Origin of the sequence: Leifsonia sp. NPDC056824, from assembly GCF_042789575.1 — a bacterium.
Classification (GTDB): domain Bacteria; phylum Actinomycetota; class Actinomycetes; order Actinomycetales; family Microbacteriaceae; genus Leifsonia.
In genome coordinates this window covers 1-54334 of record NZ_JBHUAV010000008.1, presented here as the reverse complement: position 1 = coordinate 54334, position 54334 = coordinate 1, and the positions used below count along the sequence as shown (strand labels likewise).

58 protein-coding genes, 1 tRNA gene and 1 pseudogene (1 of these 60 cut by a window edge) are annotated in these 54334 nt (G+C 70.9%); 37 read left to right on the top strand and 23 right to left on the bottom strand.

What is annotated here, in order from left to right; genetic code table 11:
- The 4 genes in view from ilvD to ilvC are tightly spaced (at most 55 nt apart) and all read left to right on the top strand, a layout consistent with a single transcriptional unit that may run on beyond the window.
- Positions 1 to 160, top strand: partial view of a dihydroxy-acid dehydratase gene (ilvD, locus tag ACFRFH_RS19665; protein ID WP_345839408.1) — the final stretch only. It extends 1535 nt beyond the left edge of the window; the window shows 160 of its 1695 coding nt (coding positions 1536–1695); the start codon falls outside the window, past its left edge; its stop codon occupies positions 158 to 160.
- A gap of 55 nt (positions 161 to 215) precedes the next feature.
- Positions 216 to 2021: an acetolactate synthase large subunit gene (locus tag ACFRFH_RS19660; RefSeq protein WP_382464675.1), complete on the top strand. Its 1806-nt coding sequence runs from the start codon at positions 216 to 218 to the stop codon at positions 2019 to 2021.
- A gap of 5 nt (positions 2022 to 2026) precedes the next feature.
- The gene (gene ilvN, locus ACFRFH_RS19655; protein WP_185277752.1) at positions 2027 to 2536 is read left to right on the top strand and encodes an acetolactate synthase small subunit; all 510 of its coding nucleotides are present in this window, start codon (positions 2027 to 2029) and stop codon (positions 2534 to 2536) included.
- A 48-nt stretch (positions 2537 to 2584) separates the two neighbouring features.
- The gene (gene ilvC, locus ACFRFH_RS19650) at positions 2585 to 3613 is read left to right on the top strand and encodes a ketol-acid reductoisomerase (RefSeq protein ID WP_382464674.1); all 1029 of its coding nucleotides are present in this window, start codon (positions 2585 to 2587) and stop codon (positions 3611 to 3613) included.
- 84 nt (positions 3614 to 3697) lie between these two features.
- On the opposite strand, the gene ACFRFH_RS19645 is transcribed toward ilvC, so the two are convergent.
- Positions 3698 to 3886 carry a DUF1918 domain-containing protein gene (locus ACFRFH_RS19645; protein WP_382460816.1) on the bottom strand — a complete coding sequence of 63 codons (189 nt, stop codon included), beginning with the start codon at positions 3884 to 3886 and terminating at the stop codon, positions 3698 to 3700.
- 77 nt (positions 3887 to 3963) lie between these two features.
- Here ACFRFH_RS19645 and ACFRFH_RS19640 point away from each other — a divergent pair, with 77 nt between their 5' ends.
- The 4 genes from ACFRFH_RS19640 (at position 3964) to ACFRFH_RS19625 (ending at position 8190) form a co-directional block, all read left to right on the top strand.
- Entirely contained in the window at positions 3964 to 4710 is a 747-nt protein-coding gene (locus tag ACFRFH_RS19640) for a copper homeostasis protein CutC (protein WP_382464673.1), read from the top strand.
- Positions 4711 to 4816: 106 nt separating this feature from the next.
- Entirely contained in the window at positions 4817 to 6409 is a 1593-nt protein-coding gene (gene serA, locus ACFRFH_RS19635; RefSeq protein WP_382464672.1) for a phosphoglycerate dehydrogenase, read from the top strand.
- Positions 6410 to 6568: 159 nt separating this feature from the next.
- Positions 6569 to 6934: a YciI family protein gene (locus ACFRFH_RS19630; RefSeq protein ID WP_382464671.1), complete on the top strand. Its 366-nt coding sequence runs from the start codon at positions 6569 to 6571 to the stop codon at positions 6932 to 6934.
- Positions 6935 to 6942: 8 nt separating this feature from the next.
- Complete coding sequence (locus ACFRFH_RS19625; RefSeq protein ID WP_382464670.1) at positions 6943 to 8190, top strand: RNA polymerase sigma factor; 1248 nt, start codon at positions 6943 to 6945, stop codon at positions 8188 to 8190.
- Positions 8191 to 8197: 7 nt separating this feature from the next.
- Here ACFRFH_RS19625 and ACFRFH_RS19620 read toward each other — a convergent pair whose 3' ends face one another.
- Entirely contained in the window at positions 8198 to 8779 is a 582-nt protein-coding gene (locus tag ACFRFH_RS19620) for a TetR family transcriptional regulator (protein ID WP_382464669.1), read from the bottom strand.
- 74 nt (positions 8780 to 8853) lie between these two features.
- Here ACFRFH_RS19620 and ACFRFH_RS19615 point away from each other — a divergent pair, with 74 nt between their 5' ends.
- Genes ACFRFH_RS19615 through ACFRFH_RS19605 form a run of 3 tightly spaced genes read left to right on the top strand, consistent with a single transcriptional unit; the run spans position 8854 to position 12686 of the window.
- Positions 8854 to 10419, top strand: a complete 1566-nt coding sequence (locus tag ACFRFH_RS19615; protein ID WP_382464668.1) for an MFS transporter — start codon at positions 8854 to 8856, stop codon at positions 10417 to 10419.
- 57 nt (positions 10420 to 10476) lie between these two features.
- Positions 10477 to 11532 carry a 3-isopropylmalate dehydrogenase gene (locus ACFRFH_RS19610; protein WP_382464667.1) on the top strand — a complete coding sequence of 352 codons (1056 nt, stop codon included), beginning with the start codon at positions 10477 to 10479 and terminating at the stop codon, positions 11530 to 11532.
- A gap of 23 nt (positions 11533 to 11555) precedes the next feature.
- Complete coding sequence (locus ACFRFH_RS19605; RefSeq protein WP_382464666.1) at positions 11556 to 12686, top strand: branched-chain amino acid aminotransferase; 1131 nt, start codon at positions 11556 to 11558, stop codon at positions 12684 to 12686.
- Positions 12687 to 12765: 79 nt separating this feature from the next.
- Here the strand turns inward: ACFRFH_RS19605 and ACFRFH_RS19600 are convergent, their stop codons facing one another.
- Positions 12766 to 13845, bottom strand: a complete 1080-nt coding sequence (locus tag ACFRFH_RS19600; protein ID WP_382464665.1) for an aminotransferase class V-fold PLP-dependent enzyme — start codon at positions 13843 to 13845, stop codon at positions 12766 to 12768.
- A gap of 81 nt (positions 13846 to 13926) precedes the next feature.
- On the opposite strand from ACFRFH_RS19600, the gene ACFRFH_RS19595 reads away from it, so the two are divergent.
- The 6 genes from ACFRFH_RS19595 (at position 13927) to ACFRFH_RS19570 (ending at position 20098) form a co-directional block, all read left to right on the top strand.
- Positions 13927 to 14868, top strand: a complete 942-nt coding sequence (locus ACFRFH_RS19595) for a LysR family transcriptional regulator (protein ID WP_382464664.1) — start codon at positions 13927 to 13929, stop codon at positions 14866 to 14868.
- A gap of 67 nt (positions 14869 to 14935) precedes the next feature.
- Positions 14936 to 15913, top strand: a complete 978-nt coding sequence (locus ACFRFH_RS19590) for an AraC family transcriptional regulator (RefSeq protein WP_382464663.1) — start codon at positions 14936 to 14938, stop codon at positions 15911 to 15913.
- Positions 15914 to 15961: 48 nt separating this feature from the next.
- Entirely contained in the window at positions 15962 to 16840 is an 879-nt protein-coding gene (locus tag ACFRFH_RS19585) for a ketopantoate reductase family protein (protein ID WP_382464662.1), read from the top strand.
- Positions 16837 to 17622, top strand: a complete 786-nt coding sequence (locus ACFRFH_RS19580; protein ID WP_382464661.1) for a fumarylacetoacetate hydrolase family protein — start codon at positions 16837 to 16839, stop codon at positions 17620 to 17622. The genes ACFRFH_RS19585 and ACFRFH_RS19580 overlap by 4 nt, the downstream gene beginning before the upstream one ends.
- Positions 17623 to 17633: 11 nt before the next feature.
- Complete coding sequence (gltX, locus tag ACFRFH_RS19575; protein ID WP_382464660.1) at positions 17634 to 19151, top strand: glutamate--tRNA ligase; 1518 nt, start codon at positions 17634 to 17636, stop codon at positions 19149 to 19151.
- Between the two features lie 8 nt (positions 19152 to 19159).
- The gene (locus ACFRFH_RS19570; protein ID WP_382464659.1) at positions 19160 to 20098 is read left to right on the top strand and encodes an NAD(P)/FAD-dependent oxidoreductase; all 939 of its coding nucleotides are present in this window, start codon (positions 19160 to 19162) and stop codon (positions 20096 to 20098) included.
- 97 nt (positions 20099 to 20195) lie between these two features.
- On the opposite strand, the gene ACFRFH_RS19565 is transcribed toward ACFRFH_RS19570, so the two are convergent.
- Positions 20196 to 20672, bottom strand: a complete 477-nt coding sequence (locus ACFRFH_RS19565; RefSeq protein ID WP_382464658.1) for a MarR family winged helix-turn-helix transcriptional regulator — start codon at positions 20670 to 20672, stop codon at positions 20196 to 20198.
- A 91-nt stretch (positions 20673 to 20763) separates the two neighbouring features.
- Here ACFRFH_RS19565 and ACFRFH_RS19560 point away from each other — a divergent pair, with 91 nt between their 5' ends.
- Positions 20764 to 21843 carry a hypothetical protein gene (locus ACFRFH_RS19560; RefSeq protein WP_382464657.1) on the top strand — a complete coding sequence of 360 codons (1080 nt, stop codon included), beginning with the start codon at positions 20764 to 20766 and terminating at the stop codon, positions 21841 to 21843.
- Between the two features lie 105 nt (positions 21844 to 21948).
- Positions 21949 to 22020: transfer RNA gene (locus ACFRFH_RS19555), tRNA-Gln, on the top strand.
- 61 nt (positions 22021 to 22081) lie between these two features.
- Here the strand turns inward: ACFRFH_RS19555 and ACFRFH_RS19550 are convergent.
- From ACFRFH_RS19550 to ACFRFH_RS19535, 4 genes are all read right to left on the bottom strand, one after another.
- Positions 22082 to 23116: a hypothetical protein gene (locus tag ACFRFH_RS19550; RefSeq protein ID WP_382464656.1), complete on the bottom strand. Its 1035-nt coding sequence runs from the start codon at positions 23114 to 23116 to the stop codon at positions 22082 to 22084.
- On the bottom strand, positions 23113 to 23796 hold the full coding sequence (locus ACFRFH_RS19545; protein WP_382464655.1) for a cytochrome b N-terminal domain-containing protein: 684 nt from the start codon (positions 23794 to 23796) through the stop codon (positions 23113 to 23115). The genes ACFRFH_RS19550 and ACFRFH_RS19545 overlap by 4 nt, the downstream gene beginning before the upstream one ends.
- Entirely contained in the window at positions 23793 to 23942 is a 150-nt protein-coding gene (locus tag ACFRFH_RS19540; protein ID WP_382464654.1) for a hypothetical protein, read from the bottom strand. The genes ACFRFH_RS19545 and ACFRFH_RS19540 overlap by 4 nt, the downstream gene beginning before the upstream one ends.
- Before the next feature lie 90 nt (positions 23943 to 24032).
- Positions 24033 to 25697, bottom strand: a complete 1665-nt coding sequence (locus ACFRFH_RS19535; RefSeq protein ID WP_382464653.1) for a SulP family inorganic anion transporter — start codon at positions 25695 to 25697, stop codon at positions 24033 to 24035.
- Between the two features lie 198 nt (positions 25698 to 25895).
- Here ACFRFH_RS19535 and ACFRFH_RS19530 point away from each other — a divergent pair, with 198 nt between their 5' ends.
- Positions 25896 to 26387, top strand: coding sequence for a pyridoxamine 5'-phosphate oxidase family protein (locus ACFRFH_RS19530; protein ID WP_382464652.1), 492 nt, complete (start codon positions 25896 to 25898; stop codon positions 26385 to 26387).
- Between the two features lie 2 nt (positions 26388 to 26389).
- Positions 26390 to 27286, top strand: coding sequence for a universal stress protein (locus ACFRFH_RS19525; RefSeq protein ID WP_382464694.1), 897 nt, complete (start codon positions 26390 to 26392; stop codon positions 27284 to 27286).
- Between the two features lie 23 nt (positions 27287 to 27309).
- Here ACFRFH_RS19525 and ACFRFH_RS19520 read toward each other — a convergent pair whose 3' ends face one another.
- The 6 genes from ACFRFH_RS19520 to ACFRFH_RS19495 all read right to left on the bottom strand — a co-directional run bounded on the left by ACFRFH_RS19520 (position 27310) and on the right by ACFRFH_RS19495 (position 33275).
- Positions 27310 to 28461, bottom strand: a complete 1152-nt coding sequence (locus ACFRFH_RS19520; protein WP_382464651.1) for a hypothetical protein — start codon at positions 28459 to 28461, stop codon at positions 27310 to 27312.
- Positions 28462 to 28618: 157 nt separating this feature from the next.
- Positions 28619 to 29092, bottom strand: a complete 474-nt coding sequence (locus tag ACFRFH_RS19515; RefSeq protein WP_382464650.1) for a universal stress protein — start codon at positions 29090 to 29092, stop codon at positions 28619 to 28621.
- Between the two features lie 21 nt (positions 29093 to 29113).
- Positions 29114 to 29824 carry a BON domain-containing protein gene (locus tag ACFRFH_RS19510; protein ID WP_382464649.1) on the bottom strand — a complete coding sequence of 237 codons (711 nt, stop codon included), beginning with the start codon at positions 29822 to 29824 and terminating at the stop codon, positions 29114 to 29116.
- A gap of 170 nt (positions 29825 to 29994) precedes the next feature.
- Positions 29995 to 30639 carry a response regulator gene (locus ACFRFH_RS19505; protein WP_382464648.1) on the bottom strand — a complete coding sequence of 215 codons (645 nt, stop codon included), beginning with the start codon at positions 30637 to 30639 and terminating at the stop codon, positions 29995 to 29997.
- The gene (locus tag ACFRFH_RS19500) at positions 30636 to 32285 is read right to left on the bottom strand and encodes a GAF domain-containing protein (protein ID WP_382464647.1); all 1650 of its coding nucleotides are present in this window, start codon (positions 32283 to 32285) and stop codon (positions 30636 to 30638) included. Before ACFRFH_RS19500 ends, ACFRFH_RS19505 begins: the two co-directional genes overlap by 4 nt.
- 90 nt (positions 32286 to 32375) lie before the next feature.
- The gene (locus ACFRFH_RS19495) at positions 32376 to 33275 is read right to left on the bottom strand and encodes a universal stress protein (protein WP_382464646.1); all 900 of its coding nucleotides are present in this window, start codon (positions 33273 to 33275) and stop codon (positions 32376 to 32378) included.
- A 154-nt stretch (positions 33276 to 33429) separates the two neighbouring features.
- On the opposite strand from ACFRFH_RS19495, the gene ACFRFH_RS19490 reads away from it, so the two are divergent.
- The 6 genes from ACFRFH_RS19490 to ACFRFH_RS19465 all read left to right on the top strand — a co-directional run bounded on the left by ACFRFH_RS19490 (position 33430) and on the right by ACFRFH_RS19465 (position 37335).
- Entirely contained in the window at positions 33430 to 34341 is a 912-nt protein-coding gene (locus tag ACFRFH_RS19490; protein ID WP_382464645.1) for a universal stress protein, read from the top strand.
- The gene (locus ACFRFH_RS19485; RefSeq protein ID WP_382464644.1) at positions 34328 to 34747 is read left to right on the top strand and encodes a pyridoxamine 5'-phosphate oxidase family protein; all 420 of its coding nucleotides are present in this window, start codon (positions 34328 to 34330) and stop codon (positions 34745 to 34747) included. The genes ACFRFH_RS19490 and ACFRFH_RS19485 overlap by 14 nt, the downstream gene beginning before the upstream one ends.
- Before the next feature lie 154 nt (positions 34748 to 34901).
- Complete coding sequence (locus ACFRFH_RS19480) at positions 34902 to 35255, top strand: hypothetical protein (RefSeq protein ID WP_382464643.1); 354 nt, start codon at positions 34902 to 34904, stop codon at positions 35253 to 35255.
- Between the two features lie 27 nt (positions 35256 to 35282).
- Positions 35283 to 35870 (top strand): ferric reductase-like transmembrane domain-containing protein, encoded by a 588-nt coding sequence (locus ACFRFH_RS19475; RefSeq protein WP_382464642.1) that lies wholly within the window; start codon positions 35283 to 35285, stop codon positions 35868 to 35870.
- Positions 35867 to 37111, top strand: a complete 1245-nt coding sequence (locus tag ACFRFH_RS19470) for an NADH-ubiquinone oxidoreductase-F iron-sulfur binding region domain-containing protein (RefSeq protein ID WP_382464641.1) — start codon at positions 35867 to 35869, stop codon at positions 37109 to 37111. The genes ACFRFH_RS19475 and ACFRFH_RS19470 overlap by 4 nt, the downstream gene beginning before the upstream one ends.
- Positions 37108 to 37335: a ferredoxin gene (locus tag ACFRFH_RS19465; RefSeq protein ID WP_382464640.1), complete on the top strand. Its 228-nt coding sequence runs from the start codon at positions 37108 to 37110 to the stop codon at positions 37333 to 37335. Before ACFRFH_RS19470 ends, ACFRFH_RS19465 begins: the two co-directional genes overlap by 4 nt.
- Before the next feature lie 47 nt (positions 37336 to 37382).
- On the opposite strand, the gene ACFRFH_RS19460 is transcribed toward ACFRFH_RS19465, so the two are convergent.
- Positions 37383 to 37937, bottom strand: coding sequence for a flavodoxin family protein (locus ACFRFH_RS19460; protein ID WP_382464639.1), 555 nt, complete (start codon positions 37935 to 37937; stop codon positions 37383 to 37385).
- Between the two features lie 124 nt (positions 37938 to 38061).
- Here ACFRFH_RS19460 and ACFRFH_RS19455 point away from each other — a divergent pair, with 124 nt between their 5' ends.
- Positions 38062 to 38973: a universal stress protein gene (locus tag ACFRFH_RS19455; protein WP_382464638.1), complete on the top strand. Its 912-nt coding sequence runs from the start codon at positions 38062 to 38064 to the stop codon at positions 38971 to 38973.
- A gap of 64 nt (positions 38974 to 39037) precedes the next feature.
- On the opposite strand, the gene ACFRFH_RS19450 is transcribed toward ACFRFH_RS19455, so the two are convergent.
- The 4 genes from ACFRFH_RS19450 to ACFRFH_RS19435 all read right to left on the bottom strand — a co-directional run bounded on the left by ACFRFH_RS19450 (position 39038) and on the right by ACFRFH_RS19435 (position 41763).
- The gene (locus tag ACFRFH_RS19450; protein WP_382464637.1) at positions 39038 to 39565 is read right to left on the bottom strand and encodes a hypothetical protein; all 528 of its coding nucleotides are present in this window, start codon (positions 39563 to 39565) and stop codon (positions 39038 to 39040) included.
- A 137-nt stretch (positions 39566 to 39702) separates the two neighbouring features.
- The gene (locus tag ACFRFH_RS19445) at positions 39703 to 40122 is read right to left on the bottom strand and encodes a hypothetical protein (RefSeq protein WP_382464636.1); all 420 of its coding nucleotides are present in this window, start codon (positions 40120 to 40122) and stop codon (positions 39703 to 39705) included.
- Positions 40123 to 40153: 31 nt separating this feature from the next.
- The gene (locus ACFRFH_RS19440; RefSeq protein WP_382464635.1) at positions 40154 to 40615 is read right to left on the bottom strand and encodes a DUF2510 domain-containing protein; all 462 of its coding nucleotides are present in this window, start codon (positions 40613 to 40615) and stop codon (positions 40154 to 40156) included.
- A 275-nt stretch (positions 40616 to 40890) separates the two neighbouring features.
- On the bottom strand, positions 40891 to 41763 hold the full coding sequence (locus ACFRFH_RS19435) for a hypothetical protein (protein WP_382464634.1): 873 nt from the start codon (positions 41761 to 41763) through the stop codon (positions 40891 to 40893).
- 168 nt (positions 41764 to 41931) lie between these two features.
- Between ACFRFH_RS19435 and ACFRFH_RS19430 the strand changes: the two genes are divergently transcribed.
- The 4 genes and pseudogenes from ACFRFH_RS19430 (at position 41932) to ACFRFH_RS19415 (ending at position 45834) form a co-directional block, all read left to right on the top strand.
- The gene (locus ACFRFH_RS19430; RefSeq protein ID WP_382464633.1) at positions 41932 to 42399 is read left to right on the top strand and encodes a hypothetical protein; all 468 of its coding nucleotides are present in this window, start codon (positions 41932 to 41934) and stop codon (positions 42397 to 42399) included.
- A gap of 184 nt (positions 42400 to 42583) precedes the next feature.
- The gene (locus ACFRFH_RS19425; protein ID WP_382464632.1) at positions 42584 to 43414 is read left to right on the top strand and encodes an AvrD family protein; all 831 of its coding nucleotides are present in this window, start codon (positions 42584 to 42586) and stop codon (positions 43412 to 43414) included.
- Positions 43415 to 43634: 220 nt separating this feature from the next.
- Positions 43635 to 44021: pseudogene (locus tag ACFRFH_RS19420) on the top strand (AAA family ATPase); the annotation flags it as partial.
- A 64-nt stretch (positions 44022 to 44085) separates the two neighbouring features.
- Complete coding sequence (locus ACFRFH_RS19415; RefSeq protein WP_382464631.1) at positions 44086 to 45834, top strand: MFS transporter; 1749 nt, start codon at positions 44086 to 44088, stop codon at positions 45832 to 45834.
- A gap of 66 nt (positions 45835 to 45900) precedes the next feature.
- Here the strand turns inward: ACFRFH_RS19415 and ACFRFH_RS19410 are convergent, their stop codons facing one another.
- A complete protein-coding gene (locus tag ACFRFH_RS19410; RefSeq protein ID WP_382464630.1) occupies positions 45901 to 46359 on the bottom strand; it encodes a MarR family winged helix-turn-helix transcriptional regulator in 459 nt (152 codons plus the stop codon).
- 127 nt (positions 46360 to 46486) lie between these two features.
- Entirely contained in the window at positions 46487 to 46684 is a 198-nt protein-coding gene (locus ACFRFH_RS19405; RefSeq protein ID WP_382464629.1) for a hypothetical protein, read from the bottom strand.
- Positions 46685 to 46772: 88 nt separating this feature from the next.
- Here ACFRFH_RS19405 and ACFRFH_RS19400 point away from each other — a divergent pair, with 88 nt between their 5' ends.
- Together ACFRFH_RS19400 and sufU are read left to right on the top strand one after the other, a co-directional pair.
- Positions 46773 to 48053, top strand: coding sequence for a SufS family cysteine desulfurase (locus ACFRFH_RS19400; protein ID WP_382464628.1), 1281 nt, complete (start codon positions 46773 to 46775; stop codon positions 48051 to 48053).
- A complete protein-coding gene (sufU, locus tag ACFRFH_RS19395; RefSeq protein WP_382464627.1) occupies positions 48050 to 48487 on the top strand; it encodes a Fe-S cluster assembly sulfur transfer protein SufU in 438 nt (145 codons plus the stop codon). Before ACFRFH_RS19400 ends, sufU begins: the two co-directional genes overlap by 4 nt.
- 79 nt (positions 48488 to 48566) lie before the next feature.
- On the opposite strand, the gene ACFRFH_RS19390 is transcribed toward sufU, so the two are convergent.
- Entirely contained in the window at positions 48567 to 48932 is a 366-nt protein-coding gene (locus ACFRFH_RS19390; protein WP_382464626.1) for a hypothetical protein, read from the bottom strand.
- A gap of 10 nt (positions 48933 to 48942) precedes the next feature.
- Positions 48943 to 49911 (bottom strand): Dyp-type peroxidase, encoded by a 969-nt coding sequence (locus ACFRFH_RS19385; protein WP_382464625.1) that lies wholly within the window; start codon positions 49909 to 49911, stop codon positions 48943 to 48945.
- A 369-nt stretch (positions 49912 to 50280) separates the two neighbouring features.
- On the opposite strand from ACFRFH_RS19385, the gene ACFRFH_RS19380 reads away from it, so the two are divergent.
- From ACFRFH_RS19380 to ACFRFH_RS19370, 3 genes are read left to right on the top strand one after another with little or no spacing between them, the layout of a single operon-like run.
- Positions 50281 to 51615: a glycine betaine/L-proline ABC transporter ATP-binding protein gene (locus ACFRFH_RS19380; protein WP_382464624.1), complete on the top strand. Its 1335-nt coding sequence runs from the start codon at positions 50281 to 50283 to the stop codon at positions 51613 to 51615.
- A complete protein-coding gene (locus tag ACFRFH_RS19375) occupies positions 51612 to 53327 on the top strand; it encodes an ABC transporter permease/substrate binding protein (RefSeq protein ID WP_382464623.1) in 1716 nt (571 codons plus the stop codon). Before ACFRFH_RS19380 ends, ACFRFH_RS19375 begins: the two co-directional genes overlap by 4 nt.
- A gap of 42 nt (positions 53328 to 53369) precedes the next feature.
- The gene (locus ACFRFH_RS19370) at positions 53370 to 54242 is read left to right on the top strand and encodes a metal-dependent hydrolase (RefSeq protein ID WP_382464622.1); all 873 of its coding nucleotides are present in this window, start codon (positions 53370 to 53372) and stop codon (positions 54240 to 54242) included.
- Positions 54243 to 54334: the final 92 nt, after the last annotated feature.

Sequence of the window (54334 nt, the reverse complement as noted above, 5' to 3'; positions counted from 1 at the left end):
CGATATCGCGGCTCGCTCCCTCGACCTACTTGTCGACGAGTCAGAGCTGACCGCCCGCCGTGACGGCTGGGCGCCCCTTCCTCCGCGCTATACCCGTGGCGTTCTCGCGAAGTACTCCAAGCTCGTGCACTCCGCTGCGGAGGGCGCGGTCACGGGGTAGCCCTTCGCCTCATTCAGATTCATCAACCGCTTCGCACGTAAGGGATCGATAAGGCATGACGCCGGATGCAACCCCCAGTTCAGTGTTGCCCCCCGCGGCGCCCGGAAAGGCGTCGCCCGAAATCCTGACCGGCTCCCAGTCGGTCGTCCGCACCCTCGAGCTCCTCGGCGTCACCGACGCCTTCGGGCTGCCCGGCGGTGCGATCCTCCCCATCTACGACGCGATCATGGACTCGTCCAAGATCCGTCACATCCTGGTCAGGCACGAGCAGGGCGGCGGCCACGCGGCCGAAGGCTACGCCGTGGCCTCCAACAAGGTCGGCGTCGCCCTGGCGACCTCCGGCCCCGGCGCGACCAACCTCGTCACCGCGATCATGGACGCGCACATGGACTCCGTCCCCGTCGTGTTCATCACCGGCCAGGTGTTCTCCACGCTGATGGGCACGGACGCGTTCCAGGAGGCCGACATCGTCGGCATCACCATGCCGATCACGAAGCACTCCTTCCTGGTCAAGAAGGCCGAGGACATCCCGGCCACGATCGCCGCGGCGTACCACATCGCCGGGACGGGACGACCGGGCCCGGTGCTGGTGGACATCACCAAGGACGCCCAGCAGAACAAGGTGCCGTTCGTCTGGCCGCCCAAGATCGACCTGCCCGGCTACCGGCCGATCACCAAGGCGCACGGCAAGCAGATCCTCGCCGCGGCGCAGCTCATGGTCGAGTCGAAGAAGCCGGTGCTGTACGTCGGCGGCGGTGTCATCCGCTCGCGCGCCTCGCAGGAGCTCCTGGAGCTCGCCGAGGCGACCGGCATCCCCATCGTGACCACGCTGATGGCACGGGGAGCGTTCCCCGACACCCACAAGCAGCACCTCGGGATGCCCGGCATGCACGGGACGGTGCCCGCCGTGCTCGCGCTGCAGGAGTCCGACCTGATCATCTCGCTCGGCGCGCGCTTCGACGACCGGGTCACCGGTAACACCTCCCTCTTCGCGCCCGACGCGAAGATCGTGCACGTCGACGTCGACCCCGCCGAGATCTCCAAGATCCGGGTCGCCGACGTCCCCATCGTCGGCGATGCCAAGGACGTCATCGTCGATCTGACCGCGGCCTACCAGGAGGCCACCCGCACGACCGCGCCCGACCTGGTCGAGTGGTGGACGTACCTCAACGGCCTCCGCGAGGAGTTCCCGCTGGGCTTCACGCCCACCAGTGACGGCCTGCTCGCGCCGCAGCACGTCATCCAGCGGATCGGCGAGCTGACCGGGCCGGAGGGCATCTACACCGCAGGCGTCGGCCAGCACCAGATGTGGGCGGCGCAGTTCATCAAGTACGAGCGCCCCAACTCGTGGCTGAACTCCGGCGGAGCCGGCACGATGGGCTACTCGGTGCCGGCGGCGATGGGCGCGAAGGTCGCCCAGCCCGACCGCGTCGTGTGGGCGATCGACGGCGACGGCTGCTTCCAGATGACCAACCAGGAGCTGGCCACCTGCACGATCAACGACATCCCGATCAAGGTGGCGATCATCAACAACTCGTCGCTCGGGATGGTGCGGCAGTGGCAGACGCTCTTCTACGACGGCCGCTACTCGAACACCGACCTCAACACGGGCCACGACACCGTGCGCGTGCCCGACTTCGTGAAGCTCGCCGAGGCGTACGGCGCCCTCGGCATCCGCGTCACGAAGGAGGAGGAGGTGGACGCCGCAATCAAGCTGGCGCTGGAGACGAACGACCGCCCGGTCGTCATCGACTTCGTCGTCAGCGCCGACGCCATGGTGTGGCCGATGGTCCCGCAGGGCGTCAGCAACAGCTACGTGCAGTACGCACGCGACCACAGCCCGTCCTTCGGAGAGGAGTGACCCCCATGAGCACCCACGTTCTGAGCCTCCTCGTCGAGGACAAGCCCGGTCTGCTGACCCGGGTCGCCGGCCTGTTCGCGCGGCGCGGCTTCAACATCCACTCGCTCGCGGTGGGCACGAGCGAGGTCGACGGCCTCTCGCGTATCACCGTCGTGGTGGACGTGGAGGAGCTGCCGCTGGAGCAGGTCACCAAGCAGCTCAACAAGCTGATCAACGTCATCAAGATCGTCGAGCTGGACCCGGCGCAGTCGGTTCAGCGCGAGCACCTGCTGATCAAGGTGCGGGTCGACAACTCGACCCGCTCCCAGGTGCTGGAGGCGGTCAACCTCTTCCGCGCCCGCGTCGTCGACGTGGCCACCGATGCTCTCGTGATCGAGGTCACCGGCGACAGCGGCAAGACCCAGGCGCTGCTCAAGGTGCTGGAGCCGTACGGGATCAAGGAGATGGCGCAGTCCGGCCTCCTCGCGATCGGCCGCGGCGGCAAGTCCATCACCGAGCGCGTCTTCAAAAACTAGAGCCCGACCCCGGGCGTCAGAACCACATCAAGAAGGAGAACCCACACAGTGGCTGAGATCTACTACGACAACGACGCGGACCTCTCGATCATCCAGGGCAAGAAGGTCGCGGTCATCGGCTACGGCTCGCAGGGCCACGCGCACGCGCAGAACCTCCGCGACTCGGGCGTCGAGGTCGTCATCGGCCTCAAGGCAGGCTCGAAGTCCACCCCGAAGGCCGAGGAGGCGGGCTTCCGCGTCCTCTCCGCCGCAGACGCCGCCAAGTGGGCCGACGTCGTCGTCATCCTCGCGCCCGACCAGGTGCAGCGGAACCTCTACAAGGACGACATCCAGGCCAACCTGGAGGAGGGCAACGCCCTCGTCTTCGGCCACGGCTTCAACATCCGCTTCGGCTACATCGAGGCCCCCGAGGGCGTCGACGTGATCATGGTCGCGCCGAAGGGCCCCGGCCACACCGTGCGCCGCGAGTACGAGGCCGGCCGCGGCGTCCCCGTCATCGTGGCCGTCGAGAAGGACGCGACCGGCAACGCCTGGCCGCTCGTCCTCTCCTACGCGAAGGGAATCGGCGGTCTCCGCGCCGGCGGCATCAAGACCACCTTCACCGAGGAGACCGAGACCGACCTGTTCGGCGAGCAGGCCGTCCTGTGCGGCGGCGTCTCGCAGCTCGTCCAGTACGGTTTCGAGACCCTGACCGAGGCCGGCTACCAGCCGCAGGTCGCCTACTTCGAGGTGCTGCACGAGCTCAAGCTCATCGTGGACCTGATGTGGGAGGGCGGCATCGCCAAGCAGCGCTGGAGCGTCTCCGACACGGCCGAGTACGGCGACTACGTCTCGGGCCCGCGCGTCATCGACCCGCACGTCAAGGAGAACATGAAGGCGGTGCTCTCCGACATCCAGGACGGCACCTTCGCCAAGCGCTTCATCGCCGACCAGGACGCGGGCGCGCCCGAGTTCCTCGAGCTCCGCACGAAGGGCGAGCAGCACCCCATCGAGGCCACCGGCCGCGAGCTGCGCAAGCTCTTCGCGTGGAACGCGTCGAACGACGACGACTACGTGGATGGCGAGGTCGCGCGCTGATCGCGACGCGCTGAGTCACGGCATCCCGGACGGGGCCGCACCGGAGGATCGGTGCGGCCCCGTCCGCCGTTTCGCCCGCGCCGTCTACGCCGCGCTGTGCTCGATGACCGCGTCGGTGCCCGGGTAGACGAGCGTCTCGTGCCCGTCGTCGAACCGGACCAGGAACGGCGGGCCGCCGTCCGGGCCGCGCACCTCGACCACCGCGCCCCAGCGGTCGGCGGACTCCACATGGGTGCCCCGGATGCAGATCCGGTCTCCGATCGTCGCCTGCATGACGGCCTCCTCCCTGAACCCTCGCTTCCGACGTTACGCCCGGGCCGCGGCGGCGGGAATGCCGCTATCGTGGCCGCATGCCCGAACCCCGTCGCACCGCTGTCGAGATCGCCGTCCAGGATGTCGCGGGGGTGCGCGTCGCGCTCGCGGAGGGCGCCGACCGGATCGAGCTGTGCGTCGCGCTGGGGCTCGGCGGGCTGACCCCGTCCGCCGGTCTCGTGCGGGCCGCGGTCGCGGAGGCGCGAGAGGACGGCCGCGCCGGGTTCGTCCATGTCCTGGTGCGACCGCGCGGGGGCGGGTTCGTCTACGACTCCGACGAGCTCGACACGATCGTCGCGGACATCCGCTTCGCCCGCGAGGCCGGGGCGGACGGCGTGGTCATCGGCGCCCTGGACGAGGTGGGCCGCGTCGACCGGGAGGCTGTGGGCCGGTTCGTCGCGGAGGCCGGCGGGCTCGACGTGACGTTCCACCGCGCCTTCGACACGCTCCCCGACCCGCTCGGCGCGGCCGACGCGCTCGCGGAGCTCGGCGTCGCGCGCGTCCTCACCTCCGGCGGGGCGGCGCGCAGCATCGACGGCGCCGACGGGCTGCGGGCGCTGGCCCAGCGGGCCGTCGGCCGGCTGCAGGTGATGGCGGGCGGGGGAGTGCGCGTGCAGGACATCCACGCGCTCATCGCCGCGGGCGTCGACGCGGTGCACCTGTCGGCGCGTGAGACGGTGTCGGGCGCGACGAGCGGGCCCGGAGGCGGGGACGCGGCCTACGACATCACCGACCCGATCACGGTCAGGGAGGCGGTCGCCGCCGTCCGTGACGCCCGGTCGTAACGCGGCGAAAGGCGGCATTGCGCTCCCGCTAGAGTTAAGCAACCCGCGCACCGACGACTGCTGCGCGTCTTCTCCCAAGCCAGCCTCCCTGTAAGGAACTGCCACCGTGACAAAGCCGGTCGTGCTGATCGCCGAAGAACTTTCGCCCGCCACTGTCGACGCCCTCGGGCCGGACTTCGAGATCCGCAACGTCGACGGAACCGACCGGCCGGCCCTGCTCTCCGCCGTCTCCGACGCGGACGCCATCCTGGTGCGCTCCGCCACCAAGGTCGACGCCGAGGTGATCGCCGCCGCAAACAAGCTGCGCGTCATCGCCCGCGCCGGCGTGGGCCTCGACAACGTGGACATCAAGACCGCCACCAGCGCCGGCGTCATGGTCGTCAACGCGCCGACCTCCAACATCATCTCGGCCGCCGAGCTCACCGTGGGTCACATCCTGAGCCTCGCCCGGCACATCCCGGCCGCGCACAGCGCACTGGCGCAGGGGCAGTGGAAGCGGTCCAAGTACACCGGCGTCGAGCTCTACGAGAAGACGGTCGGCATCATCGGCCTCGGCCGCATCGGCGCGCTCATCACGGCCCGCCTGCAGGCGTTCGGCACCAAGGTTATCGCGTACGACCCCTACGTGACGAGCGCACGGGCGCAGCAGCTCGGCGTCCAGCTCGTCAGCCTCGACGAGCTGCTGACCGAGGCCGACTTCGTCACCATCCACATGCCGAAGACCCCGGAGACCACCGGGATGATCTCCGACGACCAGCTCGCCCAGATGAAGCCGACGGCGTTCGTCGTCAACGTCGCGCGCGGCGGCCTGATCGACGAGGACGCCCTGTACCGCGCGCTCAGCACCAAGAGCATCGCCGGCGCCGGCCTCGACGTGTTCGTGACCGAGCCGCCGACCGAGTCGCCGCTGCTGGAGCTCGAGAACGTCATCGTCACGCCGCACCTCGGCGCCTCCACCGACGAGGCGCAGGAGAAGGCCGGCGTGTCCGTGGCCAAGTCGGTGCGCCTCGCGCTCTCCGGCGAACTGGTGCCCGACGCGGTCAACGTCGCCGGCGGCGTCATCGACCCGTACGTGCGTCCGGGCATCCCGCTGGTGGAGAAGCTCGGCCAGGTGTTCTCCGGCCTCGCCCACAGCCCGCTGACCAGCGTCGACGTGGAGGTGCGCGGCGAGCTGGTCGACTACGACGTCAGCGTGCTGAAGCTGGCGGCGCTGAAGGGCATCTTCACGAACATCGTCTCCGAGACGGTCTCGTACGTGAACGCGCCGCTGCTCGCCGACCAGCGCGGCATCGAGGTGCGGCTCATCACGGACTCGGTGAGCGAGGAGTACCGCAACCTGATCACCCTGCGCGGCGCGCTCAGCGACGGCTCGCAGGTGTCGGTCTCCGGCACGCTCACCGGCACCAAGCAGATCGAGAAGGTCGTGGAGATCAACGGCTACGACGTGGAGGTGCCGATCGCCGAGCACCTGATCGTCATGGTCTACGACGACCGCCCCGGCATCGTCGCCGTCTACGGCCACGAGTTCGGCGAGGCGCGGATCAACATCGCCGGGATGCAGATCGCCCGGACCGCCGCCGGCGGCAAGGCGCTCAGCGTCCTCACCGTCGACTCGCGCGTCCCGGACGGCCTCCTGGAGAAGGTCCGCGTCGCGATCGACGCCGACCTCCTCCAAGAGATCGACATCACCGAGCAGTAACTCCGCCGAGGGGCACGTAAACGCCCCTAAAACGCGGTTTTAGGGGCGTTTACGTGCCCCTCGAAAAGTTCTTGTCGCGCGCTGTCGATTTCGACGGTTGACTTGCGTCGTAGGGATGTCGCCTCGAACGGGGCGTTCCGACGAAGTGAGGAGACCACGATGTCCGACGAGTACGTTCTGCTCATCCGCGAGCCGAACTGGGACCCCGAGGCGATGACGGCGGAGGAGTGGCAGGCGGGCATGGCCGGCCACAAGGCGTTCCAGGACGCCGTGGTCGCGGCCGGTGAGAGGATCGTCGCCACCGGCGCCCTGCAGCCGGCCAACAAGGCGACGAAGATCACGCCGCGGGAGGGCGGTGCCCCGCTCATCACCGACGGGCCGTTCAGCGAGACCCGGGAGGTCGTCACCGGCTTCTACAGCTACACCGCGTCGACGCCGGAGCAGGCCAGGGAGCTGGCCGCGATGGTGCCGACCGGCGGCTGGGTCGAGCTGTACCCGGTGCTGGTGCTCGACACGGTGCGCTGAGCCGCGCCGTGACCGCTGCCTCCCGGATCGAGCGCGCCTACCGCGAGGACGCCGCCCGCATCCTCGGCGCGGTGGCGCGCACGACGGGCGACCTCCTGCTCGCCGAGGACGCGGTGCAGGAGGCGTTCGCGCGCGCCGTCGCCGAGGCGGCGCGCGGCCGCGAGCCGCGGAACCCCGCGGCCTGGATCACGACGGTCGCGCGCCGGGTCGCGCTCGACGCCCTGCGGCGCGAGCGGTCCGCCCGGCGCGTCGCGCCGATGCTGGCCGCGGAGGCCGAACGTGCCGAAAGCGCCGCCGCCGCCGACGCCGAGGAGAGGGGGGATGAGGGCGTGTTCATCGGCGATGAGCGGCTGGACCTCATCCTGCTCGTCGCGCATCCCGACCTCGCGCCGGAGACGCGCGTCGCGCTGGCGCTGCGCCACGTCTGCGGCGTGCCGACCGCTCGGATCGCGGAGGCCTTCCTGGTCTCCGAGCCGACGATGGCCGCCCGGCTCACCCGCGCCAAGAAGCGCGTCCACGACTCCGGCCTCCGGTTCGCCCTCGACGACGCGGCGGCGGTCGCGAAGCGGATGCCGGACGCGCTGACCACGATCTACCTGCTCTACACGGTGGGGCACGCGACCGCGGACGACCGCCTGCGTGCCGACGCGATCGCGCTCGCCCGCGACGCGCACCGGGTGGCGGGTGACGCCGAGAGCGCCGGGCTGCTCGGCCTGCTGCTGCTCACCGAGGCGCGCCAGGCCACCCGGCTGACCCCGGACGACGAGTTCGCGACGCTGCGGGAGGCCGACCGGATGCGCTGGGACGTGCCGATGATGGTGGAGGGGGAGCGGCTGGCCACCGTCGCACTCGAGGGCATGGCCGACGGCGACGGCCGTTACGCCCTCCAGGCGGGCATCGCCGGGCTGCACGCCATCGCGCCGACCTGGGAGGCCACCGACTGGCCCGCGATCGTCCGGCTCTACGACGGGCTGGTGCGGGTCTGGCCGAGCACGTCGGCGCGGCTCGGCCGGCTGGTGGCGCTCGGGCACAGCCCGGACGCCGGGCCGGAGGTCGCGCTCGCCGCCCTCGCCGCCGAGCCCGACCTGTTCGTCGGGCCGCTGGCCTCCCGGGCGCACGCGGCGCGCGCCGAGCTGCTGCGGCTCGCGGGCGATCGTGCCGGGTCCGAGGTCGAGCTGCGGCGGGCGATCGGGACGACGGACGACGACCGGACGCGACGGTCGCTGTTGCGGCTGCTCGCCGCGGGCGGCGCGTGAGCCGGGCTCAGTCCCGTGCGCTCAGCCGCTCGACCAGCCCGATCAGCTCCTGGACGTCGGTCTCGTCGCGAAGCACGGTGTTCGCCGCCGGCAGCAGCGCGGTGTTGTAGTACATCCCGTCGCCGATCAGCATGATGGTCCGCGCCACCATCCGGTCGCCGACGACGGCCTCCAGCTCGCTGAGCCACTGCCGCTGCGCGTCGGCGAGGGCGTCGCTGGCGCGGGCGTCGGAGGCCTGGGCCAGCCGGGCGATGGCGACGATGACCCGCTCCAGGCGGTTGTCGGAGGGGATGGACGTCCGCAGGAAGTAGGCGACCGGCCCGTCCGGTGCGGCGCGCATGTGCTCGATGTCCTCGGCGAGGTCGGCCGCGAAGCGCTCCAGGACGCCGTCGACCAGGGCGTCCTTCGACGCGAAGTGGTAGGGCAGGCCGCCCTTGGAGACGCCGGCCCGCGCGGCCACGGCCTCCAGCGTCGCCGCGCGCTCGCTCTGCTCGGCGAGCAGGTCCTCGAAGGCGTCGAGGATGCGGTCGCGAGCGGACCGTGAAGGCGGAGCGGGTGAGGTGGACGCCGGTGAGGCGGGGGAGGACATGGGGCCATGCTAGCCGCGCAGCCCCGCGCTCCCGCGTCATTGACTACTGTACCGTCCGGACGGTACAGTAAGGCATGACCTCGACAACCCGCTCCGACCGCACCCCGGCCGCCGCCGAGCCGACGGCGCAGCTTCCCGCGCCCACGCCCGGCCGTGCCGGTGCGCGCGCCTGGGTGGCCCTGGTCGTCCTCATGCTCCCCGTCCTCCTCGTGTCGGTCGACAACACCGTGCTCGGCTTCGCCCTCCCGGCCATCACCGAGGCGCTGCGGCCGTCCTCGACGCAGCTGCTCTGGATCGTTGACGTCTACCCGCTCGTGCTCGCCGGCCTGCTCGTCGCGATGGGCAGCCTCGGCGACCGGATCGGCCGCCGCACGGTGCTGCTGATCGGCGCGACAGGCTTCGCCGCCGTGTCGGCAGCGGCGGCGTTCGCCCCGACCGCCGAACTGCTGATCGGCGCGCGGGCCCTGCTCGGCGTGTTCGGCGCGATGCTCATGCCCTCCACGCTCTCCCTGCTGCGCAGCGTCTTCCAGGACCGCGAGCAGCGCCGCGTCGCCATCGCGATCTGGGCGGCGGGATTCGCGGCAGGCTCCGCGCTCGGCCCGATCGTCGGCGGCCTGCTGATCGAGAACTTCTGGTGGGGATCGGTGTTCCTGCTCGCGGTGCCCGTGCTGATCCCGCTGCTGGTGCTCACGTCGCTGCTCGTGCGCGAGTCGCGCGACCCCGCGCCCGGGCCGGTGGATGTCGTGTCCATCCTGCTGTCGCTCGTCACGATGGCGCCCATCGTGTACGGGATCAAGGAGTTCGCGGTGCACGGGCTCGCGCTCGTCCCGGTGCTGGCGGTGCTCGTCGGGGTGAGCGCCGGGGTGCTGTTCGTCCGGCGTCAGCTCCGGAGGCCGGTGCCGATGCTCGACATGCGCCTGTTCCGGCGGGCGGCGTTCAGCGGCGCCGTGCTGATCAATTTGCTCAGCGTGATCGCGCTGGTCGGCTTCCTGTTCTTCGTGTCGCAGCACCTCCAGCTCGTGCTCGGGATGCCGCCGATGCGCGCGGGGATGGTGCTGCTGCCGGGGCTCGCGACCATGATCGTGTCTGGCCTCCTCGTGGTGCCCGTCGCGCGGCGGCAGCGGCCCGGGCTCGTGATCGCGGGCGGGCTGTGCGTGTCGGCGGCCGGGTACATCGTGGTCGCCGTGAGCGGGGGAGACGCGTCGTGGGGCGTCTTGCTCGCCGCGTTCGTGCTGCTGGGGCTGGGGATCGGCGCGGCGGAGACCGTGTCCAACGAGCTCATCGTGTCGACAGCGCCCGCGGATAAGGCGGGCGCGGCGTCCGCGGTGTCCGAGACCGCCTATGAGCTGGGCGCGGTGCTCGGCACGGCGGTGCTCGGGAGCATCATCGTCTCGTCGTACCGCGCCGCGATCGTGCTGCCCGCTGGACTGAGCCCGGCCGACGCGGCCGCCGCCGCCGACACGCTGGGCGGCGCGGTGACGGTCGCCGGCGGCCTCCCTGGCGGGGCTGCGGCCGAGCTGCTGGAGTCCGCGCGGCACGCGTTCGACAGCGGGATCGCGCTCACGGCCTCCATCGGCGCGGGTCTGATGCTCACCGCAGCCGTGCTCGCGCTGCTCACCCTGCGCCGCGTCCGCTCCTGAGCCGGGCGGCGATAGTGTAGGGGGAACCGTCCGCCCACCGATCAGTGCAGGAGCGTCATGAGCACAACCGTCCAACTCGCCGTCATCCCCGGGGACGGAATCGGTCCGGAGGTGATCGCGGAGGCGGTCAAAGTACTCGACGCGGTGACGGCGGGCAGCGACCTCGCGTTCGAGAAGACGCACTTCTCGCTGGGGGCGGACCGCTACCTGGCGACCGGCGACGTGCTCACCGACGACGACCTGGCCGCGATCGCCGGCCACGACGCCATCCTGCTCGGCGCGGTCGGCGGCAAGCCGGGCGACCCGCGGCTGGCGGGCGCGAACATCGAGCGCGGGCTGCTGCTGAAGCTGCGCTTCTCGCTCGACCACTACGTCAACCTGCGGCCGACCACCCTGTTCCCCGGCATCGCGAGCCCGCTGGCGGACCCGGGGGAGGTCGACTTCGTCGTCGTCCGCGAGGGCACGGAGGGCCCGTACGTCGGCAACGGCGGCGCCATCCGCCAAGGCACGGCTCACGAGATCGCCAACGAGGTCTCGGTCAACACCGCCTACGGCGTGGAGCGCGTCGTGCGCTACGCGTTCGAGCAGGCCGAGGCCCGCCGCAAGAAGCTCACCCTCGTGCACAAGACCAACGTGCTCACGTTCGCGGGCGGGCTGTGGAAGCGGATCGTGGACGCCGTGGCGGCCGAGCACCCGGAGGTCGCGGTCGACTACCTCCACGTCGACGCGGCGACCATCTTCCTGGTCACGGATCCTGCTAGATTCGATGTGATCGTCACGGACAACCTCTTCGGCGACATCCTCACCGACCTCGCGGCCGCGATCAGCGGCGGCATCGGACTGGCCGCCTCGGGCAACATCAACCCCGCGGGCGAATTCCCGAGCATGTTCGAACCGGTTCACGGATCGGCCCCCGACATCGCCGGCCAGCAGAAGGCCGACCCCACCGCCGCGATCCTCTCCGTCGCGCTCCTCCTCCGCCACCTCGGCGCCGGGGAGCTCGCCGAGCGGGTCGAGCAGGCGGTGACGTCCGACCTCGCCGCCCGCAGCGGCGCCGCGCGCACGACCTCCGAAGTGGGCGACGCGATCGCGGCCCGCGTGGCGCAGAATTGACGCATCGCAGCAAAGGACACTCAATGACCTCCACCAGCATCAACCTCACCTCCGGACCCAGCGAGACGGCCGGCCTCCTCTGGAACGTCACGCGCAACGAGTCGCCGCGCAGCGCGGCGGAGCGCGAGGAGATCCTCGCGAACCCCGGCTTCGGCAACCACTTCACCGACCACATGGTCGACGTGTGCTGGTCGGCCAAGGGCGGCTGGCACCGCCCGCGGGTCTCCCCGTACGGCCCCATCCAGCTCGACCCGTCGGCGGCCGTGCTGCACTACGCGCAGGAGATCTTCGAGGGCCTCAAGGCGTACCGGCACGAGGACGGCTCGATCTGGAGCTTCCGCCCGGAGGCCAACGCGGCCCGCATGCAGCGCTCCGCCTACCGTCTGGCGCTGCCCGAGCTGCCGGTCGAGCACTTCCTCGACGCGCTCAAGCAGCTCGTCGCGGTGGACGGCGACTGGGTGCCCGACCGCGAGGAGACCAGTCTCTACCTGCGCCCGTTCATGTTCGCCAAGGAGGCCTTCCTCGGCGTGCGACCGGCCAACAAGGTGGCGTTCTACCTGATCGCGAGCCCCGCGGGCGCGTACTTCCCGAGCGGCGTCGCCCCAGTCTCCATCTGGCTGTCCGACCACTGGTCGCGCGCGGGCAAGGGCGGCACGGGAGCGGCGAAGACCGGCGGCAACTACGCCTCCAGCCTCCTCCCGCAGGCGGAGGCGTACGAGCACGGCTGCGCGCAGGTGCTCTTCCTCGACTCCGTGGAGGGGAAGTACATCGAGGAGCTCGGCGGCATGAACGTCGTGCTCGTCTACAAGGACGGCACGCTCGTGACGCCCGAGTCGGACAGCATCCTCGAGGGCATCACCCTCGACTCGGTGCTGCAGCTGGCGCGCGACCGCGGCCACACGGTGGAGCGCCGCCGGGTGACGATCGAGGAGTGGCGCGACGGCGTGGAGTCCGGCGACATCGTCGAGGTCTTCGCCTGCGGCACCGCGGCGGTCATCACGCCGATCGGCGAGCTGAAGTCCGACACGTTCACCGTGGGCGACATCACCGCGCCTCCCGGGGAGCTGACCATGTCGCTGCGCAAGGAGCTCACCGACATCCAGGCCGGTCGCGCCCACGACCGCCACAACTGGATGATGCGCCTGGACGCGTAACCTCCTGCCGCCGAGGGGCACGTTGTTGTCGCTTTTCACGTCGAAAAGTGACAACAACGTGCCCCTCGGTGCTTGTGGTTCAGGGGGTGAGGGCTTCGAGGGTGCGCGTCAGGTCGGCGGGGGTGTTCCAGAGGTGGAAGGCGACGCGGGCGCGGCCGGCGCGGCCGGACGCGCGGAGGCCCGCGGCGGTCAGCGCCGCCAGGTCGGCTCCGTCGGGATCGGGCCAGGTGAGGATGGCGCGGCCACGCACGGGCGCGCCGGAGGCGTCGACCAGTCCCAGCGCATCCGCCAGGCGGTCGCCGAGCCCCGTGGCATGCGCGTGCACGGCGTCCGCGTCCAGTGACGCGAAGAACTCCAGGGCGGCAGCCGTCCCGGGCCAGACCGGCCACGCGGGGGAGACGTCGAAGCGCCGCGCGGAGGCAGCAGGGGCGACGAGCGGCCCGTAGCACGAGCTCCACGGGTCCTCGCCCGCGTACCAGCCCGCGTGCACCGGCCGGAGCCGGTCGCGGACGCCGGGCCGCACCGTGAGGAAGGCGCTGCCGCGGGGCGCGCACAGCCACTTGTAGGCGTGCGTGACCGTGACGTCGAACCGGGACGCGTCCACCGGGAGCCAGCCGAGCGCCTGGGTGAGGTCGGCGAAGCTGAGCGTCCCGGTGCGCGCGCAGGCGGCGAGGATCGCGTCGGCGTCCGCGTGCTCGCCCGTCGCCGACTGCACCAGGGAGAACGCGACGAGCCAGGTGTCGTCGCCGACCGCCGCGGGGAGGTCGGCCAACGCGACCTCCCTGACCTGCACGCCGCGGTGCGCCTGGGCGTGGAACGGCGCGACCATCGACGCGAAGTCCCCCTCCGCGCACACGACGACGGCGCCGTCCGGTGCGGAGGCCGCGATCAGCGAGGCGAGCACCGAGACCTGCGAACCGATCGCGATGTCGTCCACCGCGACTCCGGCGATCCGGGCGAAGGCGTGCCGGGAGCGTGCGATCGCCTCGTCGTAGTCTCCCGGCGCGGCCTCACCGCGCGCCCAGCGCTCCAGGTCCGCGCGGCCCGCGTCGACCGTCGCGCGGGTGGGCAGCCCCTGCGTGCAGGCGGCGAGGTAGCCGGCGCCGGCGGTGAAGGCCTCCGCGAATGAGGCGGCGGGCAGGGTGAGGGATTCGGGCATGCTTCCAGCCTGAGGGACCCTCACACATCACACCAGAACAGTTGTCGAATCATTTCCATCACTTGGCGTTATGATTCGCGCATGCTCCTCGACGACCTCGACTCCCACAGCCTCCGCGTGGTGCGGGCGATCGCCGACCACGGCTCCATCACCCGCGCCGCCGAATCGCTCGGCTACAGCCAGCCCGCGATCAGCCAGCACCTGCGCCGGCTGGAGGGCCGGATCGGGATGCCGCTGGTCGCCCGCGCGGGCCGCGGCGTACGCCTCACCGAGGCGGGCCGCGTGCTCGCCCGTCACGCGCGAGCGGTGACGACGGCGCTCGACGCAGCGGCGGGGGAGCTCGCCGACCTCCGCGGGCTCCGCACCGGCCGGGTCCGGCTGGCGGGCTTCCCGTCGGCGTCGTCCTCGCTCGTCCCCCGGCTGCTCAACACGATGGAGGCCGAGCATCCGGGAGTCCGGATCACCTACCTGGAGGCCGAGCCTCCCGAGGCGGTCGCCGCCGTGCGCAACCAGACCGCCGACCTGGCGATCACCTTCGGCTACCCGGGCGACCGGGTCGACCCGCACCGGGAGAGCGCACGCGGCCTCGCGGTCGTGCCGCTCTGGAAGGACGAGATGCTGGTGGCCCTGCGCTCCGACCACCCCCTGGCCGCCGGGACGAGCGTCGACCTCGCCGAGCTGGCCTCCGCCTCCTGGATCGGCGGCTGCCCGCGCTGCCGCGGTCACCTGCTGGAGCTGGCCGACGCGTGCGGCTACGCGCCGCGGATCGCCTACGAGACCGACAACTTCATCGCCGTCCTGCGGATGGTCGCCGAGGGCGTCGGCGTCGCGCTGCTGCCCGCGCTCGCGGTCGGCTCCGCCGGAGCGGTGGAGGGCGTGGTGCTGCGGCCGACGGCGAACCGCGACCACCGCACCATCAACCTGGTCGCCGCCACCGGCTCCGACGCTGTCCCGGCCATCGCCGCGACGGCGGACGCGCTGCTCGCGCTCGACGGCGCGCCCTGGGGGCTGTCGGAGCTCTGATCGCTGGCTACGATCGAGCTGTGGGCGCATCCGCACGTCCGGTTCGGATGCGCCGGAGGGAGTGGGCGTGAACGCGTCGGGCTTTCAGACCTTCCGCTCGGCCGATGTCGACGAAGCGGTCGAGCTCGCCTCCCGGCTCCTGTCCTACGAGCACCGGGTGACGCCGGTCCGCGCCGACGCCGCGTTCGCCTGGGAGGTCTCGGGCTTCCGGCTCGGCAGCGTCCGCCTGGCCCGGATGTCGTACGGCGGCCGCGTCGACGTCCAGATGCGGTCGCACAGCGATGCGTACGGGATCAGCGCCCCGAGCACCGGCCTCCTGAACATGAGGACCGGCCGGCGCGAGATCACCGCCACCCCCGAGTTCGCCGCGGTCGCCGGCCCGAACCTGGAGTCGGCCATCTCCGGGTTCGAGCAGCCGGACGATCGGCTGACGATGGTGCGCATCGACCGGCGGACGCTGGAGAGGGAGCTCGGACGGACCATCAACGCCGAGGTGACCGGTCCGATCGACTTCGCCCCGCTGCTGGACCTCAGGTCGGGCCGGGCAGCCGAGTGGTGGCAGCTGGTGCGGGTGCTCTACGGCTCGGCCGGGGGCCCGGACGGGCTGGCCGGCAATCCGCTGATGTCCGCACACGTCGCCGGCCTCATCATGACCGGCCTGCTCCTGGCGACCGAGCACCGCTACCGGGCCGCGCTCGAACGGGACGCGGCCCCGGTGGTGCCCGCCGTCATCCGGCGGGCGATGGACTTCATCGACGAGAACGCCGGGCTGCCCATCACCGTCTCCGACGTGGCCGCGGCCGTCGGCGCCAGCACACGCACTCTGCAGCGCGGGTTCCAGGAGCACACCGGATCGAGCACCCTCGCGTACCTCGCCCGGGTGCGCCTCGAGAACGCGCATCGGGAGCTCCAGCGTTCCAGCCCGGAGACCGCGACCGTCGCAGCGGTCGCCGCGCGGTGGGGGTTCTCCAACCTCGGCCGTTTCGCCGCCAGGTACCGGGCCGTCTACGGACTCCTTCCGGGGGAGGCCCTCCGGCAGTCGTAGGCCGCCCCTGGGGCTGTCTGCGGTCGGAACGCTGGCTACGATCGAGCCATGAGCGCATCCGAACCCGTCTTCGCCGTCGTCGGTCCCGGAGCCGTAGGCGGCCTGTTCGCCTGGCTGCTGTCCCGCGCCGGTCACGATGTCGTGGCGGTGGGTCGTCCGGCGACCGTCGCCGCCATCCGCGCCGACGGCATCGAGGTGCGCAGCGCCACCTTCGGCGACGGCGTCGAGCGCGTCTCCGCCGCCACCGAGGTGCCGGAGGGCGCGAGCGTCATCGTGGCGACCAAGGCGTACGGGCTGGAGGACGTCCTCCCCGGAATCGCGGCGGCGCGGCCCGTCGAGGTGGTGTCGTTCCTCAACGGTGTCGAGCACATGGGGCCGCTGCGGGAGGCGCTGCCGGGCGTGCCGGTGGCCGGTGCGTCCGTCGCGGTGTCCGCACTGCGCGCCTCCACGACGGTGATCGACCACCGCAGCCCGTTCGTGAACATCGAGGCGCCGGAGGCCGCCGGCGGCTTCGCGTCCGTCCGCGCGCTGGCCGACGCCGGCCCGCGGGTGACGGTCGGCGGCACGGAGGCCGAGGTGCTGTGGGCGAAGTTCCGGCTGCTGTCGGCGCTGGCGCTGCTGACCTCCTACTGGCGGCAGTCGGCCGGTCCCGCGCTCAGCGAGGACCCGGAGCTGACCGAGGCCGTCGTCTCCGAGATCGTCGCGTGCTCGACCGCGGAGGGCGTGCCGACCTCGGCGCTCGACCTGGTCCGCGTGCTGCACAGCGTGCCGGGCGGGATGCGCACCTCCCTGCAGGAGGACCTCGCCGACGGCCACCCGAACGAGCTGGACGCGATCGGCGGCGCGCTGCTGCGCGCGGGATCACGGCACGGCATCCCCACCCCGGCCATCGCCCGGATCATCGCGGCGCTAGGCTCGAACGCGTGAAGATCGCACGGTTCAGCCACACCCGCCCCTCCCAGCAGAGCCCGGTCATCGACTACGGCATCGTCGACGACGACGCCCTGGTCGTCCTCGCCGGCGATCCGATGTTCGCCGGCTTCGACACGACGGGGGAGCGCGTGCCGCTCGGCCAGGTCGGGTCCCTGCTGGCGCCGGTCATCCCACGCTCCAAGGTGGTGGCGGTCGGCAAGAACTACCGCGAGCACGCCGCCGAGATGGGCAGCGAGGCTCCGGGCGAGCCGCTGCTCTTCCTGAAGCCCAACACCGCCGTGATCGGGCTCGGCGACGCCATCCTGCTGCCGCAGCAGTCGCAGCAGGTCGAGTACGAGGGCGAGCTGGCGGTCGTGATCGGCAAGATCGCCCGGCACGTCCCCGCCGAGAAGGCCGCCGAGCACATCTTCGGCTACACGGTCGCGAACGACGTCACCGCGCGCGACCTCCAGAAGTCGGACGGCCAGTGGACGCGCGCGAAAGGCTTCGACACCTTCTGCCCGCTCGGGCCGGTGATCGAGACCGAGCTGAACCCGGAGGCCTTCCTGCGCACGCGGGTCAACGGCGAGCTCAAGCAGGAGGCGCGCATCTCCGAGATGGTGCACGACATCCCGTCGATCATCGCCTACGCGTCGAGCGTCTTCACCCTGCTTCCCGGCGACGTCATCCTCACCGGCACCCCGGCCGGGGTCGGGCCGATCGTCGCGGGCGACACCGTCGAGGTGGAGGTCGAAGGCGTCGGCTCGCTGGTGAATCCGGTGCGCACTCCCAAGTAGGATTTCAAGCGATGTCTGACAACGATCCGCACCCCTTCTCCATCGCGACCGGAGCGGACGTCCGCGTCCGGTTCTGCCCGTCGCCCACCGGCACGCCGCACGTCGGCCTGATCCGCACCGCCCTGTTCAACTGGGCCTACGCGCGGCACACCGGCGGAAAGATGATCTTCCGCATCGAGGACACCGACGCCGCGCGCGACAGCGAGGAGTCGTACGCGATGATCGTCGACGCGCTCCGCTGGCTGCGCCTCGACTGGGACGAGGGCATCGACGTCGGCGGCCCGAACGAGCCGTACCGGCAGTCGCAGCGGTACGACATCTACCGCGAGCTGATCGAGCGCCTGAAGGCCTCCGGCCACATCTACGAGAGCTTCGCCACCGGCGAGGAGATCGAGGCGCGCAACGTCTCGCTCGGCCGCGACCCGAAGCTCGGCTACGACAACTTCGAGCGCGACCTCACCGAGGACCAGAAGGCCGCCTACCGCGCAGAGGGCCGCGAGCCCGCGCTGCGCCTGCGGGTGCCGGACGACGACCTGAGCTTCGACGACCTGGTGCGCGGCGAGATCACCTTCCCGGCCGGCTCGTTCAGCGACTTCGTCGTCGTGCGGCCGAACGGTCACCCGCTCTACACCTTCGTGAACCCGGTGGACGACGCACTCATGGGCGTGACGCATGTGCTCCGCGGCGAGGACCTGCTGTCCTCCACCCCGCGTCAGATCGCGCTGTACCACGCGCTCATCGACGCCGGCGTGACGACGTTCGTGCCGCGGTTCGGCCACCTCCCGTACGTGATGGGCGCAGGCAACAAGAAGCTGTCCAAGCGCGACCCGGAGTCGAACCTGTTCCTCCACCGCGACCGCGGCTTCATCCCGGAGGGCCTGGTCAACTACCTGGCGCTGCTGGGCTGGTCGCTCACCCACGACCGCGACGTGTTCTCCATCGACGAGCTGGTCGCCGCGTTCGACGTCGCCGACGTGAACCCGAACCCGGCCCGCTTCGACCAGAAGAAGGCCGAGTCGATCAACGGCGACCAGATCCGGCTGCTGGAGGTCGGCGACTTCGCCGAGCGGACCATCCCGTACCTGGTCGCGGCCGGCGTGCTCAGCGAGCCGCTGACCGACGCGCAGCGCGCGGTGCTGGCCGAGGCCGCTCCGCTCGTGCAGGAGCGCGTGCAGCTCCTCGGCGAGACGCCCGGCATGCTCGGCTTCCTGTTCACGGACGCCGCGTCGCTGACCGTCGAGGACGAGGCCCGCGCGTCGCTGCCCGACAACGCCGGCGAGGTGCTGGCCGCATCGCTCGGCGCGCTCGAGGTCGTGCCGGAGGCGGAGTGGACGCACGAGGCCATCGAGGCCGCGCTGCGCGACGCCCTGGTGGAGGCCCTCGGCCTCAAGCCGCGCGTGGCCTTCGGGCCGCTGCGGGTCGCCGTCTCCGGGCGCCGGGTGTCGCCTCCGCTGTTCGAGTCGATGGAGATCCTCGGCAAGGCCGAGTCGCTCGCCCGGCTGGACGCGCTGTCGGCGAGCCTGGGCTAGGCCTCGCCGTGGGCGTCAGCGTCGAAGTCATCGTCGTCGGGGGCGGCCCTGCCGGTCTCAGCGCCGCGCTCAACCTGGCGCGTGCGCGCCGGCGGGTGCTCGTCGTGGACGGCAACCGGCCGCGCCACGCGGCGACGCTGCAGGCGCACGGCTTCCTCAGCCGCGACGGCGTGCCGCCCGCCGAGCTGCGCCGGCTCGGCCGCGAGGAGGTCTCCGGCTACGACGACGCCGACGTCGTGTTCGCGCAGGTGGACGCGGTGACCGTGGACGCGGACGGGTTCCGCGTGCGCGGCACGGGCGTGCGCGGCGGCACGGATGTGGACGCCGTGGCGGCCACCGTGGTTATCGCGACCGGCGTGGCGGAGACGATGCCCGCCCTCCCGAGCCTGCGCGCCTTCTACGGCACCCAGCTGCACAGCTGCCTGGAGTGCGACGGCTTCGAGAAGGCCGGCGAGCCGCTCGCGCTGATCGGCGAGACGGCGGACCTGGCCGAGCGCGCGCTGCTGCTCACGCAGTGGACGGACGACCTGATCGTCTTCACCAACGGCGTCGCGCCGATCGGCGACGACGAGGAGCGCGCCCTCGCGCGGCTCGGCGTCGGCGTCGAGCGCCGGCCGGTCGAGGACGTCGTGGGCGAGAAGGGCGCCATGACCGGCGTCCGGCTCGCGGACGGGACGGTGGTGCCGCGGGCGGGCGGGTTCGTGCGGCCGGTGTGGACGCCCGCCCTGTCGTTCGCGGACGCGCTCGACCTCGACAGGGACACCGACGGCTACCTGGTGACGGACGCGCACGGCCGCACGTCGCTGCCCGGCGTGTACGCGGCGGGGGAGACCACCGCGCCCGGGCCACAGCAGCTCATCGTGGCCGCAGGGTCGGGAGCCGTCGTGGCCGCCGCAGTCAACCGCGACCTGATCGGCATCGCCCTCAACGAGGGCGCCGTCCTCTAGCGCACCCCCGCCATCCCACCGCCGAGGGGCACGTAAACGCCCCTAAAACGCGGTTTTACGGGCGCTTACGTGCCCCTCGATCGCGCGTTTCGGCGCGCTACTCGTCGGGCGCGGCGTTGTAGCGCTCGAGCATGCGCGCGAAGGCCTCCAGGTCGGCCTCCGACCAGCTCGCCAGCCGCCGCGCGACCGAGTCCAGCACGGTGCGGGTGGACTGGTCGAAGGCGGCGCTGCCCGCGGGGGTGAGCCGCAGGGCGGTGCCGCGCGACCCTCCCGCCGGCTCGTCGTCGGCCACGACGTAACCGTGCTCCAGGAGGGCGGCGAGCTGGCGCGACACCGTGGAGCGGTTGAGCTGGAAGTGCGTCGCGATATCCACGGCCCGGCAGCCGGGGTTCTCCTGGATGTAGGTCAGCAGGGAGCGGTCCACGACGGAGAGCGCCTCATCCTCCCTCCGCACGCGCGCCGTCCCGCGGCGGCCGAGGGTGAGGAGCTCGCGCTGCACGCGGGCGATGGGGTCGCGGCCACTGCTGTCGCGGCCGCTGCTGTCGCGGGTCTCAGGCGCTGTCCGGGGCGTCATTCCTTCACCCTACCCGAATCGGAGTTGCACAATACAACGAAGTGTCGTACGTTGCTTTCTGCAACTCAACCCGGAGAGGATCTCCCGCCGCATGTCCGCGCACCGCATCACCCCCATTCCCGCCGTCGCCCGGCCGCCGCGCTTCTGGCCGCCGGCCGCCTTCTGGAAGACGCTCGGTTCGCACATCGTCATCCCGCTGTTCCTCGCGGCCGGGATGGCGTTGGCCTACCTCGGCGCGTTCCACGCCGCCCAGCCGAACAACATCCCCGTCGGGATCGTCGGCCAGGGCCCGGCGGCCGACGTGTTCGCGCAGACCCTCAACGACAAGGCCCCCCGCGCGCTCGACGTGAGCACCGTCGCGACAGCCGAGAAGGCCAGAGCGGAGGTCGCCGACGGGAGGCTCTCCGCGGCGTACGCGACCGACGCGACGCACGCGACGATCATCGTGTCGACCGCTGCGTCCCCGGCGGCGGCCTCCGCCGCGCAGGAGCTCCTGCTCCCGATCGCCTACCAGCAGCACCTGCCTTTGACGATCGACGACGTGCGCCCGGTTCCGGCGGACGACATGACCGGCCAGGGGCTGTTCTTCATGATGGTGGCGATGAGCGTCGGCGGCTACTCGAGCGCGATCGCCATCTCCGCGGTCGCCGGCCGCCTCGGCATCGGCTGGCGCATCGCCGTGTCCGCCGCGACCGCCGTCGTCGTCTCCGCGATCACCACCGTGGTCGCCGGCCCGATCTTCCATGTGCTCGCCGGCAACGAGTGGGGCATCGGCCTCCTCGGCGCCCTCTACACCTTCGGGATCATCACGATCGGCGTCGGCCTTCACCCCATGCTCGGCCGCTGGACCACCCCGGTCCTCACCCTGCTGTTCGTCATGCTCAATGTGACGACCTCCGGCGGCATCTTCCCGCAGAACATGCAGCCGCCCTTCTTCGCGGGCCTCAGCACGTTCTGGACGGGCGCCGCCTGGCTGGACTCCGCGCGGGCGCTGACGTATTTTCCGGGCCAGCAGTTCGGCTTCGACGGCCTGCGCCTGGCGCTGTGGGCGACCGTGGGACTGGCGCTGATCGGCGTCAGCCACCTGCTCACCGTGCGCCGACGGCGAGCCGCGGACGACGCCATCCTGGCGAGCGCGGAGGAGGAGGAGACGGCCACCGTCGCGGCATGAACGCGGGGGCCGGGCGACGGCTCGCCCGGCCTGCCCGCGTTTTGTGGAAGCGGCGGAGCATAGGCTATTGTTAGATCTCGTGCCCGGGCCACGGTCCGAAGCCCTTGGGGTATGGTGTAATTGGCAACACGGCTGATTCTGGTTCAGTTGTTCTTGGTTCGAGTCCAGGTACCCCAGCAGTAGCAAGACGTCGAAAGGCCCGGAGTTCCGGGTCTTTTTTCGTTTCTGAGCGCCCGGTTCACTCGTTTCCGGTGGCGTGGCTGTGCCCGGCTGCTGCGACCGCGCGGAGATCCCGGGCAGCGGCCTCCTGCGTCCCGGCAGTCGAAGCGGTGGCCCGGTAGTAGTCGCGCCAGATCACCCGGTGGAGCGGGATCCATCGCGGGATGGTGCGCAGGCCGGGGATGAACGGCAGCAGGGCGAGCAGCAGCGTGAGCCCACCCATGATGAGCACGATCACGAGGTCCGCGTTTGCGAGGGACGCGAACGGCTCCACTTGGTAGAAGAGCGAGAACAGCCAGAGCCAGGCCTGACCAGGCGTGTTGCCGGTCTCGTTCATCATGCCCCACTGGTCGCCGGTGAGATGTTGGGCCGCCGCCAGGTTCTGGAAGTACTGGCCGTCGCCGAGGAACAGGATCGCGGGGGCGTGGTTGAGCGGGTAGAAGCCGCTTTCGCCGGCCAACGCGCCGTCGAGCGCTCCGCTGCGGGCCATGCCGCTCAGCGACGAGATGATCGCGGGGACGGGTCCTTCGTCGCTCGACGCCTTCGGCAGCGTAGTGCCCTTGTCTGCTGCCAGGGCTTTGGCATAGGCGGACGCCCAGCGGGCCTGCTGAGCCGCGGACGCGTTCGACCACCGGGCGACCGCCGATGGTATGGAGGGAAGCGTGTGCAGCGGCCCGAGCACGAATGCCTTCGCGGTGTCGATCGGCAGCCGGACGCCCGACAGACTCTGCAGGTCGATGGGACCGAGGGTCTGTGTCGCTCCCTGAGTGTCGTTGTACGGAGGCCCGTACTGGGCGGTGTCGCTGGTGCCGCCGAGTTCGGCGGTCGCCGTGGTGGCGAAGTCGACAGGATCGTTCGCCGACCACGAGGCGAAGGTGACAGCCGGTTCGTCCGGCGACCCGAACACGGCGGCAAGCCCGAGTGTCACGGCTCCGACGACGATGAAGCCGATGGTGACCTCCTTGAAGAGGTCATAGTCGCGGACGCGTCCGTGCCAGGGTCGGCTCGCAACGTCCTCGCCGGCCTTCCAGGTCATGCTCGGTGTGCGCTTCATCGCGGCCCCTCCGATTCGTTGTAGGCGTTGACGACCTGGTCGTCGGCCTCGGTCGCGTCGATCGGCGGGACGACCCCGTGCACGCGCACCAGCAGGACGTGCAGCACCACGATCGCGCCGACGCCGATCGGAAGCAGCACGATATGCCAGGTGAACATCTGCCCCAGGTCGGCGACGTTGAACCAGGCGCCTATCCCAACCGCGTTGAGCGCGTCCTTGCCCTCGAAGGCGATCCACTGGGAGTCGAAGTTCGTCTGCAGCAGGTAGCCCGTGAACGCCGCAGCGATCGACACCGCGAAGGCGATCACGCCCGTGATCCAGGTGAGCACCCGGCCTCCGCGCCACGCGGCCATCCAGTACTTGCCCCACAGGTGCACGACCATTAGCAGGAAGAACAGTTCGACGCTCCACAGGTGCACGCTGTTGGTGAAATGCCCGAGGCTCGAGACGTGGTACCAGGCGGGTCCGTTGAGGCTGAGCACGAGACCGGAGAGGATCACGATGGCGAACGCAGCGAGCGACGCCATCCCGAACACGTAGATCCAGGAGGAGACATAGCTCGGCTGGTCCTGCGGCAGCAGCTTCTGCGGCGGGAGTCGTTTCAGGAGCCAACGGCGTGTGCGGCCGGTCCAGGTGTAGACCTCCTCGTCCTGACCGCTCGGCGCGTGGGGCCCGCTCATCGCCGGCGCCTCGCCTTCGGGAACGGCAGCAGCAGCGCCAGCGCGAACAGCACGAGCATGACGACGATGACGATGAGATTGCCGAGTTGAATGGTGAACGCACCCCAGCCGAGATAGCTGCCCGGCCCGCTTGCGACGATGTCCACGGTGTCTCCTTCGTTCGAGGCCCAGCGTGATCCTCGTTCGGAGCGGCGGGAGGGTCGAAGGTCCCCCCGGTTCGATGGTGACGTCGCCGCTCACGGGGCGAGGGCGTCGATCGCCGCCTGATTCGTCCCGTAAAGCGTGCGGTCCCCGATCAGGCTGAAGTGCTCCAGCCGCAGTTCCAGGTCGGGGCGCACGCGCGAATAGTGCAGCAGGATCCCGCGCTCGCTCAACCAGTCCTGGACGGAGTGGAACCGCTCGGCGGCCGTGACGTCGATGTCGGTCACCGCCTCGAGGTCGAGCACGAGGTGTTCGAGACGGTCGGGTCCCGCCTCGGCCACGGCGTTCCTCACCGCCTCCTCGAAGACCCCGGCGTTCGCGAAGAACAACGGAGCCGCGAAACGGAGCACGATCAGGCCGGGGGCTGTCTGGGTGACTTCGTCCTCCACCGGGAGCAGCGAGTGCTCGCGGGACTCTGTCGTGCTCAGCACGTCGATCGCCGGGTTCGCCGCCCGGCGGGCGAGGTTGACGAGGGCGAGGACCACGGCGATCACAATGCCCGCGACCGGCCCGATCAACAGCGCGCCGAGGAAGCAGGAGACCGCGATCCCGAGCTCGAACCGTGACTGCCGCCAGAGGGAGACGAACTCCCGGACGTCGAGCAGCGGGAGCACGGCGACCGCGACGACGGCGGCGATCACCGGCGACGGGATGTGTTCCAAGAGAGCCGTGCCGAAGACGACCAGCAGCAGGGTGCCCGCCGCCGTCACCAGCGCGGGGAGCTGGCTGCGCGAGCCGGCGTGGTCCATCGCGGCAGTGCGGGACGTCGACGACCCGATCGTGAACCCACCGGTGAGGCCGGAAGCGATATTCGCAGCGCCGAACGCCAGCAGATCCCGGTCCGGATTCACCCGGTAGCCGCGGCGCTCGCCGAAGGCCCGGGAGACGAGCAGCCCCTCGCTCATGGCGACCATCGTCAGCGACAGTGCGGACGGCACGAGCGAAAGCCACTGCGACCAGCCGATGGCGGGCCAGGAGAACGTCGGCGCGCCGAGCTCGACCGGCCCCAGCGTGCGCACTCCCAGGCTCTCCATCCCGGTGAAGGCCACCAACGAACTCGAGCCTGCGAGCACGATGAGCGCCCAGGGCACGAGCGGCGCGAACCGGCGGCCGAGTACGAGCACGGCCAACGACCCGGCCGAGACGGCGATCGCCCATCCGTTGGCTTCGCCCAGACCGGCGATGAGTTCCGCCACGCGGGTGAGGAAACCGGCGCTGCTGGTGATCCGCACCCCGAGCATCGTCGCGATCTCGCTCACGAGGATGTCCAGGGCGAGCCCGCTCACGAAGCCGATGAGGATCGGCTTGGAGAGGAAGTCCGCGAGGAAGCCGAGGTTGAAGACGGCGCAGAACACGAAGACGACGCCGCCGATGATGGCCTGAGCGAATGCAAGCGCGAGGTAGTCGCCCGACCCGGCGATCGCCATCCCGCCCAACGACGACGCGACCAGGGCGGATGCCGCGGCGTCGGGCGAGGCCACGAGCTGGCGCGACGAGGCGATGAGTGCGTAGACGACCGCCGGCACGATCAGCGTGTACAGCCCCGCGGCCGGGGGGAGCCCTGCGATCTGGGCGTAGCCGAGGTTCACGGGGACCGAGATCGCTAGGAGCGTCACCCCGGCGAGTAGCTCGCGCGGCAGCGTGCGCGGGGTCAGGCCGGCGAGGACGCGCCCGCGGAGGAGGCGTGGGATGGACAGCATGCGTCAGCCCGCGTGCTCTGGTCTCCTGTGCCGCTCAGCGGCCGTTCCGGGCGGCGCGCCTGCGGGACTCGTCGTGGTGGTTTCTCATGGGGTCATCAGACGGCGTGCGCTCACGGCACGACAAGGGTCGAAGGTCCCGGCCGGTGGCGCGCGGGCGGGGCAGGCTCGACAGCGAAGCCGATGACGTGAGGAGTCCCGATGCCCACCCCGATGACCCGCGACGAGATCGATGAGCTACTCACTGCCGCCCTGATCGGCAGGCTCGGGATGATCGCCGAAGGCCAGCCGTACGTCGTTCCGATCTCCTTCGCTTACCGGGACGGCGCCGTGTACTGCCACAGCGCGCAGGGCCGGAAGGTGCAGGCGCTGCGGACCCAGCCGGAGGTCTGCTTCGAGGTCGACGAGCTCGACCACATCGACCGCTGGCGCAGCGTGATCGCGTGGGGCAGCTTCCAGCAGCTGCTCGGCGGCGAGGCGAAAGAGGCGACGGAGCTCCTGGTCGATCGCTTCCGGCCGCTTGTGCCGGCGACCGCGGAAGGCCATCAGGGAGCGGAGCTCGGGATGATGCGGACCCTCGACATTCCGCGGCTCGCAGAGGCGCGGGCCCGGGTGGGGCAGTCTTCCGCGGCCGCTGTGGTCTTCCGGGTGAACCTGCACACGTTGACCGGTCGCAAGGAGGGGGAGTGGTGACGATGGCGATCGACGGGCGCACGGTGGTGGGGTTCGACGGTTCGCCGGCGGCGTGGCGGGCGCTCGACTGGGCGACCGACCGCGTCGCCGCGCGCGGCGGCGCGCTGGAGGTGGTGCATGCGATCGACACGCGCCTCGGCGGCGCGGTCTTCGGTCCGCGGTTCGATCTCGAGACGACGGTCGAGACCGTGCTCGCTCAGGCACGGAACCACGTTCGCGCGCTCGCCCCGCGAATCGCCGTGGAGGTCCGCTGGGTGGAGGGGCCGCCGGCGAGCGCGCTCCTGGGGGAGGCAGCGGGCGCCGCCCTCCTGGTGGTGGGCACCGACAAGGGGCCGCTGCACAGCGGGGCGCGGATCGGCACCCTCCCGCTGACGCTCGCGGCGAAGGCCGACTGCGTGGTCGCGGTCATCCCCGCGTCGCCGCGGCCCGAGCGGAACGTGGTAGTGGTCGGCGTGGACCGCTCCGCCTTCGCACGCTCCGCACTGGCGCTCGCCGTGACAGAGGCGAGCTGGTCGGGTGCACAGGTCGAGGCCGTGCACGCCTGGGACGTGCCGGAGGCCCTGCACGCCGTCCTCGACTCCGGAGAACGCGCCGATCCCGCGTTCCTGAAGCGGGAGCAGGCCGTGATCCCGGAGGCGGTCGCCGACGTCCCGATCGCGCGGGCGGCGCCGATCGCCGAGGTCGTGGAGCGCAGGAATCCGGCGGAGGCGCTCATCGAGCACGGAGCAGGAGCCGTCGCCATCGTCGTCGGGACGCGCGGCCGCGGGCGCTTCGTCTCCTCCCTGCTCGGCTCGGTCAGCCACGACGTGCTGCAGAACCTCCCGTGCCCGGTGCTGGTCACGCCGAAGGAGTTCTCCGTCGTCGTGCCGAGCGGGCCGGACGACCGGGACGATTGGTGACGCGAGGCTCCCGCTACAGCCCGTTATAGCCGGGGCGGCTCGCTCGCCGGTGCCGGTTGAGCTTCCCGCGGGGCCGCCGGCTCGGGCGGCGCCGCAGGGGTCGCAGGGGCGCCGGCCCTCCAGGGCCGCTGTCGGTACAGCTCCAGCAGCTCCGCGCCGAGCCCGAAGAACACCATCGCCAGCCACACCGGGATGTTGAGCACCGGGATCTGCAGCCCCACGATCAGGATCAGGCCGCCCACGAACGATTGGAGAACAGGATGCGCGGAGTGGCGGAGCACGACGCGCCCGAGGTAATGCGCGCCGACCAGGAACGTCGCGAGCGTCAGTACGATCCAGACCAGCAGGCCGGCGAGCGCGAGCGGCGCGCCCACGATCGTGACGAGCAGGAGCAGCAGCCCGATGGGCACGACGATGGCGGCCACGAAACCCACCAGCAGCGCGCGCCACGGCGACGGTAGGAGCCGGTCGGTGACGCGCACCAGCGTCCGGGGGACGAGGAGGCCGGCGGCGACGGTGAGGAGGCTGAGCGCGACCAGGGCGTAGATCAGCCCCAGGAACCAGCCCAGCACCGCGGCCCACGGCGAGATCTGGGGCGGGGAGGACTGCTGGGTCTGGACGTGTTCCACTGTGCCGGCGACCGCGCCGTCAGCGATGTGCGCCGTGGTGGTGCTGGCGTAGGTGACGTCGCCGCCGACGGTCCCGTCGATCCGGAGGTCGGTGACGCTGACCAGGAGGTCCCTGCCGACGTCGCCCGCGACGCGGATCGAGGTCGCAGTCGCGACGATGTCGTTCTGAACGGATCCGCGGGCGTCGACCAGGAGGTCGGACGCGAAGATCGTGGCGCTGCGCGCGACGTGGCCGGTGATCGTGACGGTCTGCCCGGCGAGGCGTATGTTGCCGTCCACTCGGCCGCTGATGGTGATGGTCTGCGCCGCCGCGATCACGTCGCCGGTGACGTCGCCGCTGACGGTGACGCTCTGCCCGGCGGCGTAGACGTCTCCGTCGACGGGGCCGGACACATCGACGGCGACACCGCTGTAGAAGTGCGGTCCGGCACCTCCGGCGGTCTGCGCCGGCGTGGTGGCGGCCGAGGCGCCGAGCGTCAGCATGAGCGCGCAGGCCAGCGCCGCCGCACCGGCGAGCCTGAGAAGGTGCGTGGCTCGAGCATTCATTTCCGAACTCCCCCCTGAGCGGCGCGCCGTGCGCCACGGGATCAGGGTCGGCCGATCCGGCCGTGCGCCATAGGGCCGTAGGTCCCGGCCGCCGTCGAAGCCGACGTGAGTGCTCAGATCAGGAGCGACGTCCGCTTCCGGCGAGCCGTCCCATCCGTCATCGACCTTTCTCCTTCGACTCGCCCGCCGTCTTCCCCGGGCGCACGACCAGCACCGGGCAGTCAGCCTGCGTGGCGCAGTACAGACTCACCGAGCCGAGGAACGGCGACGCCAGCTCACTCAGACCGCGGCTTCCGACGACGAGAAGCTCTGCGGTGCGCGACGCATCCACCAGAACCTTGCCGGCGTGTCCCGGCTCGGCGTGCAGGCTCACCCACTCGGGCAGCGTGTCGCCGAACTCGGCGCGGACGACGTCCTCCAGGATCTCGAACGCCACAACCTTGGGCGCCCGCTCCGGGGCCGGGAAGTAGGCGTCGTACATCGAGGTGGAGGGCAGCCACGCCATCACCAGGTGCAGGCGTGCCTCGAGTGCGCGTGCCAGCCGCACGGCCTCATGCACGGCGCGACGGGACTGCTCGGACCCGTCCACACCGCACACGATCGGCGGCAGAACCATCTTCGACGGATGCATGCGGAGCCCCTCAGGAGTGCTTCAGATCTCCGGAGGCTCCACCCGGAGCCGGTCGTGCACCTGCCGCACATGCGGCGACGACCATGCCGTCCGGAGGGCCTGCTGGTGCTCGGTCCAGGAGCCGACGGAGCCGGTCAGCGTGATCTCGTCCCCGTCGACGGTGACAGTGATCCGGGCCGCGTCGAGGATGGCGTTGCGCACCAGGGCGTTGCGGATCTGCTCGGCGACGTCGTCGGCCTGCGGCCGGCGGGAGAGCTCGATCCGGCTCTCGACCTCGTGGACGCCGTGGAGGCGCTCGACCGCCCGTTTGGCGGCCACTCGTTCCGAGTCCCACTCGACCTCACCGGTCAGGACCACGCGGTGGCCCTCCACGTCGGCGTGGATCCTCGTCCGCGGGACCCCCGCGGTCCAGGCGAGGATGCCGTCGACCGCAGCGGCGAGCGTGCGTCCGTGCGGGTCGCCACCGGGCGCGGGCAGCCTGAGCTCGTCCGCGACGGTGCGGACCCCGGCGACACGCTGGGTGGCTTCCACCACGGCGATGCGCTCGTGGAGGGTACCGACGTCGCCGGTGAGGGTGACCACGCCGCCGTCGACGGCGACGCCGATGGCGGGTGCGGTCACGTCCGGTGTCCACGCCAGTTCCGACTCGACGGCCCGGCGGACCGTCAGATCGCTGAACGTGCGTGCCATCGCGGTCGGCGCGTCTGATTCGGGTGCGCTGCTGATGCTCATGGTCCCAGGATCCGCGTGCCGGGGACCCACGGATGAGTCGAAGGTCCCACGCGGATGCGCGGGACCTTCGACCCACAGCCGGGTCGGCGCGCCGACATACGGTATCGGCGTCGACGCGGACGCCGAGCGGGGAGAGGGGAAAAGGGGAGCTGACCGGACCCGGACCCCGGTCAGACGTGGCCGCGGTGCTCGAGATGGAGTACCGCGGCCTGCGTGCGCCGCTCCAGGCCGAGCTTGGCCAGCAGCGAGCTCACGTAGTTCTTCACCGTCTTCTCCGCCAGGCCGAGCCGCTCTGCGATCTGCCGGTTCGTGCGGCCGTCGGCGATGAGTGCCAGCACCTGCCGCTCGCGGAGGCCCAGCGAGGAGAAGCGCGGGTCGTCGGCGGGCTCGCGGAGGGTCGCCGAGACGCGCTCGGCGACGCGCGGGTCGATGAGGCGCGTGCCCCGGTGCGCCGCGCGGATGTCGTCCAGCAGCGTGCTCCCGCGGATGTCCTTGACGACGTAGCCGTCGGCGCCGGCGATGATCGCGCTGCGCAGAGCGTCCTCATCGTCGTACGCGGTGAGCATCAGACAGCGGATGCCCGGCTCCGCCTGCTTGACGGACCGGCAGACGTCGATTCCGCTGCCGTCGGGCAGCCGGACATCCAGCACGGCGACGTCGGGCCGCACGGCGAGGATCCTGGCCCGCGCCTGAACTGCCGTCGCCGCCTCGCCGACGACCTCCATATCGTCCTGCCCATCGATCAGGGCGGCCACACCGCGGCGGACGATCTCGTGATCGTCCGCGAGGAAGACGCGGATCACCGGCGGGCTCATCGGACACCCTCGACGGACACGGGCAGACGGAGCCGCAACCGCGTCCCCTCCGGGGTCGACTCGACGTCGAGCGCGCCGGCGCGGCGCTCCGCGCGCTCGGAGAGGTTGGCGAGCCCGCTGCGTCTGCTCGCCCCGCCGATCCCGGTGCCGTCGTCCGCCACGTCGACGGTGATCTCGTCCGCGGAGGCGACGACCTCGACCGTGGCTGTGCCGGCTCCCGCGTGCCGGACCACGTTCGTCAGGCCCTCCCGCACGAACGCGGCGACATCGTCGGCGAGAGCAGCGTCGGTCACCAGGTCGACGGGGCCGGAGAAGGAGACCGTCGCCGGGCGCGGGAGGGCCTCGCCGACCTCCTGCACGATGTCGAGCAGCCGGTGCCGGAGGCTTTCGGCCGGCCCCTGCTGGTGCGACAGGGAGAAGATCGCCGTACGGATCTGCGCGATCGCGTCGTCGAGCGACTTCACGGTGCCGTCGATCCGGTCGGCCAGCCTCCCGGGGCCGAGTGCCGACTGGACGCTCTGCAGTTCCAGCCCCGCGCCGAAGAGCTGCTGGATGACATGGTCGTGCAGGTCGCGGGCGATGCGCGCCCGGTCCTCGAGGAGCACCACCCGCTCGTGGTCGGCGCGCGCCTCCGCGAGCTCCATCGCGAGGGCGGCCTGGCGCGAGAACGTCGCGGTCCTCTCCAGCTCGAACGCCGAGAAGGCGGGATCGCCGGTCGCGCGGACGGCGATCAGCACCTCGGGCTCGCCCGACATCCCGTCGAACGGGATGACCAGCGCGGGTCCCGAACCGCGGCCGTCCGGGAGCCGGATGCCGCTCAGCTCGTCGAGCCGCGTGGGCTGCGCCCCTTCGATCGCGCTGCGGATCCTGCTGTTGGTCGTCGGGTCGAGGTCGCCGGCGGCGCCGCTCGCTCCGAGCACGCGGAACGTGTCGTCGTGGAGGTCGAAACCGACGACGAGCACTGCGCGAGCGCCGACCAGCGTCGCCGTGCGGGTCGCCAGCTCCTCGCGCGACTGCTCCGCCTCGCTCCCCAGGATGCCCGCCGTCATCTCGGCGGCGGACGCGCTCCACGCCTGCCGGGCGACGGTCTCGGCGTACAGCCGCGCGTTGTCGATCGCGAAGCCGGCGTTGGCGGCCAGCGCTTTGACGAGCTGCTCGTCGTCCTCGGTGAACCCGCCGGCGACGGGGTCGGTCAGGTAGAGGTTGCCGTACACGGCGTCGCGCACCGTGATCGGGACGCCGAGGAACGCCGTCATCGGCGGGTGGCCTTCGGGGAAGCCGGAGGACCGAGGGTCGTCGGCGATCGAGTCGAGACGGATCGGGCGCGGATCGTCGATGAGGGCGCCGAGGAGCCCGTGGCCCTCCGGCAGGTGGTCGATCCGTGCCACCGTTTCGTCCGACATCCCGACGTGGATGAACTGCTCGAGGCCGCCGCCCTCGGCGATCACCCCGAGGGCGCCGTACCGCGCGCCGACCAGCTCGACGGCCGACTCGATGATCGCCCGCAGCACCACCGGCAGCTCCAGGTGGGACACCACCGCCCGGTTCGCCCGGACGAGCGCACGCAGCCTGCCCTGGGTGTCCAGCACCTTCCGTGCCTGCTCCACCAGCTCACCGAGGGCGCGGTCGAGTTCGGCCCGGGGCACGTCGGGGAAGGTGATCGGCTCATCGCTCGGGATGGCGCGCCTCCTCTCGGCAGCGGGCAGCGGGCCACGAGCCGTGAACGGCGCGTGAGCTCACGCGCCGAGTGTAGCTTCCTGCGGCGTCGCGTACACCTGCGTGTCCTGCCCGACCACGACGGTGGGAGCCGCAAGGTCGAGGACGAGACCGTGCGAGACCGAGCCCAGCCACGCGCGCTTCCAGCCGGTGAGCCGCCTGCTGCCGACGACGAGCATCGACGCGTGCTCCGCCTGGACGCGGAGCCCCGAGATCGGGTTCCGGCGGAGCAGGACCGCGTGCACGACGACGTCGGAGTGCGCGGCGCGCACCGTGCGCGCGTGGTCGTCCAGCAGGTCCTGCCGAGCGCTCTCCTGCGAGGTGACGAACTCGTCGTCGGGGACTACCAGCGGCTGCTCGGACAGCGGTGCGACCCAGCAGTGCACGATCGTCAGCGGCTGGCGCAGGCCCTCGGCCTCGCGTGCCGCGAACTCCAGGGCGAGCCGGCCCACCACGGAGCCGTCCACCCCGACCACGACGCCCGTCCGCGCCCCAGCAGCCTCCGACTCCTCGACGGGGATCACGGCCACTGGGCCGGCGGCCGCCGTCGCGAGCCGTGAACCGAGCGACCAGCCGTAACGGACGCGGGGCCCGACCCGGTGCCGGGTGCCGGCCACGACGAGTGTGTCGGCCCGGGTCTGACCGGTCAGCAGGTCGAGCGGATCCCCGACCAGCAGCTGCGCTCCGGACACGACGCCGGGATGGGAGGCCGCGAGCTCCTCCACCCGGGAGTCGAGCCGGTCCTCCTCCTGCTCGGTCGCCCGTTCGAGCGCGCCGTCGTCGCCCAGGAATTCGCCCGCGTCGACGACGTCGAGCAGCTCGACCGTCGAACCCTCGCCGCGCGCGCGGCGGAGCGCCCAGGCGAGCGCCGCCTCCGCTGCCGTCGAGCCGTCCCAGCAGACCACCGTCCGGTCGGTCATCGCCTTCTCCCTTCTACGACGCGGCTCGTGCCTCCCGTTCCGTCACCGAGTCAAGCGCCGCGGCCGCACGCCGCGTGGGCCGAAGGTCCCACGGGACCTATGGCCCTTCGGGCGTCCGTGCCGGTTGAGCAGACTGCAGACGGAGGTGTCCCTCATGGAGATCCGCAGGTACATCGTCGGTGTCGACGGCTCGGTGCCCGCCCGCGCCGCGATCCGGTGGGCGGTCGCGGGGGCGCGGGAGCGCGGACTCGGTGTGACGCTCGTCCACGTCGCCGACGACGAGTGGGGCGCGGTGGGGGCGCTGCTCATCGACGAGGTCGACCAGGACGCGGAGAAGCGGTTGGGGGAGGAGGTCGCCTACGCGCGGTCGCTCGGAGCGGACTTGCCGATCCACGGCGAGCTCCGGACGGGCAGCCCGATGGCGGAGCTCGCATCGTTCAGCGACCAGGGGACGATGGTCGTCGTCGGCACCCACAAGACCGGCTTCCACTACGGGCGGGCGTTCGGCTCGCGCAGCCTCCAGCTCGCGAACCTCGCAACGGGGCCGGTCGCGATCATCCCGGAGGCGGCGTCGCGGATGCGGCGCGGCGTGATCGTCGGCGTCGACGACACACCGGCGGGGGAGGCGGCGGTCGACCTGGCCGCGGACCTGGCGTGCGACCACCACTGCGAGCTGATGACCGTCCGCTCGTCGGAGGCGCACATCCCCTTCGACCCGGAGGACACCGACGAGCGGCGAGACTGGCAGCTCCGGCGCGACGACGAGGCACGGGGCTTCCTCGCGGCGGCCGTCTCGCGGGCACGCGCGAGGCAACCCGGCATCGTCATCCGCAGCAGGGTCGTGCGCCGGCCGGCGGGCGCAGCCCTCAACGAACTCGCCCGCAGCGCGGAGCTCCTCGTGATCGGGGACTCGCGCCGAGCCCACGCGCAGCTCGGCAGCCTCGGCGCTGTCGCGTACGACGTGCTGCTCAACCTGTCCTCGCCGACGATCGTGGTGCACGCCCCGACCGCCGGAGCGCGGGCGGAGCAGTCGAAGACGGAAGGAGAGAGCCATGTCATCGGATGACCCGGTCCAGGTGCTGGACCGCGACGAGTGCCGTGAGGTCCTGAAGGGCGGGACCGTCGGGAGGCTGGCGACGGCCGTGGGCGGAGAGCCCGACATCTACCCGGTCAACTTCTACTCCGACGGGTCGAGCATCCTGATCAGGACTGCGCCCGGCACCAAACTGCTGGAGCTGACCGTGCACGACACGGTGGCGTTCGAGACCGACGGCTGGACCGCCGAGGAGGCCTGGAGCGTCGTCGTCCACGGCCATGCCAGGCAGCTCGAGCATCAGGCGGAGATCGACGAGGCCGACAAGGCTCCATTGCAACCCTGGATTCCGACCCTCAAATACCGCTACGTCCACATCGACATCGACTCGATGTCCGGAAGGCGGTTCCGGCGCGAGCCGGAGCCCGAGCGCTGGTGAACCCCCTAGGGAAGCAAGAGCCTCATGCCCGACGGGAGGCCGTCGCGGTCTAGGACAACGGATAGGCGATCGTCAGGTTCTGCCCATGTGACGTAAGAATCCGTCAAGAATTCGCCGGGATGGTGGAGGTAACGACCCGGAGAAGGAGGGACGGATGGCGACCTGGACACGAGGCAAGCGGCTGGTCGGTGTGCTGACCGGCGTGATCGGCGTGACGAGCGTCGGCGCGGCTGGAGCCGTCGGCGCCGTGTTGTTCGACACCACGCAGACGAAGCACGCGGCGGCGGTCGTTCAGCCGGTGCGCACTCCGTCAGCCACGCCATCGGCGACGCCCACCCCGACCGCCACGCCGGCGCCGACCGCGACCCCGGCCGCACCCGCTCCGAGCGCGGCCCCCGCTCCGGCTCCGGCCGCACCGGCTCCCGCGCCCGCCGCGCCTGCTCCCGCCCCGGCCCCGGTCCAGCCGAGCCAGGGCGGCTCGTCCAGCGGCACGTCGTCAGGCTCCTGATGCGAAGGCCGACCGAGGGGGGCGACGATGAGTGAGCTGCTCTGGGCATTCGGCCGGGCGTCCGGCCTCATCGCGCTGCTGCTGTTCACGCTGACGCTGGTGCTCGGCATCGTCACCCGCTCCGGGCGTCCCCTGCCTGGGATGCCGCGGTTCTCGGTGTCGCTGATCCACCGCAACGTGTCGCTGCTCGCGTGCGTCTTCCTCGTGCTCCATGTGGGGACGCTGATGTTCGACTCGTACGCCAAGCTCTCGGTGCTCGACATCGTGGTGCCGTTCGCCGGGTCGTTCAAGCCGCTCTGGCAGGGCCTCGGCACGGTCGCGTTCGACCTGGTCGTCGCGATCACCATCACCGGCCTGCTCCGCCGCCGCATCGGCCAGCGCGCCTTCCGCTTCGTGCACTGGTTCACCTACGCGATGTGGCCGATCGCCGTCCTGCACGGCATCGGCAACGGGACGAACGGCACGAGCGGCTGGTTCCTGCTGGTCACCGCGGGGTGCACCCTCCTCGTCGTCGCGGCCGTGAGCTGGCGGCTGTCGGCCCGGTTCGTGGAGCACTCGCACACGCGGCGCCTCGCCGCGGGACTCGCCCCCTCCGGAGAGAAGGACGACGCATGACCATGACGATGGACTCCGCCACCTCCGGAGCGTCGACGCGCGCGGTGGACGCCGGGCGGCTCTTCGCCGCCGGCCACCGGGCGACGCTCGACGCGCACCTGCGCGCTTACGGTGAGCTGCCCCAGCGGAACCCCGACGCGATGCTCGCCGAGCTGGAGGCCTCCGGGCTCACCGGGCGCGGGGGCGCGGCCTTCCCGGTCTGGCGCAAGCTGTCCGCCGCCATCGACGCGGGCGGACGCCGCCGCGGCCGGGCGCCGATCCTCATCGCCAACGGAACCGAGGGCGAGCCGCTCAGCTCCAAGGACGCCGTCCTGCTGCGCAACGCGCCCCACCTCGTGATCGACGGGATGCTCGCCGCCGGACGCACGATCGGCGCGCGCAACGTGCTCATCGTGGCCGAGGGCGAGGCCCTCCGGGCCGTGGAGCGCGCCATCGAGGAGCGGCAGGACGCGCGCGGGATCGAGGCCGTGGAGGGCGCGGGAGGGTTCGTCTCCGGCGAAGCGAGCGCCCTGGTCAACCTGATCGAGAACGACGACGCGCGGCCGGTGGACCGCACGAGACGCCTGACGACCGCGGGCCTCCGCGGCCGGCCGACCGTCGTGCAGAACGTGGAGACGCTCGCGCACCTCGCGCTGATCGCGCGTCACGGCGCCCGCTGGTTCCGGTCGGTGGGCGACCCGGTCGACCCGGGCACGCGGCTGGTGACGGTCACCGGCGACGTGCCGAAACAGGGCGTCTACGAGATCCGCACCGACGCCACGGTGCGCGAGACCCTGGCCGCTCTGCAGCTCGACGTCGGGACGGTCTCCGCCGCGCTGATCGGCGGATACCACGGAGCGTGGGTGCCGGCGCAGGCGTTCGACCTCCCGCTGACCGCCCTCGACCTCGCGCCGTTCGACGCGTCGCCGGGCGCCGGGATCATCGATGTGCTGGGCGACCATCGGTGCGCGCTCGACGTGACCGCCGGGATCGTGAAGTACCTCGCCGGGGAATCGGCCGGCCAGTGCGGTCCGTGCATGTTCGGCCTGCCGACGATGGCCGACCGGTTCGCGGCCGTCGCCTCCGGCCAGGCTGTCTCAGAGAACGCAGCGGACCTCGCCCGGCTCGCGGGCCTAGTGGTCGGCCGCGGCTCCTGCCACCACCCCGACGGGACCGCCCGACTGGTGCGGAGCGCGCTCACGGTCTTCGACCACGACGTGCGCGCGCACGCCCACGGCCGTTGCGTTCGGAGGGCGCGATGACTTCTGCGGCCCTCCACATCGACTGGACGAAGTGCGACGGCCGGGGCCTCTGCACCGAGATCCTCGACCGCGCCCTCACGCGCGACGACTGGGGCTACCCGGTCTCGCTCCGCGGCGCGGAGGGCTCCCGCTCGGACGTGCCGCTGCGTGCCGACGAGCTCGACGCGGCGGACGACGCCGTGGCGCTCTGCCCGGTGCTCGCTCTCAAACGGGTGACCCTGTAGTAATCGGTGCTCGTCATCCACCGGTCGTGCGCTGAGCCGAGGCCACCTCAGACGGCGGCCGCCGTCCGCAGCGCCGCGCCGATCGTGCGGCCCCACTCGCGGGCGTCAGCGAGCTGTCCCGCCTCCAGCACGCTGTCCTTGTCGACGAGGAAGCTGTGCTTGGCGAGCAGACGGTGGGACCCGAGCCTGCGCAGACGCTTGTCGATGGCTGCGGCAGCCGAGCCGCTGAAGAGCTCCGTCATATCGGCGCGGGTGTCGAACGCGGCGAACCGCGCAGGTATGTCGCCGCACGTCTCCAGCCACTCGCGCACGCCGATGCCCTCGGCGTCGGGTTCGACGGTGAGCCGACGCTCGGGGTCGTCTCCCCACGTCGCCGCCTCCACCCGAGTCGACGGCCGGCTCAGGGAGTGCACATGCGTGGGCGCGCCGATGAGGAGCAGGTCGCTGTCCGGGAAGACCTCCGGAGCGTCCTTCACCTTCATGACGGTCACCGACGCGAACGGTCGGAGCCCTTCCGCGATGGCCTCGGCGACCCGGCGGGTGCTCCCGAACATGGACTCGTAGACGATGGCTGCGCGAGCAGCCGGTGTGGTGTCGTTCATGCCGCCACCCTCGCGCGCGTGGCGCGCGGCAGGCAGGGCCGAAGGTCACGCGGGACTTTCGGCACTGGGGCACAGCCGTCCGGGTTGCGAGACTCGTCGCGTTCCCTGAGAGCTGGAGGATGCGATGACCGAGACGATCATGGTCGGGGTCGACGGCAGGGCCGAACACCGGGCGGCGCTGAAGTGGGCGACGCGTCGCGCGGTCCGCGACGGCTCCCGGTTGGAGCTCGTCTTCGTGCTCGAGCATTCCTGGGGCGACGACGCGGACGGCCCGAGCGACCTGCTCGTGCTCGCGGCGAAGTCCCTGCTGGCGACGGAGCGGGAGGCCGCACTGCGCATCGCAGAGGAGCCCTCGACGCGCGTGCCCGCACTGACCGGTCCCGAGCCCGCGCCGATGTGGCGGCGTCCCGGCCTCGAGGTGGGGACGCGCTATCTGTACGGGCATGTGGGCGCCGAGCTGACGGCGGCCTCCCGCGGCGCAGACCTCCTGGTGGTGGGCACCCGCTCGCGTTCGGAGCGGAACCGCGGCTTCGCCGGCTCGCTGCACCTCCGCGTCGCTTCGACCGCGGCCTGTTCGGTCGCCGTCGTTCCGCACGGTTGGGCCGGGTCGGGGGTGGGCGTCGTGGCGGGTGTGGACGGCAAGGCGCCTTCAGAGCCGGCCGTCGCGTTCGCCGCGGACGAGGCGGCAGCGCTCGGCGAACTCCTGCGCCTGGTCTGCGTCGGCTACACCGCGAACCCGCTGTTCGCAGGCCTGGTCCCCGAGGTGTCCCTCGACGACCGGAGGCGGCGGATCGTGGAGGCGGCGGCGGAGAGCGCACGCGAACGCCACCCCGACATCGACGTCCGCGCCGACGCGATCGAGGCGGCGCCCGCCCGAGGATTAGTCGAGGCGGCGCACGGCAGCAGCATGTTGGTCGTAGGAACCCGCGATCGCCACGGCGCGAAGCGCGTCATGCTCGGCTCGGTCGGCCACGACGTGCTGCTGAACGTCCGCGTCCCCGTCGTGATCGCGCGAGCGCACCGCGAGGGCGAGTGATCGGCCGTGGTCGTCCACCTGAATCGCCACGGCACCTGAGATCCAGCCCGCAGCCTCACCCCTGCTAGTCCCCGGCCCCGTATTGGCAGTCGCGGATGTCGGAGCCTTCCGCGGAGTTCTTGTCCCCTTCGACCCCGGGGAACCACCATCCGACATTCTCGTATGCGGGTACCCCGCCGCAGGAGCCGAGGTTGCTGGCGATTACTACGGCTGGGGTCTCGCGGCAATCGGCGACGCCTTGGTTGGGGCCTACGTAGCATGCGGTTCCGTACCCGTATGCCGTTGGGTCTCCCCAGTTGATCCAGGTGATGCCACGGACTTCACCGGTCGGGTCACCACCTTGGTAGATGCGGGCGGGCTGGGCTGTTCCGAAGCCCTCGACACCCTCGGTTGAGCTGAACGCGCTCGGTGTTGCCAGGACTGGCTCTGTCCCGGCGGGCAAGGCGGTCGCGGTCGGCGTCGCGGTGGGTTCCGGGGTGGATGTCACGGTCACGGTCACGGTCGGTGTTGGCTGCGCGGCGTCCGGCGCGGTTGGCTGCGGTGTGCAGGCGGCAAGCCCGCTGATCAGCAGCACGCCGGTGGCTACAGTCACGGGGAGACGAACACGCGCGGTCCGGGCCAACATGGAATGCAAAAGTAGCAGGAACCCAATAGCTGAGTCCACCTCAGCTTTGGTGGAGGCGAGCGCCCGCCGTGTGGGCGCCGCACCTGAGATTCAGCTCCGCGGTCTCACCCCTGAACGTGGTGCCCGAACGCGAACCCGAGCGCCATCCACACGATCAGGCTGACGATCGGCGCCGCGCCCGCGAGCACGATGGCGACGATGCCGTTGCGGCGGCCGCGGTTCTGGGCGACCGCCACGATTCCCTGGGTGAGGGCCCAGATGCCGAACACCGAGCCGAGGAGCATCTGGATGCCGAACCAGCCCTGGTCCGGGTGCAGGTTGAAACCGGCGCTCGATCCCGTGCTGTAGGTGCGGAGGGTCGTCCCGAACAGGCCCTGCAGCACGGAGGCCAGCACCGACAGGCTGATCACGCAGATCGCCATGATCATCGCGACCCGGCCCAGTTTCGGCGACTTCGGTGCGGAGGGCGGCGGCGCCGGCGCGAACAGCTGTGCCGGCGCGGGGGTCTCAGGGTTGTCGTTCATCTCTTCCTCCACATCGAGTTCGCCCGGCGGCTCACGCCGTCGTCGCCGTCGCGGCGGCGTCCGCGTTGGTCCCGCCGTTCACCGGCGTCGCGCCGAACACCAGCAGCACCGCGAGCACGCACCCCAGCAGTGCTCCGCCGCCCAGGCAGATGCCCCAGATCGCCCGCGCCCGCCCGACGTGCGGCGCCAGGCGCCCCGCGCGGATCAGCGCAGGGATGCCGAAGCCGACGGACAGGCCGACGCCGACCAGGACCAGCAGGGCGAGGAGTGGGTCGATGCCGCCGCCGGTGGCGAGCGCCAGCACGACGACCGCGACGGCGACCACGCCGGCGGCGAGCGACGCGGTGGCGAAGCCGTTGGTCGGGGGAGGGCCGTCGACCGGCGCGGAGGGCGCCAGTGGGCGGACCGCGTCCGTCCAGCGGAGGCCGTCCCACCAGCGCTGGAACCGGGTGTCGGCGTCGGGGTACCAGCCGGGCGGCGGCAACTGGCTCATCGGGCTCCTCGATCGGGGTGCACCGACACTATCGTCCGGCGGCCCCGCATCGGAGGATCCTCAGCCTGAAGGACCCGTTCTGGGGGTAGTCACAGGCTCCCGTTCACCCACCGGTAGCCCCGGCCGGGCACAATCGTTCGACCGGGATAGCGGCACGGGGGTTCCGCAGACCGAAGGTCACTCCATGATGCGGGTGACGGTGCGGCCGGTCTCACCCACAGGACCGGGTGAGACCGGCCGCACCTCTCTGTTCGAGACCCGAACGTCGACCCCGGTCAGCTCCCCAGCCCGACACGGTCCACCCGGCGGTGGTAGCGCATGCCGGCGACGCCGCCGAGCACAGCGCCCGCGAGGCTCACGATCGCCACGGCGACCGCGGTGATGATGCCGGTCGCGGTGACCGTGCCCTCGTCCAGCGGGATGCGCGGGAAGCCGTTGATGCTGCCCAGGATGTTGTACTGGGCGCCGAGGATGAGGGTGAGGATGGCGACCACGACTGCGATGATGATCGCCCAGATCCACACCGCGAGGCCCTGGCGGGCACCGTCGAAGCGCGACATCCGGCCGGCGACGTAGCCGCCGCAGTAGTACGCGACGAACGCGATCACGACGAGCGCGATCGCTCCGACGACGCCGATCGTCGCGGCGTTCTTGTTGGCTTCGCTCGCGGCGGCGTTCCCGCTGCCGCCCGACGCGCCGAGCCCGACCGCCGCGCCGGCCGCGGCGACCAGAGCGGTCAGGATGACCGCCATGCCGGTCGCGGTGAGCCAGCCGAAGAAGGCCGCGCCGAACTTCATGCCGCCGAACTCGCTGCGCTCACGGGCGACCACGTTCTCGCGGAGGGTGCGGTTGCCGTCGACCCGGAGGGCCTCGTCCGTCTCCTCCTGGGTGTCGCTCGGGTAGCGGGCGGCACGCGGGTACTCGTCCACCGGCTCCTCGTCGAGGGATCGGTCGTCCACCCGGCGGTCGTCAACGCGCCGGGTGGGTGCCGGGTCGTCGATGCCGTCCTCCACCGGCTCACCCGCCGCCCGGTGTGCGCCTGCGCTTGTCGCCGTCGCGTCGGCGGGCGTCGCGTCGTACGCCCGGGTTCCCGGCTCGTACGCGCGGGTCTCCGTCGGTTCGTCCGCTGGGGGTCTACGGTCCGTCATCTCGCTGCCTCCTCCACTTTCACCCGCCGGTGCGGCGCGTGAACTGCCGCGGCGGACGCTAGCCGCGTTCCGGCCCTCGGGGAAGGACCTTGATCCGGTCGGAGATCGGGGGTAGGCGCGTACAATCGGAGCCACTTCAGCAGGAGGCCGGCAGGAGGGAGGCGCCCGATGGGGTGGTTCGCCAAGACGCGCCGTGCCGACACCGTCGCGCTCACCGAGGACGGCCTGAGCGCCCTGACCCTGCTGGCCGTGCTGGAGGAGGCGGTGACCCACCTCCCCGCCGCCGAGAGCCTCCTGGAGCGGTGCGCACTGGCCGGAGCGCCGGGTCACCCGGTCGGGGTGCGGCCGGCCGGCCGCCGGCTCGGGGTGGCGGACGCGCGCCAGGGCCTCCGGTTGCGGATCGCGTTCACCCAGCTCTCGCGCTGGCTCGACGGGATGACCTGCGAGCCGGACCAGGAACCGCTCCGCGCGGACGCCTCCCGGCTGCTGCGGTTCTACCTTCTGATGGTGACCTACGCGCTGGATGCCGCGTTCACGCCGCCGGCGCGGCAGCACATCGCGATCCGTGGCGGGCACGGCGGCGCGGCTGGACGGCTGGTCGAGCTGCGCGACCTGGCGCGGGCGGCGGCGGAGTAGAGCGAGGCGCGGCCCGTCGAGCTCGGCGCGCGCTTCTCCGCGTGCGTGCCCGGCCCGCGATCGTCGGCGCCGCTACTCCATCGATGCTGACAGTGACACGTCTGACCGCAGAAACGTGTGATCTTATAAGCTATGATTTTCAATCATCAACTTTTCGATCATCGAAACTCGGACGATCTGGGGGATGGGTTGCACCCTGCCGATCCCCACAAGGAAACACATGCACCACTCTCCGAAAGACTCATGCGATCGCCGGGGGGACCCCTTCGATCACTACCTGGGATCGGCTGCGACTCGATACTTCGGGGAGGGCTTCCGCCATGTCGAGCACCGCATCACCCATCTGGACGTCGATGCGAACCGTGGTGCGATTCACGCCGTGGCGACCGCGACGGTGGAATCCGTCGTGCAGTGTGGTGACGAGTCCGTCAGCCGCTTCCGTGCAGGAGTCGGGCCGCTTTCCGTCGTCATGTCGGTGCAGCACCCGCACGTCCACAGGCCGGTTCCACCCCAGGATTGGCCCTCAGCAGTCTTTGACCCTGCCCACCGTATCTACGGCGATCTGCACAAGGTAGCCCGCATCCGGACGTCTGCGGTGCGCGTCGAGGACGGGCTCTGCACGGCCACCATCGAACGGACCACGGTGGGTGATGCGCCCGTTGTGGGTATGGAAAGCGCGTATGGTTCCTCGGCGCATGTGATCGGCATGGTCGTTCTGGTCGCGCAGATGGCTCAGGTGTTGCTCTCTTCGATGGACGGCCTGAGCCGTGAAGAGTTCGAAACGCTGTGGATGCGACGGATCAGCATCACGGTTCGCGGCCCGGTTCGCCAAGCGGTCGCCCCGCTCGACGTGAGAGTGCGCGCCCAGAGAGCCAAAATCGTGGATATGCGCTCGGCCGGGCGATGGCGAATCTCGGATTTCGCGCTCGAAGAACTCTGCGGGGTGTCTGGCATCGCGTCTGTGGCTCATCGGATCGGTAGCCCGACTCTCGTGCCTGAGGCGGTCCTCGGTTGAGACGGCACGAGCACCTCGCATCGCTGAAGTTCAAGGGTGAGGGGATCCACCTCGCTATCTCCGGCACCTATTCCACGGGGAAGAGCACGACCACCGAGGCGCTGTCGATAGCGACGGGCATTCCCCGAACCCACGCACTGACCTCTCGGGAGATACTGCTCGATCTGGTCCCGGGTAAGCAGGTCAAGAACTCACCGCGTCCGAGCTCACCGCGCTCGGGCTGCGACGCCTCGAAGAACGCATCCACAATGAAGCCGGCGCAGGTGCATTCATCTCCGATGGCTCCGTCATCCACGAATGGGTCTACGGGCAAGCGCGCTTGCAGGTCGGAATCAACCCCGGCGCCAACTGGGTCAAAAAGGCGTTGAAGAACATCGCGGGGATGCCGGTGAAACGGTTCTACGTCGACTATATGGAAGCCTACGGGTCCATCACCAAAGCACGAGCCAGGCGTATCTACGACGCGTATGTCCACCTGCCGGTCGAGTTCGACGTGCGAGCTGACGGACATCGCCCCGTTTCAGAGCCGTTCCGCCGCCTGTCCGACGACCTCCTACTGGCCACAGTCAAGGAAATCGGACTGCCTTACATGATCGCCAGTGGCAGCGTCGAAGAACGCGTCAGTGACATCGTCGAGGCCTTCTCCCTCCCGACCGTCGTGCCGATCGACGATGCGGTCGTGGCGGCCGAAGAACGCGTCGCCGAAGCGACCCGATTCCTGGAAGAGGACGACAGATTTCACGACGCCCGTCGCAAGAAGAGCCTCGGCCAGAGAGTCCGGTACGCCTTCCGGTATTAGCCAGTCCGGCTGTATTCACCCCTCCAACACGAAGAGAGCTATCCACATGTCCCAATCAGAGACCGTGAAACACACACCCGACAGTCCCGATGTGCCAGGCCAGAAGGTCGCAGGCCGGGGATGGGTGCTCTTGGCTGTGGCCATCGCAACCTTCCTCCTCATGCTCGACCTGACGGTTGTGAACGTCGCGCTGCCGAATATCCAGCGTTCCCTCGACGCGAGCTTCTCAGAACTGCAGTGGGTGCTCGACTCCTACGCGCTGGGACTTGCGGTGCTCGTACTCGCGTCGGGCACACTCGGTGATCGATTCGGTCGGAAGCGCATCTTCGTTGTCGGCCTCATCACCTTCACCGTCGCGTCGCTACTGTGCGGGATCGCGCCCAGCGTCGAGGTCCTGATCTCGGCTCGCGCTCTGCAAGGCATCGCCGGCGCGGCGCTGTTCGCGATCGGTCCGGCGATCCTCGGCGCCGCGTACACGGGCAAGGACCGAGGCTTCGCATTCGGTGTGTTCGGTGCCGTCTCGGGAATCGCGATCGCCTTCGGCCCGCTCATCGGCGGCGCGCTCACCGAGAATGCGAGCTGGCACTGGATCTTCCTCATGAACGTTCCGCTCGGCATCATCGCGCTCCTGCTCACCGCAGCAAGAATGAAGGAGTCCCGAGCGGCAAGCAGCACGCGGCTGGATGTCGGCGGTCTCATCAGCTTCTCGTTCGCCATCACCGCTCTCGTGTTCGCGCTCATGCGTGCCCAGGAGGTCGGGTGGGACAGCAGCGAAGTCATCGCATACTTCATCGCCTCCGCGGTGCTGTTCGCTGTGTTCCTCCTGATCGAGTGGCGGATGCGGGATCGAGCGATGGTCGACCTGCGCCTGTTCCGCACACCGACGATGTTCTCGTTCTCGATCGTGACTCTCATCACCGGGGCCACCGTGATGGCCTCGCTCTTCCTCCTCATCGCCTACGTGCAGAATGCGTGGAACTTCACAGCCTGGGAGACCGGCGTACGATTCCTCCCGCTCACCCTCACGCTGACCGTCGCCGCGGCGATTGCCGGCGGACTGACCACCAAACTTCCACCGAATCTGCTGTTCGGCTTCTCCCTGACGTTCATCGCGACCGGTCTGTTCTTGACGCGACTCGCCACGTCGGACGCGGACTCATGGACCAGCCTGCTGCCCAGCATGATCTTCATCGGGCTCGGCATGGGATTGTTCAACCCGCCACGCGCGTCTCTGTCCATCGTGGTCGTCGAGCCGTCGAAGTCCGGCATGGGCTCCGGGATCAGCGAGACCTTCCAGCAGGTCGGCGTCGCGCTCGGGATCGCGGCGCTGGGCACCCTCTTCACCGAGCACGTCAAATCCGCGTTCCTTAATAGCGAAGTCGCCGGGACGCTCGGTGATCACGCGAGCGATGTCGCCGAACAGGTGTCCACAGGTACTGCTGCATCTGCAGGACAATCGATCCCGGCTGCACTTCAACAGCAGATCATCGATGCGGCAGCTCAGGCCTCCACCGATGGGCTCCACTTCGCAATGACCGTGGCAGCATGGGTTGCCGCCTGTGGCGCTGTCCTCGGCTTCACGCTCATCCGTCGCAAGGACCTGTTCCAGAAACTGCAGTAGCACTGGGCCGGTCTGCGATGCCCTGCCGCGCCAACCGGCCGGCAGGGCATCGCGGTGATGGCGAGCCTAGATCTCTCCGGGCGAACCGCACTCGATGACCTCTGGCCACCGTCCGGCGAGCGCACGCTCCAGATACTTCCGCAGGTTCCCAGCCTCTGAATCAGACAGGCTTGACAGAAACTCCTGCTCGATCTTCTGCATGTCATCGAGGAGCACGACCAGAACGTCTCGTCCGAGCTTCGTGATGTTCACGACGTAGCGGCGTTTGTCGAGCGGGTTGCGGCGGCGTTCGACGTGTCCGTCCGTTTCCATCTCATCAATGAGCGACCCGAGGATACCGGCATCAATGCCGATCATCTGGGAAAGATCGTGCTGCGATAGATCCGGAGTGTCGTTCAGAGCCGCAAGGACGTAGAAATGACGCACCCTGGTGCCGCGCGCTTCGAGCGCTCGCTCCGCGTGAGCCAGGAGAATCGCGCCGGACTTCTGAAGCAGGAATCCCGTCATGGACGTGAGGGGGAGCATCTGAGTCGCCTCCGCCGAATTCGCACGCGGCACGCCAGTCTCCCGTCATCAACGCTTCAACGATGGGGTCTCCAACCGTTGCCCCTCAAGGATACCGACGGCCCGGCGACCGAGGATTCGACCGTCCTCAGCGCCCCCTGCGCCTCCGCAGCCCGAACCCGATCAGCACCCCGCCGCCGATCGCGACGAGCACCCCGGCGCCACGGACGGCCCACTGCACGTCGCCCGTCGCGGCGTCGACCAGGAGTGGACCGGCGAGCCCCACCACGACGAGCAGGACGCCGACGATGAAGAACCACGGCGACCCGTTCGTCCGTTCGACCATGTCTCGAGCCTACCGGCGGCCGGTCGCCGTGAGCCGCGTCGTCACGCACGGCGGGATTGCAGCGAACCCCGGTAGCGTTGAGCACAGTATGCGCACCGACACCCTCGACACTGTCCGGCTCCGCTCGGACTTCCCGATCCTCTCCCGCGAGGTGAACGGGCACCCCTTCGTCTACCTCGACTCCGGCGCCACCTCGCAGAAGCCCCGCCAGGTGCTCGACGCCGAACGCGACTTCGCCGAGCGGTTCACGTCCGCCGTGCACCGCGGCGCCCACACCGTCGCCGGGGAGGCCACCGAGCTGTTCGAGGACGCCCGCACCCGCGTGGCCCGCTTCGTCGGCGCCCGCCCCGAGCAGCTGGTCTGGACCTCCAACGCCACCGAGGGGCTCAACCTCCTCGCCTATGGGATGTCGAACGCGTCCGCCGGCCGCGGCGGCGCAGCGGCGGAACGGTTCCGGGTCGGCCCCGGCGACGAGCTGGTCGTCACGGAGGCCGAGCACCACGCCAACCTCATCCCGTGGCAGGAGCTGGCCGCGCGCACCGGCGCGACCCTCCGTGTGATCGGGCTGACCGACGACGGGCTGCTCCGGCTCGACCAGGCGGCCGAGCTGATCGGGCCGCGCACCAAGGTCGTCGCGTTCACCCATGTCTCCAACGTGCTCGGCGCGATCAACCCGGTCGCCGAGCTCGTTGCGCTCGCGCACGCGCAGGGCGCGCTCGCCGTGCTCGACGCCTGCCAGTCCGTGCCGCACCTCGCCGTGGACCTCCCGGCGCTCGACGTCGACTTCGCCGTGTTCTCCGGCCACAAGATGCTTGGCCCGACGGGCGTCGGCGGCTTGTACGGCCGCACCGAGCTGCTCGACGCGCTGCCGCCGTTCCTCACCGGCGGCTCCATGATCACCACCGTGACGCTCGACCACGCCGAGTACCTCCCCGCGCCGCAGCGCTTCGAGGCGGGCACCCAGCGGGTGTCGCAGGCGGTCGCGCTGGCCGCCGCGGTCGACTACCTCGACGCGGTCGGGATGCCGGCGATCGAGGCGCACGAGGCGGAGCTGGGCGCGCGCATGCTCGCCGGGCTCGCGGCGATCCCCGGCGTGCGGGTCCTCGGCCCCGGCGCCGACGTCGAACGGGTTGGCCTCGCCAGCTTCGTCGTGGACGGCATCCACGCGCACGACGTCGGCCAGTTCCTGGACGACCGCGGCATCGCGGTGCGCGTCGGCCACCACTGCGCGCAGCCGGTGCACCGCCGGTTCGGCGTCACGGCCTCCACCCGGATCAGCGCATACCTCTACAACACGGCGGACGAGGTGGATGCCGCCGTGGCGGCCGTCGCCGACGCGCGCGACTTCTTCGGAGTGATCGACCGATGAGCGACCTGCAGAACCTGTACCAGCAGGTCATCCTCGACCACGCGCGCGAGAAGCACGGCTACGGCCTGCGCGAGGACGCCGCGGCGAGCTCGCACCAGTACAACCCGACCTGCGGCGACGAGGTCACGGTGGGCGTGCACCCCGACGCGGACGGCCGCATCCACGCGATCAGCTGGGAGGGCCACGGCTGCTCGATCTCGACCGCGTCGGCCTCGCTGCTCAGCGACCTGGTGCACGACACCGGCCGTGCGGACCTGGCGGCGTCGATCGCGGCGTTCCGGGAGCTGATGCAGTCCAAGGGCGCCCTGGAGGGCGACGAGGAGCTGCTGGGCGACGCTGTCGCGCTGGCCGGAGTCTCCCGCTACGTCACCCGCGTGAAGTGCGCGATGCTCCCCTGGGTAGCCCTCGAGGACGCCCTCCTCAAGTCCGCCTGACCGCCGAGGGGCACGTCGTTGTCACTTTTCGCGCCCGAAAGTGACAACGACGTGCCCTTCGGCGGAGGGGTAGGAGGGGTTACGGGACGGGGGCGAGGTCGACCTCGTCGGCGATGGCCTCCAGGGCGGAGGGCAGCGTCGGGAAAGTGGTGCCGTAGACGAGGCCGGAGGGGCCGGCGGCTGTCCAGGTCTGCTGCTTCTTCGCGACCTTGCCGACCAGGTAGCGCCGGTGGCCGCCGAGCGCCTGCCGCTGCGCGATCGGGAGCGTCAGCGGGAACGCGTAGACGTCGCCGCGCGGGCTGACCACCAGTTCCCAGCGGGCGCGGCCCGGGTTGAACTTGCTCGTGAAGATGCGCGACATGATGGCCTTTTGTACCCTGCCGCCGCCTCCACTCGCCAGGAAGATGACGACCTGTTGCGCCGAGCGCACGTCACGCGGCGTCACACGCCCGCCGTCAGTCGCCGAGTCCCTCCAGGAAACCCCGGGTCGGCACGAAGAACGTCGTCCCCGTCTTCGCGGTCGAGAAGTCCAGGATGCGGTCGTGGCTGCCGGGAGGGTCGCCGATGAACATCCGCTCCAGCATCCGCTCGATCACCCGCAGCTCGCGCGAGTAGCCGATGAAGTACGTGCCGAACTCGCCGTGGCCCGGCCTCCCGAACGGCATGTTGTCGCGGAGGATGTCGTGCTCGACCCCGTCCTCGTCGGTGATCGTGTTGAGGGTCTTGTGCGCCTTCTGGCCGTGTTCGACGTCGGGCAGCTCGATGTTCTCCACCTTCGTGCGGCCGATCACGCCCTCCTGCGCGGGGACGGGCAGCCGGTTCCAGGTGGCGAGGTCGTGCAGGTACTTCTGCACGACGACGTAGCTGCCGCCCGCGTGCGCCGGGTCCTCATCTCCCACGATGGCGGCGGCCGCCATGTCGCCGCCGGTGGGGTTGGCCGTGCCGTCGACGAAGCCGAGGAGGTCGCGCGCGTCGAAGTAGCGGAACCCGACGACCTCGTCCACCACCGTCACCGCGTCGCCGAGGGCGTCCAGGAGCTGCCGCTCGAACTCGAAGCAGAAGTCGCCGCGCTCGGCCCGGATGTGGAACAGCAGGTCGCCCGGGGTGGAGACCGCCGTGTGCACAGCGCCGCGGATCTCCGCGAACGGGTGCAACTCGGCGGGCGGCGCGGCGTCGGTCAGCCTGCTCCAGAACGACGCGCCCACGCCGATGTTGCACGACAGGTGCGCGCCCAGGTCGCGGAAGCCCACCGCCTTGACGATGTCGGAGATGTTCGCCACCACATCCCGCGCGATCGCGACGGCGTCGGGGGTGTCGGCGACCGTCACGACGAGGAAGACGGCCGCGCTGGAGAGCGGCGCATCGACGCTCTGCGGCTCGATCGGGACGCGCTGCCAGGGGTGATCGCCTGTGGAGTTCGCCATGCGCACACTCTGCCGGAATCGCGCTCTCCGCGGTAGGTCCGCCCGGGTTGCCGCACGCGGTTTCACCCGCTCTCGATTCGCGGTCGCCGCAAGCACCCTGATAGCGTCGAGGAGCCTCGTGCGCCGAACGACTCGGCGCGGGCGAGGTGAACCAGCCCGCGATCAGGGCCGTGTGGCCGCACCGGTGGCCCGGCCCGGATCGTACGGTCGGCTGGCGTGGGCGCACCCCGATGGTCGCGCCAGCGACGGTGATTCGCGCGGAAGGCCCGCGCTCGAGTCATGCTGCCGTCGCCGCGCGCCGTCGGCCCGGGCGCGACCAGAGTGCGCGTGTCCACCAGACGCGAATCGCGCACCGCGGAGAGACACGTTGTGAGCACCACGATCGCCGTCGAGGCGAGGAACATCTTCAAAGTCTTCGGACGCAAACCCCAGGAGGCCGTGCGCCGGCTGCGGCAGGGCGCGAGCAGGAAGGACGTCGCCGGGCTCGGGACGGCCGCCGTCATCGACGCGGGCCTGACCGTCCGGCGCGGCGAGATCTTCGTCGTGATGGGGCTGTCCGGCTCGGGCAAGTCCACCCTGATCCGCATCCTGAACGGGCTCCTGGAGCCGACGGCGGGCGAGGTGGAGATCATGGGCACGACGATCACCGGCCTCGCCGGGGCGAAGCTCCGCGCCGTCCGGCAGCAGCATGTCTCGATGGTGTTCCAGCACTTCGCCCTGCTGCCGCACCGCACGGTCCTGGACAACATCGCCTACGGCCTGGAGGTGCGCGGGATGTCCGCCGCCGAGCGCCGCGAGCGTGCGGCCGAGGTGCTGGAGCTGGTCGGGCTCGGCGGCTGGGGCGACAAGCTCCCCGGCGAGCTCTCCGGCGGGATGCAGCAGCGCGTCGGCCTCGGCCGCGCGCTCGCCGCCGACACCGACGTGCTGCTGATGGACGAGGCGTTCTCGGCGCTCGACCCGCTGATCCGGCGCGAGATGCAGGAGCAGCTCCTCGAGCTGCAGAGCTCGCTCGGCAAGACCATCGTCTTCATCACCCACGACCTCAACGAGGCCATGTTCCTCGGCGACCGGATCGCCGTGATGCGGGACGGCCGGATCGTCCAGACCGGCACGCCGGAGGAGATCCTCACCGACCCCGCCAACGACTACGTCGCCAGCTTCGTGCAGGACGTCGACCGCGCCCGCGTGCTGACCGCCGCGAGCGTCATGGAGCCGGCCCGCGCGCTGGTCACCGTCGCGGGCGGACCGCGCGCGGCGATGCGGACCATGCGCGACCTCCAGACCTCCGCCGCGTTCGTCGTCGGCCAGGGCCGGCGGCTGCTCGGGGCGGTGCGCGACCGGGACGTGATGCGCCAGGTGCGCGACGGGCAGGGCGACCTGACCGAGGCGATCGACGAGAACATCGCGACGGTGTCCCGCGACGAGGTGCTCAGCGAGCTGGTGGAGCCCTCCGTCGGCAGCGACCTCCCGCTCGCCGTGGTGGACGGTGAGCGCCGCCTGCTCGGCGTGATCCCGCGGGTCACCCTGCTCGCGGCGCTCGGGAACGTGTCCAGCGACACCACCGAGATCCCGGTCGTCGTCGAGCCTCGTGCCACCGTTCCGGTGGACGCGATGACGCTGGCCCTGCGCGAGTCCGCCGGGGGCGACCCCATCCCGGTCGTCGCCGACCCGGTCCTCGCCGACGAGGCGGAGGTGGTCGCGTGAACACCGCCCACCTGATCCCGCTCGGCGAGTGGGCGACCGCGGTCGTCGACTTCGTCACCACCACCTTCGGCGGCCTGTTCGACGTCATCCGCATCGTCTTCACGGGGATGTACGACGGCGTCGACTGGGCGCTGCAGACGCCGCCGTTCTGGGGCGTCATCCTCATCGTCGCGATCCTCGCGGTCTGGCTGCGCGGCTGGGTGTTCGGTGCGGGCACCGTGCTCGGCCTGCTGCTCATCGCCGGGATCGGCCAGTGGCCGAACGCGATGGACACCCTCGCGCTCGTGCTGGTCTCCTCGGCCATCGCGATCGCGCTGAGCGTCCCTCTCGGCATCCTCGCTGCGCGCTCGCGCGTCGCGTCGGCGATCATCCGGCCGGTGCTCGACTTCATGCAGACGATGCCGGCGTTCGTATACCTGATCCCGGCGCTCATCCTGTTCCGGGTGGGCGTGGTTCCCGGCATGGTCGCGACCATCGTGTTCGCGATGGCCCCCGGCGTGCGACTCACCGAGCTCGGCATCCGCGGCGTCGACACCGAGCTGGTGGAGGCCGGACGCGCGTTCGGCTCGCCGCCGCGGCGCATCCTGCGCCAGATCCAGCTGCCGCTCGCCATGCCGTCGATCCTCGCCGGCATCAACCAGGTCATCATGCTGTCGCTCTCGATGGTCGTCATCGCCGGTATGGTCGGCGGCGGAGGCCTCGGCCGCGACATCGTCCAGGCGCTCAGCCGCGTGGATGTCGGGCTCGGCTTCGAGGCGGGCATCGCCGTGGTCATCCTGGCGATCGTGCTCGATCGGCTCACCGCCGCCGTCGGCAAGGCCAAGCTGCGGATGCCGAAGCGCGCGCTCGCGGTGCTCGGCGCCGGCCTGCTCGTCGTGATCGGCGGGACGGCCGTGACCGCGGCCTCCACAGCGGGCGGCGCCAAGGGCGATGTGAAGGTCGCCGTGTTCAACGGCTGGCCCGAGGGCGAGGCGGCGTCGTACCTGTGGAAGCACGTCCTGGAGCGCGAGGGCTACCAGGTGCAGTTCGAGTACGCCGACGCCGGGCCGGCGTTCGCCGGGCTCAGCACCGGCGACTACGACGTCGCGTTCGACGGCTGGCTGCCGACCACGCACGCGCAGTACATGAAGACGTACGGCGCGCACCTCACCGACCTCGGCGCCTGGAACAACGAGGCCAAGCTGACCATCGCGGTCAACAAGGACGCGCCGATCGACTCGCTCGACCAGCTCGCGTCGCACGCCTCCGACTTCGGAAACCGGCTGGTCGGCATCGAGCCGGGCGCCGGGCTCACCGAGGCCACCCAGAAGAAGGTCATCCCGGAGTACGGGCTGGGGAAGATGAACTACGTCACGTCGTCCACGCCCGCGATGCTCGCCGAGCTGTCCAGTGCGATGAAGAAGCACGACAACATCGCCGTGACCCTGTGGCGCCCGCACTGGGCGTACGACCAGTGGAACCTGAAGGACCTCAAGGACCCGAAGAACACGCTGGGCGCGGCGGAGTCCATCCACTCGATCGCGAGCAAGGACTTCCCAAAGAAGTTCCCGCAGATCAGCAAATGGGTGAAGAAGTTCAAGATGAAGTCGGACATGCTCTACTCGCTCGAGAACGCGATGTACAACGGCAAGGCCGACTCCAGCCAGTACGACGGCATCGTCGAGAAGTGGATGAACGCGCACTCCGCGTACGTCGACTCGCTCACGAAGTAGGACGCGCCGGGAGGGCATCCGTCCAGCGCCTACGCTGGAGGGATGACCCTCCCCGCCGGCGACACCGTCGTCACCTACCCCGACGGCGACCTCGCCTCCACCGGAACCGTGCTGCACGTCGAGCCTCTCGCCGACGGCCGCAGCGCGGTGATCCTCGACCGCACCGCCTTCCACGCGGTCGACCCGGTCTGGCCGGACCAGCCCGCCGACACCGGCACGCTGACCGTCGGAGGTCGCAGCATCCCGGTCGTCTGCGCGGTCGTCGGCGCGACCGACGGGACGACGCTGCACATCGGCGACGCCCCTGTGCGCACCGGGACCGAGGGCTGGTCGTTCCTGGTCTGCCACCTGGTGGAGGACGCGTCAGGCGTCGAGCCCGGCGCCTCGGCCGAGGTGGCGGTCGACGCCGAGAGGCGCCTGGGTCTGTCCCTGGGGCACACGGCCTGCCACCTGGCATCCCTGGCGCTGGACGAGGCGCTCTCCGGTCTCTGGACGAAGGAGGTCCCGCTCGACGGGCGCGGCCGGCCGGCGTTCGACCAGCTCGCCATCGCCTCCTCGCGCATCCTCCCGGACGGGTCGGTCGACGAGTACCGCATCGGCAAGAGCCTGCGGAAGAAGGGCTTCGCGGCCGCCGAACTCCCCGGCGTGCTCGACGAGGTGACCGACGCCGCCAACGCGCGGCTGGCCGGGTGGGTGGCCGCAGGGGCCGGCGTGGCCATCGCGATCGAGCGGGACGGCGACGGACTGGGGGAGCGCAGGCGCTGGCGCGCTGAGCTGCCGGACGGCGTTGTGGTCATCCCCTGTGGAGGCACGCACCTGCACTCGCTGGCCGAGGTCGCGGCCATCCGCGTGGAGCTCGACTACGACGCGGACGCGGCCTCCCTCACCATGCGAACCACCGCCGTCCCGGTCTAACAGCCGCCGAGGGGCACGTAAACGCCCCTAAAACGCGGTTTTAGGGGCGTTTACGTGCCCCTCGGCGGAGTCAGTGGGGGAGTAGCGGCAGG

Coding starts and splice junctions, on each gene's coding strand:
- ACFRFH_RS19660 (WP_382464675.1), top strand. CDS start 216: ATGACGCCGGATGCAACCCCCAGTTCAGTGTTGCCCCCCGCGGCGCCC.
- ilvN (WP_185277752.1), top strand. CDS start 2,027: ATGAGCACCCACGTTCTGAGCCTCCTCGTCGAGGACAAGCCCGGTCTG.
- ACFRFH_RS19645 (WP_382460816.1), bottom strand. CDS start 3,886: ATGCAGGCGACGATCGGAGACCGGATCTGCATCCGGGGCACCCATGTG.
- ACFRFH_RS19640 (WP_382464673.1), top strand. CDS start 3,964: ATGCCCGAACCCCGTCGCACCGCTGTCGAGATCGCCGTCCAGGATGTC.
- ACFRFH_RS19630 (WP_382464671.1), top strand. CDS start 6,569: ATGTCCGACGAGTACGTTCTGCTCATCCGCGAGCCGAACTGGGACCCC.
- ACFRFH_RS19620 (WP_382464669.1), bottom strand. CDS start 8,779: ATGTCCTCCCCCGCCTCACCGGCGTCCACCTCACCCGCTCCGCCTTCA.
- ACFRFH_RS19615 (WP_382464668.1), top strand. CDS start 8,854: ATGACCTCGACAACCCGCTCCGACCGCACCCCGGCCGCCGCCGAGCCG.
- ACFRFH_RS19610 (WP_382464667.1), top strand. CDS start 10,477: ATGAGCACAACCGTCCAACTCGCCGTCATCCCCGGGGACGGAATCGGT.
- ACFRFH_RS19605 (WP_382464666.1), top strand. CDS start 11,556: ATGACCTCCACCAGCATCAACCTCACCTCCGGACCCAGCGAGACGGCC.
- ACFRFH_RS19600 (WP_382464665.1), bottom strand. CDS start 13,845: ATGCCCGAATCCCTCACCCTGCCCGCCGCCTCATTCGCGGAGGCCTTC.
- ACFRFH_RS19595 (WP_382464664.1), top strand. CDS start 13,927: ATGCTCCTCGACGACCTCGACTCCCACAGCCTCCGCGTGGTGCGGGCG.
- ACFRFH_RS19585 (WP_382464662.1), top strand. CDS start 15,962: ATGAGCGCATCCGAACCCGTCTTCGCCGTCGTCGGTCCCGGAGCCGTA.
- gltX (WP_382464660.1), top strand. CDS start 17,634: ATGTCTGACAACGATCCGCACCCCTTCTCCATCGCGACCGGAGCGGAC.
- ACFRFH_RS19565 (WP_382464658.1), bottom strand. CDS start 20,672: ATGACGCCCCGGACAGCGCCTGAGACCCGCGACAGCAGCGGCCGCGAC.
- ACFRFH_RS19560 (WP_382464657.1), top strand. CDS start 20,764: ATGTCCGCGCACCGCATCACCCCCATTCCCGCCGTCGCCCGGCCGCCG.
- ACFRFH_RS19550 (WP_382464656.1), bottom strand. CDS start 23,116: ATGAAGCGCACACCGAGCATGACCTGGAAGGCCGGCGAGGACGTTGCG.
- ACFRFH_RS19545 (WP_382464655.1), bottom strand. CDS start 23,796: ATGAGCGGGCCCCACGCGCCGAGCGGTCAGGACGAGGAGGTCTACACC.
- ACFRFH_RS19535 (WP_382464653.1), bottom strand. CDS start 25,697: ATGCTGTCCATCCCACGCCTCCTCCGCGGGCGCGTCCTCGCCGGCCTG.
- ACFRFH_RS19530 (WP_382464652.1), top strand. CDS start 25,896: ATGCCCACCCCGATGACCCGCGACGAGATCGATGAGCTACTCACTGCC.
- ACFRFH_RS19525 (WP_382464694.1), top strand. CDS start 26,390: ATGGCGATCGACGGGCGCACGGTGGTGGGGTTCGACGGTTCGCCGGCG.
- ACFRFH_RS19520 (WP_382464651.1), bottom strand. CDS start 28,461: ATGAATGCTCGAGCCACGCACCTTCTCAGGCTCGCCGGTGCGGCGGCG.
- ACFRFH_RS19515 (WP_382464650.1), bottom strand. CDS start 29,092: ATGCATCCGTCGAAGATGGTTCTGCCGCCGATCGTGTGCGGTGTGGAC.
- ACFRFH_RS19510 (WP_382464649.1), bottom strand. CDS start 29,824: ATGAGCATCAGCAGCGCACCCGAATCAGACGCGCCGACCGCGATGGCA.
- ACFRFH_RS19505 (WP_382464648.1), bottom strand. CDS start 30,639: ATGAGCCCGCCGGTGATCCGCGTCTTCCTCGCGGACGATCACGAGATC.
- ACFRFH_RS19495 (WP_382464646.1), bottom strand. CDS start 33,275: ATGACCGACCGGACGGTGGTCTGCTGGGACGGCTCGACGGCAGCGGAG.
- ACFRFH_RS19490 (WP_382464645.1), top strand. CDS start 33,430: ATGGAGATCCGCAGGTACATCGTCGGTGTCGACGGCTCGGTGCCCGCC.
- ACFRFH_RS19485 (WP_382464644.1), top strand. CDS start 34,328: ATGTCATCGGATGACCCGGTCCAGGTGCTGGACCGCGACGAGTGCCGT.
- ACFRFH_RS19480 (WP_382464643.1), top strand. CDS start 34,902: ATGGCGACCTGGACACGAGGCAAGCGGCTGGTCGGTGTGCTGACCGGC.
- ACFRFH_RS19475 (WP_382464642.1), top strand. CDS start 35,283: ATGAGTGAGCTGCTCTGGGCATTCGGCCGGGCGTCCGGCCTCATCGCG.
- ACFRFH_RS19470 (WP_382464641.1), top strand. CDS start 35,867: ATGACCATGACGATGGACTCCGCCACCTCCGGAGCGTCGACGCGCGCG.
- ACFRFH_RS19465 (WP_382464640.1), top strand. CDS start 37,108: ATGACTTCTGCGGCCCTCCACATCGACTGGACGAAGTGCGACGGCCGG.
- ACFRFH_RS19460 (WP_382464639.1), bottom strand. CDS start 37,937: ATGAACGACACCACACCGGCTGCTCGCGCAGCCATCGTCTACGAGTCC.
- ACFRFH_RS19455 (WP_382464638.1), top strand. CDS start 38,062: ATGACCGAGACGATCATGGTCGGGGTCGACGGCAGGGCCGAACACCGG.
- ACFRFH_RS19445 (WP_382464636.1), bottom strand. CDS start 40,122: ATGAACGACAACCCTGAGACCCCCGCGCCGGCACAGCTGTTCGCGCCG.
- ACFRFH_RS19440 (WP_382464635.1), bottom strand. CDS start 40,615: ATGAGCCAGTTGCCGCCGCCCGGCTGGTACCCCGACGCCGACACCCGG.
- ACFRFH_RS19435 (WP_382464634.1), bottom strand. CDS start 41,763: ATGACGGACCGTAGACCCCCAGCGGACGAACCGACGGAGACCCGCGCG.
- ACFRFH_RS19430 (WP_382464633.1), top strand. CDS start 41,932: ATGGGGTGGTTCGCCAAGACGCGCCGTGCCGACACCGTCGCGCTCACC.
- ACFRFH_RS19425 (WP_382464632.1), top strand. CDS start 42,584: ATGGGTTGCACCCTGCCGATCCCCACAAGGAAACACATGCACCACTCT.
- ACFRFH_RS19415 (WP_382464631.1), top strand. CDS start 44,086: ATGCGGTCGTGGCGGCCGAAGAACGCGTCGCCGAAGCGACCCGATTCC.
- ACFRFH_RS19410 (WP_382464630.1), bottom strand. CDS start 46,359: ATGCTCCCCCTCACGTCCATGACGGGATTCCTGCTTCAGAAGTCCGGC.
- ACFRFH_RS19405 (WP_382464629.1), bottom strand. CDS start 46,684: ATGGTCGAACGGACGAACGGGTCGCCGTGGTTCTTCATCGTCGGCGTC.
- ACFRFH_RS19400 (WP_382464628.1), top strand. CDS start 46,773: ATGCGCACCGACACCCTCGACACTGTCCGGCTCCGCTCGGACTTCCCG.
- sufU (WP_382464627.1), top strand. CDS start 48,050: ATGAGCGACCTGCAGAACCTGTACCAGCAGGTCATCCTCGACCACGCG.
- ACFRFH_RS19385 (WP_382464625.1), bottom strand. CDS start 49,911: ATGGCGAACTCCACAGGCGATCACCCCTGGCAGCGCGTCCCGATCGAG.
- ACFRFH_RS19370 (WP_382464622.1), top strand. CDS start 53,370: ATGACCCTCCCCGCCGGCGACACCGTCGTCACCTACCCCGACGGCGAC.